57 protein-coding genes (2 of these 57 cut by a window edge) are annotated in these 57,671 nt (G+C 44.1%); 39 read left to right on the top strand and 18 right to left on the bottom strand.

Going from position 1 to position 57,671, the window contains the following annotated elements; genetic code table 11:
- The 3 genes in view from lgt to gatB are tightly spaced (at most 16 nt apart) and all read left to right on the top strand, a layout consistent with a single transcriptional unit that may run on beyond the window.
- Positions 1–344 carry the 3' portion of a prolipoprotein diacylglyceryl transferase gene (gene lgt, locus H5T88_04435; protein ID MBC7329588.1) on the top strand. 406 nt of this gene lie to the left of the window's left edge, so the window shows 344 of its 750 coding nt (coding positions 407–750); its start codon lies beyond the left edge, outside the window; the stop codon is at positions 342–344.
- Positions 314–1,258, top strand: a complete 945-nt coding sequence (locus H5T88_04430) for an RluA family pseudouridine synthase (protein MBC7329587.1) — start codon at positions 314–316, stop codon at positions 1,256–1,258. The genes lgt and H5T88_04430 overlap by 31 nt, the downstream gene beginning before the upstream one ends.
- 16 nt (positions 1,259–1,274) lie before the next feature.
- A complete protein-coding gene (gatB, locus tag H5T88_04425; GenBank protein ID MBC7329586.1) occupies positions 1,275–2,723 on the top strand; it encodes an Asp-tRNA(Asn)/Glu-tRNA(Gln) amidotransferase subunit GatB in 1,449 nt (482 codons plus the stop codon).
- Here the strand turns inward: gatB and H5T88_04420 are convergent.
- Entirely contained in the window at positions 2,713–3,879 is a 1,167-nt protein-coding gene (locus tag H5T88_04420; protein MBC7329585.1) for a hypothetical protein, read from the bottom strand. The genes gatB and H5T88_04420 overlap by 11 nt on opposite strands.
- Positions 3,880–3,935: 56 nt before the next feature.
- Here H5T88_04420 and H5T88_04415 point away from each other — a divergent pair, with 56 nt between their 5' ends.
- The 10 genes from H5T88_04415 (at position 3,936) to H5T88_04370 (ending at position 13,686) form a co-directional block, all read left to right on the top strand.
- The gene (locus tag H5T88_04415) at positions 3,936–4,889 is read left to right on the top strand and encodes a Gfo/Idh/MocA family oxidoreductase (GenBank protein ID MBC7329584.1); all 954 of its coding nucleotides are present in this window, start codon (positions 3,936–3,938) and stop codon (positions 4,887–4,889) included.
- A 1-nt stretch (position 4,890) separates the two neighbouring features.
- On the top strand, positions 4,891–6,372 hold the full coding sequence (locus H5T88_04410) for a SpoIID/LytB domain-containing protein (GenBank protein MBC7329583.1): 1,482 nt from the start codon (positions 4,891–4,893) through the stop codon (positions 6,370–6,372).
- A 15-nt stretch (positions 6,373–6,387) separates the two neighbouring features.
- Positions 6,388–6,666: an HPr family phosphocarrier protein gene (locus tag H5T88_04405; GenBank protein MBC7329582.1), complete on the top strand. Its 279-nt coding sequence runs from the start codon at positions 6,388–6,390 to the stop codon at positions 6,664–6,666.
- On the top strand, positions 6,653–8,218 hold the full coding sequence (gene ptsP / locus H5T88_04400) for a phosphoenolpyruvate--protein phosphotransferase (GenBank protein MBC7329581.1): 1,566 nt from the start codon (positions 6,653–6,655) through the stop codon (positions 8,216–8,218). Before H5T88_04405 ends, ptsP begins: the two co-directional genes overlap by 14 nt.
- Positions 8,219–8,288: 70 nt before the next feature.
- Positions 8,289–8,900 (top strand): hypothetical protein, encoded by a 612-nt coding sequence (locus H5T88_04395; GenBank protein ID MBC7329580.1) that lies wholly within the window; start codon positions 8,289–8,291, stop codon positions 8,898–8,900.
- The gene (locus tag H5T88_04390) at positions 8,890–10,005 is read left to right on the top strand and encodes a glycosyltransferase (protein MBC7329579.1); all 1,116 of its coding nucleotides are present in this window, start codon (positions 8,890–8,892) and stop codon (positions 10,003–10,005) included. The genes H5T88_04395 and H5T88_04390 overlap by 11 nt, the downstream gene beginning before the upstream one ends.
- Positions 9,987–11,018: a lipopolysaccharide heptosyltransferase II gene (waaF, locus tag H5T88_04385; protein MBC7329578.1), complete on the top strand. Its 1,032-nt coding sequence runs from the start codon at positions 9,987–9,989 to the stop codon at positions 11,016–11,018. The genes H5T88_04390 and waaF overlap by 19 nt, the downstream gene beginning before the upstream one ends.
- Positions 10,990–11,505 (top strand): hypothetical protein, encoded by a 516-nt coding sequence (locus tag H5T88_04380; protein MBC7329577.1) that lies wholly within the window; start codon positions 10,990–10,992, stop codon positions 11,503–11,505. The genes waaF and H5T88_04380 overlap by 29 nt, the downstream gene beginning before the upstream one ends.
- Entirely contained in the window at positions 11,502–12,491 is a 990-nt protein-coding gene (locus H5T88_04375; protein ID MBC7329576.1) for a glycosyltransferase family 9 protein, read from the top strand. Before H5T88_04380 ends, H5T88_04375 begins: the two co-directional genes overlap by 4 nt.
- Before the next feature lie 13 nt (positions 12,492–12,504).
- On the top strand, positions 12,505–13,686 hold the full coding sequence (locus H5T88_04370) for a glycosyltransferase family 4 protein (protein MBC7329575.1): 1,182 nt from the start codon (positions 12,505–12,507) through the stop codon (positions 13,684–13,686).
- Here H5T88_04370 and H5T88_04365 read toward each other — a convergent pair.
- A complete protein-coding gene (locus H5T88_04365) occupies positions 13,675–14,709 on the bottom strand; it encodes a polysaccharide deacetylase family protein (GenBank protein ID MBC7329574.1) in 1,035 nt (344 codons plus the stop codon). The two genes, H5T88_04370 and H5T88_04365, sit on opposite strands and share 12 nt — an antisense overlap.
- Positions 14,710–14,767: 58 nt before the next feature.
- Between H5T88_04365 and H5T88_04360 the strand changes: the two genes are divergently transcribed.
- From H5T88_04360 to H5T88_04310, 11 genes are all read left to right on the top strand, one after another.
- Positions 14,768–15,364 carry an SIS domain-containing protein gene (locus tag H5T88_04360; protein ID MBC7329573.1) on the top strand — a complete coding sequence of 199 codons (597 nt, stop codon included), beginning with the start codon at positions 14,768–14,770 and terminating at the stop codon, positions 15,362–15,364.
- Positions 15,345–16,328: a bifunctional hydroxymethylpyrimidine kinase/phosphomethylpyrimidine kinase gene (locus H5T88_04355; protein ID MBC7329572.1), complete on the top strand. Its 984-nt coding sequence runs from the start codon at positions 15,345–15,347 to the stop codon at positions 16,326–16,328. Before H5T88_04360 ends, H5T88_04355 begins: the two co-directional genes overlap by 20 nt.
- Before the next feature lie 2 nt (positions 16,329–16,330).
- Positions 16,331–16,816: a D-glycero-beta-D-manno-heptose 1-phosphate adenylyltransferase gene (gene rfaE2, locus H5T88_04350; GenBank protein ID MBC7329571.1), complete on the top strand. Its 486-nt coding sequence runs from the start codon at positions 16,331–16,333 to the stop codon at positions 16,814–16,816.
- Complete coding sequence (gene kdsB, locus H5T88_04345; GenBank protein MBC7329570.1) at positions 16,813–17,535, top strand: 3-deoxy-manno-octulosonate cytidylyltransferase; 723 nt, start codon at positions 16,813–16,815, stop codon at positions 17,533–17,535. The genes rfaE2 and kdsB overlap by 4 nt, the downstream gene beginning before the upstream one ends.
- A complete protein-coding gene (gene kdsA, locus H5T88_04340; protein ID MBC7329569.1) occupies positions 17,526–18,347 on the top strand; it encodes a 3-deoxy-8-phosphooctulonate synthase in 822 nt (273 codons plus the stop codon). The genes kdsB and kdsA overlap by 10 nt, the downstream gene beginning before the upstream one ends.
- The gene (locus H5T88_04335; protein ID MBC7329568.1) at positions 18,337–20,454 is read left to right on the top strand and encodes an MFS transporter; all 2,118 of its coding nucleotides are present in this window, start codon (positions 18,337–18,339) and stop codon (positions 20,452–20,454) included. The genes kdsA and H5T88_04335 overlap by 11 nt, the downstream gene beginning before the upstream one ends.
- Positions 20,455–20,767: 313 nt before the next feature.
- Positions 20,768–23,869, top strand: a complete 3,102-nt coding sequence (locus tag H5T88_04330; GenBank protein MBC7329567.1) for a hypothetical protein — start codon at positions 20,768–20,770, stop codon at positions 23,867–23,869.
- A complete protein-coding gene (locus tag H5T88_04325; protein MBC7329566.1) occupies positions 23,866–24,489 on the top strand; it encodes a phosphatase PAP2 family protein in 624 nt (207 codons plus the stop codon). Before H5T88_04330 ends, H5T88_04325 begins: the two co-directional genes overlap by 4 nt.
- Before the next feature lie 15 nt (positions 24,490–24,504).
- Positions 24,505–25,332: a sugar phosphate isomerase/epimerase gene (locus tag H5T88_04320; protein ID MBC7329565.1), complete on the top strand. Its 828-nt coding sequence runs from the start codon at positions 24,505–24,507 to the stop codon at positions 25,330–25,332.
- Positions 25,333–25,350: 18 nt separating this feature from the next.
- A complete protein-coding gene (locus tag H5T88_04315) occupies positions 25,351–26,841 on the top strand; it encodes an L-fucose/L-arabinose isomerase family protein (GenBank protein MBC7329564.1) in 1,491 nt (496 codons plus the stop codon).
- On the top strand, positions 26,826–28,082 hold the full coding sequence (locus tag H5T88_04310; protein MBC7329563.1) for a hypothetical protein: 1,257 nt from the start codon (positions 26,826–26,828) through the stop codon (positions 28,080–28,082). The genes H5T88_04315 and H5T88_04310 overlap by 16 nt, the downstream gene beginning before the upstream one ends.
- A gap of 3 nt (positions 28,083–28,085) precedes the next feature.
- Here H5T88_04310 and H5T88_04305 read toward each other — a convergent pair whose 3' ends face one another.
- Genes H5T88_04305 through trpE form a run of 7 tightly spaced genes read right to left on the bottom strand, consistent with a single transcriptional unit; the run spans position 28,086 to position 34,402 of the window.
- Positions 28,086–28,874, bottom strand: a complete 789-nt coding sequence (locus H5T88_04305) for a tryptophan synthase subunit alpha (protein ID MBC7329562.1) — start codon at positions 28,872–28,874, stop codon at positions 28,086–28,088.
- Complete coding sequence (gene trpB, locus H5T88_04300) at positions 28,871–30,037, bottom strand: tryptophan synthase subunit beta (protein ID MBC7329561.1); 1,167 nt, start codon at positions 30,035–30,037, stop codon at positions 28,871–28,873. The genes H5T88_04305 and trpB overlap by 4 nt, the downstream gene beginning before the upstream one ends.
- Complete coding sequence (locus H5T88_04295) at positions 30,028–30,621, bottom strand: phosphoribosylanthranilate isomerase (protein MBC7329560.1); 594 nt, start codon at positions 30,619–30,621, stop codon at positions 30,028–30,030. The genes trpB and H5T88_04295 overlap by 10 nt, the downstream gene beginning before the upstream one ends.
- The gene (trpC, locus tag H5T88_04290) at positions 30,615–31,379 is read right to left on the bottom strand and encodes an indole-3-glycerol phosphate synthase TrpC (protein MBC7329559.1); all 765 of its coding nucleotides are present in this window, start codon (positions 31,377–31,379) and stop codon (positions 30,615–30,617) included. The genes H5T88_04295 and trpC overlap by 7 nt, the downstream gene beginning before the upstream one ends.
- Positions 31,366–32,394 (bottom strand): anthranilate phosphoribosyltransferase, encoded by a 1,029-nt coding sequence (trpD, locus tag H5T88_04285; protein MBC7329558.1) that lies wholly within the window; start codon positions 32,392–32,394, stop codon positions 31,366–31,368. The genes trpC and trpD overlap by 14 nt, the downstream gene beginning before the upstream one ends.
- Before the next feature lie 5 nt (positions 32,395–32,399).
- A complete protein-coding gene (locus H5T88_04280; GenBank protein ID MBC7329557.1) occupies positions 32,400–32,969 on the bottom strand; it encodes an aminodeoxychorismate/anthranilate synthase component II in 570 nt (189 codons plus the stop codon).
- Positions 32,966–34,402, bottom strand: a complete 1,437-nt coding sequence (trpE, locus tag H5T88_04275) for an anthranilate synthase component I (protein MBC7329556.1) — start codon at positions 34,400–34,402, stop codon at positions 32,966–32,968. Before trpE ends, H5T88_04280 begins: the two co-directional genes overlap by 4 nt.
- Before the next feature lie 361 nt (positions 34,403–34,763).
- On the opposite strand from trpE, the gene H5T88_04270 reads away from it, so the two are divergent.
- The 14 genes from H5T88_04270 (at position 34,764) to H5T88_04205 (ending at position 46,858) form a co-directional block, all read left to right on the top strand.
- Positions 34,764–35,363, top strand: a complete 600-nt coding sequence (locus H5T88_04270) for a nicotinate-nucleotide adenylyltransferase (protein ID MBC7329555.1) — start codon at positions 34,764–34,766, stop codon at positions 35,361–35,363.
- A gap of 2 nt (positions 35,364–35,365) precedes the next feature.
- Positions 35,366–36,520, top strand: coding sequence for an LCP family protein (locus tag H5T88_04265; GenBank protein ID MBC7329554.1), 1,155 nt, complete (start codon positions 35,366–35,368; stop codon positions 36,518–36,520).
- A gap of 111 nt (positions 36,521–36,631) precedes the next feature.
- Positions 36,632–36,925, top strand: a complete 294-nt coding sequence (rsfS, locus tag H5T88_04260) for a ribosome silencing factor (protein ID MBC7329553.1) — start codon at positions 36,632–36,634, stop codon at positions 36,923–36,925.
- Positions 36,918–37,466, top strand: coding sequence for a tetratricopeptide repeat protein (locus tag H5T88_04255; GenBank protein ID MBC7329552.1), 549 nt, complete (start codon positions 36,918–36,920; stop codon positions 37,464–37,466). Before rsfS ends, H5T88_04255 begins: the two co-directional genes overlap by 8 nt.
- A 41-nt stretch (positions 37,467–37,507) precedes the next feature.
- Positions 37,508–37,669, top strand: coding sequence for a hypothetical protein (locus H5T88_04250; GenBank protein ID MBC7329551.1), 162 nt, complete (start codon positions 37,508–37,510; stop codon positions 37,667–37,669).
- 106 nt (positions 37,670–37,775) lie between these two features.
- Entirely contained in the window at positions 37,776–38,075 is a 300-nt protein-coding gene (locus H5T88_04245; GenBank protein MBC7329550.1) for a hypothetical protein, read from the top strand.
- A gap of 190 nt (positions 38,076–38,265) precedes the next feature.
- A complete protein-coding gene (locus H5T88_04240; GenBank protein MBC7329549.1) occupies positions 38,266–39,324 on the top strand; it encodes a glycosyltransferase in 1,059 nt (352 codons plus the stop codon).
- Positions 39,325–39,987: 663 nt separating this feature from the next.
- Complete coding sequence (locus H5T88_04235) at positions 39,988–41,364, top strand: oligosaccharide flippase family protein (GenBank protein MBC7329548.1); 1,377 nt, start codon at positions 39,988–39,990, stop codon at positions 41,362–41,364.
- A 290-nt stretch (positions 41,365–41,654) separates the two neighbouring features.
- Positions 41,655–42,656 (top strand): GDP-mannose 4,6-dehydratase, encoded by a 1,002-nt coding sequence (locus H5T88_04230; protein MBC7329547.1) that lies wholly within the window; start codon positions 41,655–41,657, stop codon positions 42,654–42,656.
- Positions 42,605–43,333, top strand: coding sequence for a PIG-L family deacetylase (locus H5T88_04225; protein ID MBC7329546.1), 729 nt, complete (start codon positions 42,605–42,607; stop codon positions 43,331–43,333). Before H5T88_04230 ends, H5T88_04225 begins: the two co-directional genes overlap by 52 nt.
- Entirely contained in the window at positions 43,284–44,045 is a 762-nt protein-coding gene (locus H5T88_04220; GenBank protein ID MBC7329545.1) for a WbqC family protein, read from the top strand. The genes H5T88_04225 and H5T88_04220 overlap by 50 nt, the downstream gene beginning before the upstream one ends.
- 47 nt (positions 44,046–44,092) lie before the next feature.
- Positions 44,093–45,088 carry a DegT/DnrJ/EryC1/StrS family aminotransferase gene (locus H5T88_04215; protein MBC7329544.1) on the top strand — a complete coding sequence of 332 codons (996 nt, stop codon included), beginning with the start codon at positions 44,093–44,095 and terminating at the stop codon, positions 45,086–45,088.
- Positions 45,085–46,074, top strand: coding sequence for an undecaprenyl/decaprenyl-phosphate alpha-N-acetylglucosaminyl 1-phosphate transferase (locus H5T88_04210; GenBank protein ID MBC7329543.1), 990 nt, complete (start codon positions 45,085–45,087; stop codon positions 46,072–46,074). Before H5T88_04215 ends, H5T88_04210 begins: the two co-directional genes overlap by 4 nt.
- Positions 46,075–46,099: 25 nt before the next feature.
- The gene (locus H5T88_04205) at positions 46,100–46,858 is read left to right on the top strand and encodes a class I SAM-dependent methyltransferase (GenBank protein MBC7329542.1); all 759 of its coding nucleotides are present in this window, start codon (positions 46,100–46,102) and stop codon (positions 46,856–46,858) included.
- 203 nt (positions 46,859–47,061) lie between these two features.
- Here the strand turns inward: H5T88_04205 and H5T88_04200 are convergent, their stop codons facing one another.
- From H5T88_04200 to H5T88_04160, 9 genes are all read right to left on the bottom strand, one after another.
- On the bottom strand, positions 47,062–48,219 hold the full coding sequence (locus H5T88_04200) for a glycosyltransferase family 4 protein (GenBank protein ID MBC7329541.1): 1,158 nt from the start codon (positions 48,217–48,219) through the stop codon (positions 47,062–47,064).
- Complete coding sequence (locus tag H5T88_04195; protein MBC7329540.1) at positions 48,201–49,286, bottom strand: glycosyltransferase family 9 protein; 1,086 nt, start codon at positions 49,284–49,286, stop codon at positions 48,201–48,203. Before H5T88_04195 ends, H5T88_04200 begins: the two co-directional genes overlap by 19 nt.
- A 3-nt stretch (positions 49,287–49,289) precedes the next feature.
- The gene (locus tag H5T88_04190; protein ID MBC7329539.1) at positions 49,290–50,216 is read right to left on the bottom strand and encodes a glycosyltransferase; all 927 of its coding nucleotides are present in this window, start codon (positions 50,214–50,216) and stop codon (positions 49,290–49,292) included.
- On the bottom strand, positions 50,209–51,396 hold the full coding sequence (locus H5T88_04185) for a hypothetical protein (protein MBC7329538.1): 1,188 nt from the start codon (positions 51,394–51,396) through the stop codon (positions 50,209–50,211). Before H5T88_04185 ends, H5T88_04190 begins: the two co-directional genes overlap by 8 nt.
- Positions 51,393–52,235: a polysaccharide deacetylase family protein gene (locus H5T88_04180; protein MBC7329537.1), complete on the bottom strand. Its 843-nt coding sequence runs from the start codon at positions 52,233–52,235 to the stop codon at positions 51,393–51,395. The genes H5T88_04185 and H5T88_04180 overlap by 4 nt, the downstream gene beginning before the upstream one ends.
- Positions 52,235–53,518: a glycosyltransferase gene (locus tag H5T88_04175; GenBank protein MBC7329536.1), complete on the bottom strand. Its 1,284-nt coding sequence runs from the start codon at positions 53,516–53,518 to the stop codon at positions 52,235–52,237. Before H5T88_04175 ends, H5T88_04180 begins: the two co-directional genes overlap by 1 nt.
- 104 nt (positions 53,519–53,622) lie before the next feature.
- A complete protein-coding gene (locus H5T88_04170; GenBank protein MBC7329535.1) occupies positions 53,623–53,826 on the bottom strand; it encodes a hypothetical protein in 204 nt (67 codons plus the stop codon).
- Positions 53,826–55,118, bottom strand: coding sequence for a glycosyltransferase (locus H5T88_04165; GenBank protein ID MBC7329534.1), 1,293 nt, complete (start codon positions 55,116–55,118; stop codon positions 53,826–53,828). The genes H5T88_04170 and H5T88_04165 overlap by 1 nt, the downstream gene beginning before the upstream one ends.
- Positions 55,119–55,381: 263 nt before the next feature.
- Entirely contained in the window at positions 55,382–56,206 is an 825-nt protein-coding gene (locus H5T88_04160; GenBank protein MBC7329533.1) for an FkbM family methyltransferase, read from the bottom strand.
- 371 nt (positions 56,207–56,577) lie between these two features.
- Between H5T88_04160 and H5T88_04155 the strand changes: the two genes are divergently transcribed.
- On the top strand, positions 56,578–57,671 hold the 5' portion of the coding sequence (locus H5T88_04155) for a polysaccharide biosynthesis tyrosine autokinase (protein ID MBC7329532.1). Its footprint extends 1,033 nt past the window's final position; only the first 1,094 of its 2,127 coding nucleotides appear in the window; its start codon is at positions 56,578–56,580; the stop codon falls past the right edge of the window.

The following is a 57,671-nucleotide window of genomic DNA, read 5'->3' as shown; positions in this document are numbered from 1 at the left end:
ACGGCTGTTGCTACGGTGTCCCCACCAGCCTTCCCATCGGAGTCAAATTCCCCACCGTCTTTCCTCCGGAACCACGTCATCCCGTTCAGCTCTACGCCTTCGCAGCTAACATCCTCTTCATGTTCCTCCTTTTGTGGTATGACAAAAGAAAAAGCGCTGCTGGACAAACCTTTGCTCTCTATATGATGCTATACGCTTTCTACCGTTCCCTCGCGGAAATCCTGAGAAAAGGGGCAACTGCCGAGATTCTCCTTGATGGAATCACGCAAGGTCAGATGGCGAGTTTAGTCCTTTTCATAATCGGTGTCTGCCTTTGGCTGAGATTGAAAAGGGAGAAAACATAAAGGTTATCGGAAAAGATAAGGGGAAGAGGTTAGACGTGTATTTGAGCGAATGCCTCTACCCCCGCCTATCTCGCAGTCGAATAGAGCAATTGATTAAACAAGGAAATGTTTTCGTTGATGGAAGAAATGTCAAGCCCTCTTATAAGCTTAAAGGAGGCGAGGAAATAGAAGTGATAATTCCCCCACCTCCTCCCCTTGAGATAAAACCGGAGAAGATAGACATAAATATTCTGTACGAAGACGAATTTTTAGCGGTTGTGGAGAAACCTTTCGGAATGCTTACCCATCCAGTGGGTAATAAAAGGAGCGGAACCCTCGTTAATGCTCTTCTTTCCCGCTTCAACCTTTCCTCAATTGGCTCTCCCCTGCGTCCCGGTATCGTCCACCGCTTGGATAGAGATACTGGCGGGCTCTTGATAGTAGCCAAGACCGACCCCGCTCACCTCAAGCTCGCTAAAATGATAAGAGAGAAGCAGATTGATAGACGCTACATCGCCCTTGTTCACAAGGAATTCCCTTATGAGGAAAAAATAGTTGATATGCCGCTTATGAGAGTTCCCCATAGCGATAAAGTGATAGTCCACAAAAGAGGCAAAGAGGCAAAGACTATGCTGAGGAGAATAAAGAATTATAAGGGATTCTCTTTATTGGAAGCTATTTTGTATACTGGTAGAACACATCAAGTGCGTGTCCATTGCGCCTTTTTAGGACATCCCATAGTAGGAGACCAGCTCTACGCACCGAAACACAGCTACTCCCCTGAAATGCGAAATCTTCTCAAGGAATTAAATGGGCAGGCGCTTTTCGCCTATTATCTTTCCTTCCTCCATCCTTTCAAAAACGAACATTTAACCTTCAATTCCCCTCTTCCTCAATCCTTCCAAAATCTGCTAAAATATATAGAGAGTCTCTGAAAAAAGGAGGAGATGTATGCCAAGATATCTTCCCGTTATCGGAATGGAGGTCCACGCCGAGCTCCTCACAACAACGAAGATGTTTTGCCGCTGCCCGACTAAATTCGGGGAAGCCCCCAATACCCAGACCTGTCCAATCTGCCTTGGATTTCCCGGGGTCCTTCCCGTGACCAATAAGAAAGCTGTGGAGTTCACTATTATGACTGCTTTAGCCTTAAACTGCCAAATTGCTCCTCTTGCTAAGTTCGCGAGGAAGAATTATTTTTATCCCGATTTACCAAAGAACTACCAAATCAGCCAATACGAACTCCCCATAGGTAAAGAGGGAACTTTGGAAATAGAGGTTGGTGGGAGGAAGAAAGTCATACGCATAAGAAGAGTGCATTTAGAGGAAGACACTGGTAGGCTAATCCATGTAGGCGATAAGAGCTACATAGATTTCAATCGCTCAGGCGTCCCCTTGATGGAGATAGTGACAGAGCCAGACATCAACTCCCCTGAGGAAGCGAAGGAGTATATGGAGCGACTTCGCCTCCTTTTGCAGTATCTCGGCGTCTGCGATGGAAAGATGGAGGAGGGTTCTTTAAGATGCGAGCCGAATATATCTCTTTACGATTTGGAAACAAATACTTGGGGAACGAAGGTTGAGATAAAGAACTTGGGCTCAATAAGAGCGGTCGCAGAAGCATTGGAATACGAGATAAATCGCCAATTGAAGATATTGGGAGCAGGAGGAAAGATTGAACAGGAAACGAGAGGATGGAATGAGGAGAAGAAGGAGACCTTCTCAATGCGAGGCAAGGAGGAAGCTCACGATTATCGCTACTTCCCAGAGCCCGATATCCCTCCCATAGTCGTGAGCGAGGAATGGTTGGAGGAAATAAAGAAAAGAATTCCCGAGCTACCAGCAAATAAGGAGGAAAGGTTCGTGCGGGAGATGGGTCTATCAAAAGAGGAAGCCCACATCCTCGTCCTTTCTCTCCCTTTGTCAAAAATTTTTGAGGAAGCTGTTTCCCTTTATCCCTATCCTAAAAAGATAGCTAACTGGCTGATATCTGACTTTCAAGGAATCCTAAATACTGAGAAGAAGAGCATAGAGGAAGTGCCTTTCAAAGCTGGATTGTTAGTGGAGATGCTCAAGCTGATGGACGACGGGATAATAAGTATAAAAATTGCCAAAGATATCTTCCCGGAAGTGGTTTTGAAGGGGACTCCGCCAAAAGAGATTATAGAAAAGAGGGGCTTATTACAGATAACGGATGAAGCGGAGATAAGGAAAGTGGTGGAGGCAGTGATTAAAGAGGAAACGGACGCAGTTGAGCAATATCTAAAAGGCAAGGAGAAGGCAATGGGATATCTTATGGGGCAGATAATGAGGAAAACAAAGGGGAAAGCCAATCCATCCCTTGCCTCCAAAATACTCAAAGACGAATTGGAGAAAGTGAAATCCGCCTCTAATAACTAAAGAGTTTATCCTGTAAGGAACGCCATAAGTCAAGCGTTTCTGAGGCGCTTTCCCCTCCTCTATTCATCTGCAGAATTAACCCCCTCTTGCTCTTCAGGGGCGACAGGATTCTCTTAAAATAATCCTCCAAACTCTCCTTTTCCCTTCTCGGAATATAACCGACATAAAACTTTCCCTTTGAGGTTATCTTCTCCATCGTCTTCTCGTAATCGTATTTCTCTGGATTTCCGAAATTCAATCCCTTCACCTCTTCCAACTCCAAATACATATCCAAAAGATGATTACCATCTCCACAAAAATGTACCCACCCTCCACCAAAGGGAGCAAGCGCCCTCTTTATGTATGGGAGAGAAAACTCCTTGAAGAGAGAGGGAGAGAGATTGACGGAGGAATCGTCGCAAAGACGCACTCCTCCTCCGCTCATATAAAGCGTTCCATGATAGCCAGAGCAAAAGGGCTCGCCAACTATTTCCTTGAATATCTTCGTTGCTTCAATATAGAGTTGCGTTGATATATCTAAAAGATGATGTGCGGCTTCGGGGTCATCGTATAAGTCAAAGTAGATTTGATGCCCTCTTATTAAATGGGCGATATCAAATGGCCCCTGAGTGTCAAAGCAATATATATGGATTCCCTCGGGAAGAACGCTTTTGAAGTATTGGAGATATTCAATAATAAATGGCATAAGCCCTCTCTGCCTGATATCGGATGGCATTTCTAACCTTAATATCTCTTCCTTTGAGAGATTGCCAATAAACCAGGGCATCTGGTCGTCTTGCGGGAACACAGCACGCAGACCGAAAACGCTGGGAAGGATTCCCACCCCCATATTAACCCTTATGCACAATTGGGCATCGCTGTGAGTTTTAGCTATCCCAACCAAGCCTTTCAACTGCTCAAGCAACATCTTTTCCTTATCGTAAAACTGCTCCTTAAGGGTCCAGTGTTTAAATCCCTTCAGCTCTGGGGTATTCCAATCGCTCAAAATTATCGGAAGATAGTCAGGCTCTCTATTCTCCCAAATAGCGGATTGCCTCTCTTTTCCCTGCTCAATGGCATTGAAATCCGCTATATTGAGGATTATATCAACCACTTTCTCAAAATCATTCAAATTGGACATAGTCTCATCGTTTGAATAAATTTGGTTTGTTTTCATTATAACAATGAATTAAAATAGAGTAAGCAAAATTTCAGATAGGAGGCGATTAATTTATGAAACTGCGATTTGGAATTATAGGAGCGGGAGGAATGGGCAGGCTCCATTCCAAGAATCTGCTCAGAATAGAGGATACGGAGATAGCCTGGGTAGCGGATGTCAATCCAGAAGCAGGGAAACGGTTAGCACAGGAGGTGGGCTCTGAATTCGTCAAAGGTTGGGAAAAGCATCTTGATAAGGTAGATGCGGTGATTATCTGCACTCCTCCATTTGTCCATTGCAGAGAGATAGTTCGCTCTGCCTCGGAGGGAAAGCACATATTTGTTGAGAAGCCGCTCGCCCTCACGATGCGCCAGGCGGATAGAATCGTTAAAGCCGTTCAAGAAAACAACGTGCAATTGATGGTCGGCTATGTCCTGCGCTTCTTCCCATCCTTCAAAGCCTTAAAGGAGATTTTAGCTAGCGGAAGGATAGGAGAGCTTGTTGTGGCTTGGATAAACAGGATGGGCGGTCTTCCCAGAACATCTTGGCTATTTGACCCCAAGAAGAGTGGCGGAATGACGGTTGAGTTCAATACCCACGATATAGATTTCCTTCTTTGGCTGGGAGGGAAACCCTCAAAGGTTTATGGAAAAACCCTCAAATCGACCCCCGATTTGACGATTGAGGATAATGTATGGGCAATAATTGATTTTCCAAAGGGGATAGGCGTTCTCGGTTCCTCCTGGTCAAACCCGCTCGGTTTTTCAGCAGTGGGAATAATCGGGACAAGGGGCGTCGTAATTATGAAGGATTACGGAAAAGTTATCCTTAAAGAAGGCGACAAGGACCCAGAGGAATATCCTTTACCACAAGATGTTGACCCCTATTATGAAGAGCTTCTTTATTTCGTCAATTGCATAAGGGAGGGAAAACCAGTGGAGATAGATGCCGAGGTAGGCAAAAACGCCCTTCAGGTCTGCCTCGCTGTGCAGAATTCCTCCAAGAGAGGGACGGTGATCAGGCTATAATTTGAGGAAGATTTTCCCACTTTTACTCTTTTTTGCCAGCTTTTGCCTACCTTTAACCGTTAGAGTTGAGATAGCCAAGGGATGGAGCAATTTGTCCATCTCTTCTGATACCCCCTTCTCCTTCATTAATGCCTCTACTGGGGAGATAATAAACTCATCCCTTACTAATCTATCCATTGCCTTCCTTCGGAGGTCCGTTAGGAATTATTGCCTCAAAATCGTCTGCCCTAACGAAATAGAAGCATCCTACTTGACTAAGGAAGCGCAAAGATTGGGCTACGAGGTGAAAAGAAACGGAAGGGAAGCTTTCATTAGATTTGCAACGGATTCCGCAAGAAAGGGATTTCTTGAGAGGGTTAAAAATTATCGGTTAGACATCCTCACTTTTGAGGAGGATAAATTGGAAGCACGGATTGAAGTGGATTCAGGAGAAGGGAAAATGGTCTTGCCAGCCACTTCTTGTCTCCGAATAGTCCCAAATAGCGAATCGGAGAATTCCCTGCTGAAAATCTCTTTGGGCAAAGGAGGGAAAGCAAAAAGATATAGAGGGGTGTTGGAAATCCGCACAAACAAGGATTTCCTTCCAATTTTGATAAATGAATTGGATTTGGAGGATTATCTCAAAGGTGTCTTGCCCGCTGAGATACCACAAGATTTTCCTGCAGAATGCTTGAAGGCACAAGCCATAATCGCCCGCACCTATGCCATTTACTCATTGGGTCGCCATAAGGCGGAAGGATTTGACCTCTGCAGCTCCCGTCATTGCCAGGTTTATCTCTGCTACGAATACGAAAAGGAAAAATTAAATAAAGCTATTGAGGATACGAAAGGAATAATTATAACCTATAACGGGAAACCTGCTTTAACCCCTTTCCATTCCTCATGCGGAGGGATAACGGAAGATGGAAGCGTATGGGGAATAGCCCTTCCCTATCTAAAATCAAGGATTGATGGTTCAAGCTCCTATGACCTCTCCAACGAGGAAAATCTTAAAAAGTTTTTAAAAGCAAAGGATTTCAATTGCCAATCGGCTACCAATTTTCGTTGGGTTCGCGAGTACGGGGAAGATGAATTGCAGAAGATTTTCTCTCGCTCCCTTCCAATTCTTCTTAATAATCCCGATTTCAAGTTGGGGAAAATAAAAGATATAAGAGTTAAGAAAAGGACGGCTTCTGGAAGGGTGAATTCGCTAATTATAGAAACCGAAGATAACGAAATAAGATTGGAAGGGGAATCCATTCGCTGGGCATTTGGCAATGGTCAAATTGCCTCTGAGGGAAGTTTGCCAAGCCTCCTGTTTTACATTGAGAAACAAAGCATAGGGGGAAAGAATTTATTTAAGATTATAGGTGGTGGCTCCGGACATGGGATAGGTTTCTGCCAATGGGGAGGTGGAGGTTTGGCAAGGAAGGGCTACAATTACTCTCAAATCATTTATTTTTATTTTCCTGGGGTGAACTTGAAAAAGCTTGAGGGAAAATGATAAAATAAATTTAAAATGTTGAAGGCTAAATTGAGATTGACTAGAGAAGATGGACTCCATGCAAGACCCGCCGCTCAGCTCGTGGCTTTAGCCCTAAAATACCCCAAGCTGGAGATAATTCTGGAGAAGGACGGCAGAGAAGTGAACGGTAAGAGCTTGAGCGCCATTTTAACCCTTCAAGGCGAGATGGGTGATGTCATAAGCTTTCGGATAAGTGGTGAAGGTGAGGAAGAATTTTGGGAAAATCTCAAACAAACGATACAAGGGGAGATATTGGAGATTGAAAAGGATTAAATGCCTCCCTGCGTCGCCGGGATTTGCGATAGGTAAAGCATACCTACTATCGCAAAAGGATTCCTTCTCCCTTAAGGTGAAGGGCGAGGAAGCCTTGCTCCTTCTTGAAAAAGCCAAGAGCAAATTGAGGGAGAATCTGCAATTGGATAGCGAAAAAGTGGGAGAGGAGGAAGGCGATATATTCTTTTCCCATATGCTTCTCCTTGAGGACCCTGAGATATGGGGTAAGGTAAACGAAAAGATAGAGGATGGGAAAAGCCTTGGCGAAGCTTTAAACGAAGTAGAGGACGAAGTTGTCTCTTTATTTGAATCCCTTCACGACGAGAGATTCAGAAGCCGAGCGGATGATATAAAGGATGTAATGCGAAGGATAAAGGAAGTTATAATTGGGAACGAGTTATTAATTCCTGAGGACTCAATAATAGTAAGCGAGGAAATACTGCCATCCCATATAGTGGAATTTGAAAGATGGAAGCCAAAGGGATTCATAAGTTCAGCGGGGAGTCCTTTTTCACACAGCGCCATCCTAGCAAGAGCGAAAGGAATTCCAATGTTAACATCTTGCCAACGGATTACGGAAATAGTCCGCAATGGAGAAATGTTGATTTTGGATGGAGAGAAAGGGGAAGTCATAATCGAACCATCCGATAGGCTTCAAAAAATCTATATGGAAAAGGAAGCACTGCGACAAAAAGAAGAGAGAGAAGCAATTGCCAAGAGGCATTTGCCAGCGATAACGAAGGAAGGGAAAAGAATCGTCGTTTATGCCAATGTGGGAAATCCCGAGGAAATTGAGGAAGCAAAGAAGATGGGAGCGGATGGGATAGGGATTTTCCGCACGGAATTCCTTCTTTTCCAGGGCGAGGATGCCCTTAGAAAAGAAACCCATTTGAGGGTTTATAGGATGGCGGGGAAGGTTTTCCATCCCAAACCAGTGCATATAAGGCTCTTTGATATCGGAGCTGATAAGCCATTCCAGTTCCTAAATCTTCCCAATGAGCCCAATCCCGCGCTTGGACTCCGAGGAATAAGGTTGCTCCTCAAGAGAAAGGAACTTCTCTACCCACAATTGGAGGCGATAATAGAAGCTCACGAAGAGTACCCAAATATTTCCATTATTTTGCCTATGGTTTCCTTCCCTGAGGAAGTAAAAGAGATAAAAGAGTTAGTGGGAGAAATCCCGGTGGGTATAATGGTTGAAACGCCAGCTTGTGCCCTTTGCCTTTCCAAGATGGCTAAATTCTGCGATTTCTTCAGCATCGGAACAAATGACCTCCTCCAATATACTCTCGCGGTTGACAGAGCGGGAAAAGATGTGAGCGAACTCTACAATCCCGCTCACCCTTCCCTTTGGCGGTTAATCAAAATCGCTGTAAAGGAAGCTAAGAGATATGGAAAGGAGATAGGGGTTTGCGGTGAAATCGCCGGTGAACGAACGTTTATACCGAGGCTGATAAGAATTGGCGTTGAACATTTAAGCGTTTCCCCCCGCTTCGTGCCAATAGTTAAGGAGATAATAAGGTCCCTCAACTTCCGCTATGCAGAAGATTAAAATCCTGCATATAATCCAATTTCTTCATTACGGCGGTATGGAACGCCTTATTGTAAATTTGTCAAGGCGAATGGATAGGAGCAAATTTGAAATCTCCGTATGCCTCCTTGAACCCTTTAGAGATGCCTCCTTTTCCGATAGACCTGTTTATATCATCCACAACGCCTTTGACCCAGAAGATTTCCCATCAGATGTAGAAATTGACAATGTATTTACACTGCTATTCGCTGGCTCAATATATGGGGGAACATGGATGGATGTTATTTTATCCAAACTTACTGAATATCCGGAGCTCAAAGAACTTTTCAAACTCTGTCCATGGACCTCTCATAGCGTTGTCGTGCGAGAGGAACTTAGAGCTACCTACCTTTTGCTCCCTTTAGAATTTAACGAATCCGACTGGTATTTTTATTCAGGCAAGCTCTTTGAATATATGGGGGCAAGACGTCCTATTCTAAGCATTGGCTCAAAATACAACCTCGCTGGGAAATTGATTGAAAAACTTGGAATAGGGACAAATTGTGAAACGGCAGAAGAAGTAGAGGAGTTCTTGTTGAGGGCATTAAAGAACTTTTACATTGAACACAAAATAGAAAAGATAGAATGGGAGAAGGTCAAGGAATTCAGTTGGGAAAATCAAGCGAGGAAAATCGGAGAAATCCTGGAAAAACATGCCCAATAAAAAAATTCGTCTCCTCCAAATCATCCCCTCCCTGGACATTGGTGGTGCTCAGAGGTTTCTCGTTGATTTATGCAAGAATTTTGACAAGGAAAAATTTGAAATAGCGGTCTGCGTCTTGGTAAGGAAGACGCATTCCTTCCTGGAATCCGAATTAAGACGAAATCGCATCCCTATGTTCTTCCTCAATCTCCGCTGGACATTCCACCCCTTAACCATTTCCCGTCTCACGAATCTCTTTAAATCATTTAAACCCGATGTCATCCACACCCATTTAAGAGCTATTCGCTATGTCCTCATCCCCTCACACCTTGCCCGTATTCCAGTCCACATCCACACAATCCACAACTTAGCTAAATACGATACATCCTTTTTCTTCAGAGGCTTAAACCGGATGGCGTTCAAATATCTCAATGTAATACCGGTCAGCATTTCAAAGGAAGTAGCGCGCTCGGTTAAAGCAACTTATGGAGTTGACTCTGTTGTTATTTACAACGGGATTCCCTCAAGGGAATATTTCAGGGATAGAAGGAAAGGTGATAATCTAATCAAGATTTTGAACATAGGAAAGTTCAAAAAAGCCAAGAACCATCTTCTCCTCGTGGAAGCATTCTCCAAAGCTGTTAAAGAAATGCCCAATCTAAGACTTCATTTAGTAGGAGATGGGAGTTTGAGGAGAAAAGTGGAAAATAGAGTTAAAAAGCTTGGATTGGAAGAGAAAGTTTTCTTTTGGGGTTGGCGTTCCGATATACCAGAGATTTTAGCAGATTGCGATATCTTCGCTTTGTCATCAGACTGGGAGGGTTTTGGAATCGTTCTAATAGAAGCAATGGCGAGCGGAAAACCAATTGTAGCTACCGATGTAGGAGGAATACCAGAAGTGGTTGAAGATGAAATCACGGGGATTCTCGTTCCTCCTCGCGATCCCGAAGCCCTTGCAAATGCGATTTTGCGATTGGCGAAAGACGAGAAGTTAAGAAAAGAGTTTGGTGAAAGAGGCAGGGAGAAAGCTATAAAAGAGTTTGATATAAAAATCGCTGTAAAAAATTACGAGAGGGTTTATCTTCAAAATCTTGAGATGAGGCAAAGATGGAAAAATTCCTTATAATCAGGATGAGCTCTCTCGGAGATGTAATCTTGTCAACCCCTGTTCCTCAGGCGATAGAGGAGGAAGCTCCCGATGCTTTCATCTGCTGGCTTGTGGAGGAAAGAAACGCCTCCATCCTCAAAAACAACCTTTATATAGATGAGCTCGTTGTTTCAAGGAAAAGCATCAAGGGAATTTTGAGCGCGTTAATTGAGTTGAGAAAAAGGAAATGGGGTATGTGTCTTGACCTTCAATCCCTGTTCAAATCCGCCATATTCGCTTTTCTTAGTGGAGCCAAAAAGAGAATAGGAAAGGAAAAAGTGGAAAGAGGTTCCCACATATTCTATGATTCTTGCGTTCCCAATGTTCCTTTCTTTCACGCAGTTGAGAATAATTTGCTCGCCGCTTATGTTGCTTTAGATATTTCAAATCGCAACAGGATGAATATAGAGAGCAATATTCTCAAGGTCAAGAAGAAGGCTTTGGTTCTCAAGCCTAAAATTTATCTAACCGATGAAGAACGAAGAAGGGCAGAGAAGTCATTGAATACCGAAAAACCGATAGTAGCTCTCTGTCCCGGAACGACTTGGGATTCCAAGAGATGGCTTCCTGAACGATGGGCAAGAGTAGGAGATGCTCTTATGGAAGATGGTTTCCAAGTCGTTTTCATAGGTGGAAAACAAGATGTTTTTCATACACGAGATATAATAAGATATATGAAGCATCGCCCGATTGATTTAACGGGAAAAACGAGTTTAAGAGAAGCAGCAGCGGTGTTGGAGAAGTCGTTGTTGGCGATTTCGGTTGATTCAGGTGCTATGCATATGGCCTCAGCGGTAGATACTCCTGTAATCGCCCTCTTCGGTCCCACGAACCCTAAAATACAGGGACCGTATGGAGAGAAAAACGAAGTTCTTTATAAGAAATTGCACTGTAGTCCCTGCAGAAAGAGAATTTGCCACCATAAAGAATGTATGAAATTGATAACGGAGGAGGAAGTAATTGATGGGGCCAGGCTCAAACTCTCAATTTAGCAAAAAGAAAGTTCTTTTCATTGCTGCCCATTGGTTTAATGGTGGTATGGAAAGAAGTTTAAAGGCGATAATTGAAAACATGTCTCCTGAATGGGAGCGTGAACTTGCGATTTTAAGAAGGATAAGGACGAAAATCGAAGAAGAGAAAATGGGAGGATTCCCCTATCCTAAAAACTCAATGATAACTCTCATAGAGGCAGGAACAATTATCACTATTTTCCTCTCTTTGATTAAATTGTTCAAAGAAAGACAGCCTCACATCATCTCCACTCATATAACTCCAAGTGGCGCCAGGCGGAATGCACCTCCACAATATTTAACTCATTCGTCGAAGGAACCTCTAAAGCTCGCCCTTCAACGAGTTGGATTCCCCTTTGCTCGCATTTATCTCCTACTAGCAGGTGCGTGGGAATCGTTTTTAGCTGCTATTTTACCTTCCAAGATTGAAGACTTATATTGGCGGCTTTGGAAAAGAAAATTGGCATGAAAAGGATTTTAGTATTAAACCAGAATTTCATCGGGGACGTCATCTTCACTCTTCCCGCTATAAAGACCCTGAAGGAGGGCTACCAAACCACTCCTATAGATGTCGTGCTAGGAGCCAACGGCGCAGAGGTATTGAAGAAAAATCCTTGGATAGATTCGATATTCGTTCGCCCGAAAAGAGTGGAAGAGAAAAGAGAATTGTTAAAACAAATAAAGACGAGAAATTATGATATGTGCTTATCTTTTTCCTCAAAATCCGTGGAATTAGCTCTCCTTTCTTTTCTGAGTGGATGCAAAAGGCGCTTTGGTTTCTTCAATCCTGCAACCTTTCTTTTCTATAATTTTACGATAAAGGAAAACCCTGAAGACCATTGCGTCTTAGATTATGTCAAGCTGGCGATTGCAGCTGGAGGGAGAAAATCAACCTTAATCCCCGAGATTTTTCTATCGGAAGAAGAAACTAATAGGGCAAGGGAATTGGCTGATGCACTTACAAAAGAAGCTAACGAGCCAATCTTTGGTATCCTTCTCGGAGGGAGCACCACATTTAAGAGATGGCACCTACCTACCTTAAACGAACTTCTTAATATGCTCAAAGCAAAGGGGAATGTTTTTTTATTCGGAGGAACAGAATTTGAGGAGCTTGGTAGGACCTTAGAACAGGAAAAAATTCATAACTTAGCTGGACACCTTTCCCTACGAGAATCCATAGCTCTGCTCAAATTTTGCTCTGTTTTCGTTGGTCAGGATAGTGGACTCACTCACATAGCTGCTTGTTTGGGAGTGCCGACTTTGGGCATCTATACCGCAACCGACCCTAAAAGAACTTCTCCGCTTGGCGCAAAGGTTCGTGTGCTTTATAAACCAATTTCTTGTTCTCCTTGCTGGAGTAAAAAGAAATGCAGGAAACCAATATGCCTCAAGACACTAAACGCCAAGGAAATAGGCGAAGAAATTGAAAAATTGATGGTGATGGAAAATGAATAAACCACGGCTTCTTATGGCAATGAGAGGAGATTTTGTGGGAGAACCCGCAAAGGGTGCTTTGCATTTTTCAAGGGATATAGCCCTATACCTATCAAGATTTATGGATGTTTATTTACTGGGCAAGGACGATAAGGAAAATAAAAGAAAATTCTGGCGAGAAAAGAAGATAGAGGGAACAACATTTTCCTTCTTAGACCCTTATCTTAATAGACCATTTATAGGGAGACCTTTTGATACCTTCGTCACATTGCGAAAAGCTTGGAAGGAAATTGAAAAGACGAATCCCGATATCATTTATCTCCAAGAGATTGATTTTCTCCCCCTTACTAATCTTAGAAAGCCGGCGATTCTCCATATCCATGGATGCTTCAAAGAAATGCTTGCCCTTAGATATCCCAGGCTTTGGAAACTGAGAAGATATATCCCCAATTGGTTTGCCAATTACATCCAGGGGCTTTTACATATTTTCCTTATCAAGAGATACTCGCCCTATTTGAAAAAAATTCTAATAAGCGCTGACAAATCACAACTCTCCTATCTTAAGGAAAAGGAACCCTTGCTAGGTGAGAAGGCGTTATTTGTCCCCCTTTTATTGGATACCGATACTTTCGTTCCTAAAGATAGGTTAGAAGCGAGGAAAATTTTGAACCTTCCTGATGACCATTTCATCTTCCTCTTCGTCGGCGGATTAGACCCCCTAAAGGCACCCAATATCCTCATTCATGCCTTCAAAATTTTCAAGCAGCAAAATCCCAATAGTCTTCTCCTTCTAATCGGAAAGGGAACCCTTGAAAAGAAACTCCGGACTTTGGTTGAAGGGCTCGATTTAGAAAAAGATGTGATTTTTTTAGGAAAAATTCCCCATAGTAACTTGCCAATATATTACAATGCAGCGGACACATTTGTCCTCCCATCTCTTTATGAGGGGATACCTCTTGTTTCCCTTGAAGCTCTCTCCTGTGGTATCCCTATCGTCGTATCATCCGCTATCGGAACAAGCGAATTCATTCAACCTGGAGTCCAAGGATTTATCGTAGAAGAGGGAGATGTAGAATCACTGGCTTCTGCCCTTCAGCAGGCTGTGAGATTGCCACCCGAAACAAGGGGATTGTGTCGGGAAATAGCTCTCCAATTCTCTAGAGAACGCGTGGGAAAGCTTGTTAAAGATATCCTCTTCGGCTTGTTATCTCAATAAGCCCCAACAGGTATTTATCCTTTCATAAATTCCGGAAACTATAGCCTTGAACTTGCTGAAGTCCTCATCTATCCCTATTGCCCTCCCCAATTCGTAAGGATTGGACCAAGGCTTAACCTCTCTTAAACTGGTGGTAACCGCACAGAGAAATCCAGCATTTTTTACCAATCGGACTATTCCCTTATTGTAAATACCGCTCGGATAGGCAAATGCGAAAACTTGCTTCCCTAATCCTTCCTCAAGCTCCCTTTTTGACTCTTCTATCTCCCATTTCGCCTCCGTTAGAGGGATGTTCGTCAATTCAGGGTGATGAACCGTATGGGCGCCGAATTCTATCCCCTCCCCGTTCATTTCTCTTATCTCATTCCAAGATAACATCAATTCTTTTCCTAAACAGGGAGGAATCTCTACATCGCATCTTTTTATCAGCTTTTCTATAAGAACTTTCTTCCTCTTTTCGGATACCTTCTTTAACCTTTTTATTATCATTTCCCTCGCAATATATCTCCTTTTTTCTCCTCGTAGATTGAATCTCCCTATCCCTTCCAATGACAATTCCTTTATGCTGGTATGGGAAATTGCAAAGGAAACCTTTGCTTCCCAAGGCGTTTGCTTCCCATCTATATATGAGGTAGTGAGAAAAATAGTCGCTGGAACTTTATTTTCCTTTAAAATAGGATAAGCTAAGAGATAATTGTCTTTGTATCCATCATCAATCGTTATCGCTACGGAATTCTTGGGGAAAGGCTCCCTTTTATGGATACAATGCGCAATAATTGAAAGGGGAATGACTTCAAAATTTCTGCATAAAAATTCTATTTGCTCTCGGAAAGAGTTGATATCGATGCAGGGCGGGGTAGACCTGATTATCCTTTTTCTCGGTGAAAAACGATGGTAAGATAGTATATATAAAGGCAATCTTCCCTCTACTATTTTGCGAGCTATAAGTGCGTCTAAAATCCCAAGTTTTTCAAGAAAATAGTAAGGAGACCTTTGGATTCTCTCTACTCCTTTTGGTTTCATACAAAATTATTCTATAATCCAATTGAATATCTGGCAAAAATGAATAAAATCTAAATATATGATGAATGTTGAAGGGTTCTTAGAGGAGTATATAAAAGAACTGGATTCCCTTCTCTCTTGGCTGAAGAAAGAGAGGGAGAAAATAGGCATATGCTGTGCTAAAATCATCAAAGCTCTTGAAGATGGAGGCAAGGTTCTGCTTTTCGGCTGTGGCGGCTCCGCCGCCGATGCCCAGCATATCGCCGCCGAGCTAATCGGCAGATTTAAGAGAGAAAGAAAACCGCTTCCCGCCCTCGCCCTAACAACTAACACATCCATCCTTACAGCTTTGTCCAACGACTATTCTTTTGATGTCGTCTTCGCCCGCCAAGTAGAGGCATTAGCTAGCGAAAAGGATATCGTTATCGGCATCTCAACAAGCGGGAAGTCAAAAAGCGTGATTGAGGGAGTGAAAACGGGAAAGAGAAAGGGTGCCTACACAATCGCTTTAAGCGGCGGCGAGGGAGGCGATTTAGCAAAGGAAGCCGATATGGCTTTCGTCGTTCCCTCAAAGAATACCCCCCTAATCCAAACCTTCCATCTTATGATTGGGCATCTAATCTGCGAGGCAATTGACCAGCATTTCGGCTCAGAAAATGAAGAAAAGAAGGCTTAAGGAAATACTGAATAGCTTCAAGGAGTTGGAAATCGTCGTCCTCGGCGATTTAATCCTTGACGAATACAACATCGGAAGGGTCAACCGGATATCGCCGGAAGCACCCGTCCCCATTGTGGAGATTGAACACCGTTTCTTCGTTCCCGGAGGCGCCGCTAACACGGCGGCAAATATCACTGCATTGGGTGGAAAATGTAAGCTTTTAGGAGTTATCGGAGATGATGAATACGGCAAATTCCTCTTAGAAGAATTAATGAAAAGAGATATTGATATTCAGGGAATCATAGTAGACCCTTCCCGTCCCACGACTTGCAAGAACAGGATTATCGCTCACACCCAGCAGGTCGTGAGGATAGATAGGGAAAGCAGGAAACCAATTGAGGGCGAGATTTTAGCAAAAGCAAAGGAAAAAATCCAAAAATTAACGACAAACAAAGGCATAATAATAGCATCTGACTATAATAAGGGCTTCTTCCATCCGGAAGTTGCCAAACTCCTCGTTGAAGTAAGCGAGCCACACGATTGCCTCCTCATAGTAGACCCAAAGCCTCAAAACATCAACCTCTTCAAGGGCGCCTTTCTTCTCTGTCCCAACGAGAAGGAAGCCCGCTTCGCCGTTGGCGATGCAACGGAATCTCTCCCGATAGATGAGGTGGGAATGAGGCTCCTTAGGCAATTGGAGGCAAAGGGGGTCTTGATAACAATGGGCGAGAGAGGAATGAGACTCTATAAAGAGGACGAAGAAATTCATATCCCCGCGCTGGCTACGGAAGTTCACGATGTAACGGGAGCCGGCGACACTGTTATGGCTTCTCTGGCTTTGAGTTTGAAGGCGGGAACTTCCCTCAGAGAGGCAATGGAAATTGCCAGTATAGCTGCCGCAGTTGTTGTGAGGAAACTAGGCACTGCTCAGCCCACTCCAAGAGAAATGCTGGAGCTTGTGGGTCAACTGCCACAGGAATGAAGATGGAAAAGATAATTGAAAGGGAGAAAATCGCTGATTTAGTAGGAAGATTGAGGTCGGAAGGGAAGAGGATAGTTTTCACGAACGGTTGCTTTGACATCATCCATTTAGGTCATATCCGCTATTTAAGGGAAGCGAAAAGCAAAGGCGATATTCTCATTGTTGGTTTAAATAGCGACGAATCGGTGAGAAAAATAAAGGGAGAAAGTAGACCCATTATGGGGCAGGAGGAAAGGGCGGAGATATTAGCGTCCTTGGAAATGGTGGACTTCGTGGTCATCTTTGAGGAAACCGTCCCCGATGAGCTTATCAAGTTGATAAAGCCCGATGTCCATATCAAGGGAGGAGATTATCAATCACCCGATGAGCTTCCCGAGGCTAAATTGGTTCGTTCATTGGGAGGACAGGTTATGATAGCGAAGGGAGTTGAAGGGAAGTCCACAAGCAATATAATAAAAACTATAGTGGAGAGGTATTGCAAGAAATGAAAATCATAGGCATAATTCCCGCCCGCTATTCCGCAACTCGCCTGCCTGGAAAACCCTTAGCGAACATCTGCGGGAAACCTCTTATTCAATACGTTTACGAACAGGCAAAAAAATCTAAACTCTTGGAGGATGTCCTGGTTGCTACAGACGACGAACGAATCTTGAAAGCTGTTGAGAAATTCGGGGGCAAGGCTGTTATGACCTCTCCCTCTCATCCTTCTGGAACAGACCGCTGCGCTGAGGTTGCGAGAAAAATTGATTGCGATTTCGTCATAAATATCCAAGGGGACGAACCCCTAATTCCGCCGGAGGTCATTGATAAAGTAGCTGAGGCGCTAAGGGAAAGCGATGAGGTAACCCCTATGACCTCAGCTGCAACCTTAGCAAACAATGAGGAAAGGGGTAATAGCAATGTGGTGAAAGTAGTTACCGACCGAAATGGGATAGCTCTTTATTTTTCCCGCTCTCCAATCCCCTTTTATCGCAATCCCATCGCTCCCACATTAAGACACATCGGAATCTATGGCTATAGAAAGGATTTTCTCCTCAAATTCGTTTCTCTTCCCCAAACTCCCTTGGAAAGGACTGAGTCATTGGAACAATTGAGGGCTTTGGAACACGGCTTCAAGATAAAAATCGTTCTCGTTGATTATAGCCCAGTCGGCGTTGACACTCCTGAGGACTTGGAAAGGGTGAGAAAACTATTGGGATGCAAGTGAAAATCGGAAATGTCGTTGTAGGTGGAGATAAACTTGTTCTGATAGCGGGGCCATGTGTTATTGAAAGCGAGGAGCTCTGTCTTGAGGTAGCCTTCAAATTAAAAGAGATATGTGAAAAATTGAAAATAGGATATGTTTTCAAATCCTCCTATGACAAGGCTAACAGAACATCAATAAGCTCATTTCGCGGTCCCGGATTGGCGAAGGGATTGGAGATACTCCAAACGGTAAGGGAAAAGGTAGGAGTCCCCGTTCTAACGGATGTCCATTCCCCAGCTGAAGCCTCAATCGTTGGCAGAATCGTTGATGCTCTACAGATTCCCGCATTTCTATGCCGGCAGACTGACCTTTTGTTATCAGCCGGCAGGACAGGAAAGCCAATAAATGTCAAGAAAGGGCAATTCCTCGCTCCCTGGGATATGCGTTATGTTGTTGAGAAGATTGAAAGCACGGGCAATAAAAACATCCTTCTCTGCGAGAGAGGAACTTCTTTTGGCTATAACAACTTGGTGGTAGATTTCCGTTCATTGGTCATTATGAAAAGTTTCGGCTACCCTGTTGTTTTTGATGCAACGCATAGCGTGCAGATGCCCGGAGCGGGAAAGGGAGTTTCTGGGGGAGATAGGGAAATGGCTCCCTATCTATTAAGAGCCGCCTGCGCTGTTGGCGTTGATGCTATATTCCTTGAAACCCACCCAGAGCCAACAAAAGCTCTATCCGATTCAGCGACAATGCTCCCCTTAAATAGCCTGTTCCCAATTCTTGAATTAGCCGTGAAGATATTCCGTATAGTCAAAGAAAGTGAGGGCTAAGACAACCCTTTCTCATCAAGAAACGACAAAGGCGCTTCGCCTGTTCAATTGGGGAGCAATAATAGGCACCTGCGCCTACAACCTTTGGACTGGTGTCTTCATAACGGGATTCGCTCTCTATTTGGGAGCAAAGAGCTTGGAAATAGGTTTATTGGGAGCAATTCCAGTCCTCGCGGGCGTTGTTCAACCCCTTGCTTCTTTCTGGGCGGAGAAATCAAGACTAACGAGAAAATTCTTCACCAACATATTCTACATCTTCTCCATCCTATTTTGGATACCCATCATCTTCCTTCCATTCTTCAAATCCCTCTCCTATTCCCTATTTCTTTTCTTCGCTTCTTACACCCTTTTTAATATATTTATTTCTCTCACAAATCCACCCTATGTCAGCTGGTTGGGTGATATCGTTCCCGAGGATATCAGGGGACGATATTTCGCACGCAGAAATATGTATGCTGGATTGGCAGGGATGGTCGTTTCCTTATCTATGGGAAGGCTCGTAGATGTATTGCCTAAAAAGATAGCCTTCCCTCTCGTCTTCGCAACCGCTGCCTTATTCGCCATAGTTGAGATAATCATAATATTTCTACAACCGGAACCCTATAGAGAACCTCAAAAAGACCTTTCTCTTATCCATGAGCTCGTCCTTCCGCTTAAGGATAAAAACTTCAAATTTTATACCTTTTTCATATCCCTTTGGAATTTCGCAGTGATTATGCCCGGGCAATTCTTCTCGGTTTTTATGCTCAAATATCTCCACCTCTCCTATACAACGATTGTCTTGGTATCTATCTCCTCAGGGATAGCAGGGCTCCTTGCTCAACCTTTCTTCGGCTACCTCGCCGATAGATACTCAAATAAAAGCATCCTCCTTTTAACAAGCCTCCTCGCTTCCCTTATCCCCTTTTTCTACATTTTTATGACCCCACGCTTTCCCACCCTTTCGCTTATTCTTCTTTATCTGGTGAATATCTTCGCCGGCGCTCTCTGGGCGGGTATTATGCTAACCCAGTTCAACCTACTCCTTATGTTCTCCCCTCCTATTAAAAGGATGTCCTATGTCGGTATTCATTCCGCCCTCGTCTCCCTCACGGGGGCTGTCTCTCCTTTCCTTGGGGGCTTGATAGTGAACGCCTTAAAAGGACTACACATCACCTTTTTAGCCCTTGATTTAACGAATATAAAAATTCTTTTCATTCTCTCCACCGTTCTGCGCCTACTCTCGCTTTCACTTCTTCGGACAATAAGGGAATACAGAGAGGAAGAATCTCCCTTAGAACTTGTAAGGGACATTGTGCCTAGAAAACCTATAGGAACCCTTAGGGCGCTCCGCTTGCTGGCAAGCGGAAAGGAAGAAGAAAAAATAAAGGCTATAAAAGCTTTGGCAATTCCACACTCTTCCCTCGCAATTGATAATTTGATAAACCTCCTTCAAGACCCAAATCCCGAGGTGAGAAGAGAAGCGATAATAGCTTTGGGAGAAATAGGCAATGAGAAGGCGATTGAAGCCCTAGAAAGATATTTAGAAACCGAAAAGATGTTCGCAAGCGAAGTTTTGGAAGCTTTAGCGAAGTTGGGACGGAGAAGGGAAATAACTCTTAAGGCAACTTATGAATTAGACACCCTCGGCGCGGAAAAACTGCCCTCACTTTTGCAGGAAGAGGAAGATGAGGAAATTTTAGCACACATTTCTTACTATCTGGCTAAATCGGGAGAAAAATCCGCATTGAGCAGTCTTCTTAGCATCAGGGAAAAGTTCAAGTCTCCCCTTTTCAAAAGACAATGGATTTATTCTATTGGAAAATTGATGGGAATAAATCTCTACCCCTTGCTTTCTTTAGACCTCCTAACCTTATACCAGCGTGTGGAGAGCATATTGAGAAGAGTTGGTAAGGGAAAGAGAAGGATTAGAAGGGGAATAATGCTCGCCTTACGCCATTTTGGGAAGGGAAATTACAAGAAATTCGCGGAGAGATTGGCGAAATTCTCCGATTTAGGAAAATTGAGCGAGGAGGAAAGAGTTGTAGCGAACTTCTTTTTGGAGCGGGAAGATATCTCACCTGAAGAAGCAACACTCCTCGCCCTTATTCTTATGAAAGCAATATAAGTTAGACTTGCTAAAATGAGAACCACCTCTTTTTATACCAACCAAAGAGGAAGACTGCTTTAGATGCGAGCTCGGAATATGCGTGACAATCTCATTTCCCAAGCCTTAGGTTGGGAAAATCTTAGCAAACCTAAAAAGTTAAAGCACAGATATAAAAGTCAAAGACTTTTCATAATTAGGCAGTATGTATATTAGGCTAGCCAATGAATCTTGCAACAAAACCGAGAATCACACATTGATTTTCTATTTGACTTGATTTCGCGTATAATTACAATAAGTTAAAAAACAAAACCTTGCAGAGGAGGGATTTTAGATGAACGGAGATATGGAAAGGGAGTTTCAGAACCCCACAAGTGAGTATCGCCTGGCTCCCTTCTGGTTTTTAAATAGGGATTTAAGGGATGAGGAATTGATAAGACAGATAAAAGAGATGCACGAGAAAGGGGTGGATGGGTTCATCCTTCACGCCCGCCATGGACTCCTCACACCCTATCTTTCGGAAGAATGGTTTGAGAGAATCCGCACCTGCATAGAGACAGCCAAGAAATTGGATATGAAAGCTTATCTCTACGACGAGAACAATTGGCCCTCCGCCAATGCCGATGGTAAGATTGTCGCGGAAAATCCCTACTACCGAATGTCAGGTTTATACTTAGCCCATAGGTTGGAAATAAAGGCAGGAGAAAAAGTTTCCCTGAAAATAAACAAGATGGATGAACTCATTGCGGTTGTTGCTTTCCCATTGGAGGATGGTAAAATTAAGAACTTTTACAGTGGTGGTATCCTCCTTAACGATTTTGTGAAGGACGATGTATTTGAATGGGTAGCTCCCCAATCCAGTGATTTTAGAGTCTATGTTTTCTCTCGCAGATACCTCACCTCTGGTCTCTTTTTCGGCTCAGCTGTTGATACTCTAAATCCGGACGCAATAAAGAGGTTCATAGAGCTAACCCATAAGGAATATGCGAAACGATTCAAGGACGAATTCGGCTCCACTGTTTGGGGAATCTTCACCGATGAACCCGCTATGGATTACAACCCCTCTGAGGCGATTCCCTGGACAGCCAGCCTCCCTTCCCTCTTTGAGAGAAGATTTGGATATTCCCTCTATAAAGCCCTCCCAGCCCTCTTTGAAGATGTTGGACCTCTAACTCCCATGGTCCGCGCCCACTTCCGAGACACGGCAACGGAAGCATATGTCTCCGCTTTCTTCAAGCAGATTTATGAGTTCTGCGATAAGGTGAACCTTAATTTCATCGGGCATGTCCTATCTGAGGGTGAACTCTATCACCATACACGCCATCAGGGAGATTTCTTCCGCGGTGCTCAATATATGCATTTCGGGGGAGTTGACCTCCTCTGCGAGCTCACCTGGCCGCAACCGGATACTCCCTGGGGCTTAAACAATCTCGTCGGTCCTAAGTTTGCCTCCTCCGCCGCCCATCTTTTGGAAAAGCCAAGAGTTATGTGCGAAGCATTCGGTTTGGCTTCCCAATGGGGAATATCCTTAAATACCTTGAAATGGCTTACGGACTGGCTAATAGCCTTGGGAGTTAATTTGGTTATGCCCCACGCGTTTTATTACTCCATTCAGGGATTCAGAAAATGGGAATGCCCACCTGATGAGTTCTATCGTGCTCCCTTCTGGAAATATTATAAGAAGTTCGCGGACTATGTAGCTCGCCTCAGCTATATCTTCTCCCACGGCAATCATATCGCCGATGTAGCCGTCCTTTACCCCATCAAATCTATGTGGGCTTCAATCACTCCTCAACCAACAAGGGAAACGGAGAAAATTATCCTTGGATTCAACAAGACAAGCGAGGCGCTTCTGAGAATTGGATTCGACTTTGATTACATCTCTGAGGAAATTCTCCAACAAAGGACACTATTCCAAAGGGGTAAAATCTGGGTTATGGACGAGACATGCTCCGATGTCCTTGAGGAATATAAAGTTCTTGTTCTCCCAACCCTAACGATGTTATCCTGGGAAACTGTGGAAGTGATAGAGGATTTTCTAGCGGAGGATGGAAAGGTCATCGCTCTGGGCTCGCTTCCCCACACATCCTTTGAGGCGGGTGAAGACAGGGAACTATTGGAGAGGCTGTGTTTCCTCTTCGGCGTGGAGCCCGAAGAGGCGAAATTGAATCCGGAGAAAATGGAGAAGAAGATTTACAGGAAGAAACACGAGAAAGGCGAGGCTATATTCATAAGAGGCGCCCATGACCTCCCACAAGAGGAATTGGAACAAGAGCTGTTCTCCATTTTGAGCGAAATCATTGAACCAGATATGTTGGTGCTTGAGGATAAGAAACCCGCACGCGATATCGTTTCCCTCCATTATATGAAGGGAGAGAAAAGCTTTTACTTCTTTGTCAATACATCAAGACACAGAACAGTCAGCTTCCAGGCAGAGCTATCGGAGGGAGGGATTCCCCTCGTTTGGAACGCCGAGACCGGAAAGCTGGAATCCTTCCCATTCAAATGGCAGGAGAAGAGAGGTAAGACCATTTTAGATATAACCTTGCCTCCAAACAATTCCTTGCTCATATCGCTTGAGGAAGAACTTCCCGAGGAGCTTATGCCTAAGGAAAAGAAAACTTTCTCCCAAGAGGAACCCGTTTTCCTGCAGGAAAAGTGGCAATTCAAAACTGCCAAACCTAACGCTCTTCCCTTGAGGAACTGGAAATATGAGATGTCCTCAAGGGTCACAGGCAGGGATAGCGATACCTACCTCCATATATACAAGACTAGCTTTGAGGTTGAAGCCGTTCCAGAGAAGGCAAAGTTGATTATGGATGGAGGGATAAACGAACCTGTATGGAACGAGAGCGCTACGAAACACATAGAGGTATTGATAAACGGTGAGCAAGTGAAAAATTGGGAACCCGACGATTATCTTGATAGGTTTATGTTTTCAGCTGATGTTTCCTCCCTATTAAAGCAGGGCATAAACGAAGTTGAGATAAGATGCGCAGCTGGCTTATATGAACCGGTTAATTTAGCACACCCACCAATCCTCATCGGCGATTTCGCCCTGAGAAGGAAAGACGAAGAATGGGTTATCGCCAAGGAACCCGGAGAGGCACGGATTGGCGAATGCTGGACTACTTTCGGATATCCCTTCTACTCCGGCATAGCCATATATTCTCAAAAGATACATATTGGAAAGATTGCGGGGAAGAATGTCGTCGTTAGGATGGAGAAGGTTGGAGAACTTGCTGGGATAAAGGTCAATGGCGAGCTCGTGGATGTTCGCCTATGGGAACCCTTTGAAGTGGATATCACGAATTTCGTGAAGGAAGGAGAGAACTTGTTGGAGATAGAGGTCGCCAATACAATGCAAAATCTCATCGTGGGAGAACCCAAGCCCTCCGGACTGTTGGGTAAGGTTGAAGTGCTTATAAGAGGATGACGAAGTTTCTAATTTTACTTTTCTTCCTTGTACCCCTCGCTCTGCCCTGGGAGACCTCCCAGAAGTTGCTCCATAACCTCAACTGCCTTGGCGAGGGAGCCACTCAAGCAGGTCTTTCGCTCCTTTTGATACACTCCGAGGATTTATTTGAAGATGCGAACTTGCAGACTAAGACTCTTGGTGCCATTGCCCTTCTTTCAGAAAAAACGAATTTTCAAACAAAATCATTAGCAGCGATTTCTTTACTCGTTAGTCCTTCTTGTATAAATGTGAAGGAGAAAATTGGAGACGATTGCTTAAACGCTCTTTTGACAACGGGCACTGTTACCTTAGGCTTGAAATATCTAACCCATAGCAAAAGACCAAATGGAGAATCCTACGATTCATTTCCCTCAGGGCATACCTCTACCTCATTTGCCATTGCCTCCGTCCTCTCCCGCTATCATCCAGAGAACAAACTCATCTATTATCTATTGGCAACCGGGGTGGCGATTGCGAGGGTGCAGTCGGGAGCGCATCATACCATAGATGTAATAGGTGGAGCTATAGTGGGGCTTTGGGGAGGGAAAATGGCTTTGGAGGGCAAAGGCATTTTGCCTTTTATAAAGAAAAATTTTTGAAAGGAGGAAAACAAAATGAAAAAGAGCATCAATGTCTGGGCTTTCCCACCAAACCTCTCAACAAAGGAACTCTTCCAGCTGGCTAAAGAGGCGGGCTTGGATGGAGTAGAGGTGATAATCGGAGAGCAGGCAAATCCTCCTTACACTCTTCCCCTTTCCATAAGCGAGGAGGAGGCGAAGGAGTTCAGGAAGGAAGCTGAGAAGGCGGGAATTACGCTGGGAACAACCCTCCCCGGCTTTCATTGGCAGGTAAGATTGACCTCTCCCGACCGCGCAATAAGGGAGAAATCCATAGAGCAGACAAAGATTTGCCTCCGCATCAATCGTTGGCTTGGAGCGGATGTCCTCCTCTTGGTGCCGGGCACTGTATCACCCGAGGAGCCCTACGATGTTGCGATAGAAAGGGCAAGGGAAGGCATCAAACAACTCATAGGCGAGGCGGAGAAGAACAAGGTCTTTATCGGGGTGGAAAATGTTTGGAACAAGATGTTTATGTCGCCCTTAGAGATGAGGGATTTCATAGATTCCTTCCAAAGCGAGTGGGTTGGAGCTTACTTTGATGTCGGCAATGTCCTCAATTTCGGCTTTCCCGAGCAATGGATAAGGATATTGGGGCAAAGGATAAAGGCGGTCCATGTCAAGGACTTCCGCCTCTCCGCGGGAAACATCCATGGATTCGTAAATCTTCTGGAGGGAGACGTGAACTGGCCAGAGGTAAGCAAGGCGCTGAAGGAGATTAATTATCAAGGCTTTATCACTGCCGAGCTTCCCGCCTATAAATTCCATCCCGAACTTCTGATTTTTGAGACCGCAAAGGCTTTGGAAGCTATAATTCAGGGATAAAAAGGAGGTAGATAAATTATGAAAAGCACAAACATCGGCATCGTTATGCTCAACGATGAAAGGGAGCATGTGTGGCGGGCAAACAACCCGGAAAATATGAGGGTTTGCCAGGAATGGGCGAAGCTGATTAGGGCAAAGCTGAGAAATGTTGATGGGACGACACCTGAGGTCATCGTGGCGTCAAAGATAATAACGAGCGTGAGAGTTGCCCAGGAAATGGGAGAAGAACTGGCAAGGGCTAACTGCAAGCAGGTGATAATGCTCTACAATGTCTGGGATTTTCCCTTCCTTGCATGGCCATTCCTCAACAGCCTCGGCAAGGTGCCCGTTTTAAGCCTCTCCAATAACAACGGACAATTCCCCGGCAATGTGGGATTGCTCGCAACTGATGGGGCTCTTCGCCAAGCAGGAATAAGAACTCATAGGATAATCGGCGAGATAGATGACGAGGAAACGCAAAATAAGGTAATAGATTGGTGCCGAGCAAGCCTAGCCTACACCACAATCCAAAACGAGGTCTACGGTTGCTATGGCGGACATTCAATGGGTATGGAAACCGGCTACTTCCATCTCGTCCCCACAATCAAGACATTCGGAACGACAGTTAGACAGATTGACCAACTTCTCTTGGTAAAGAGAATGGAAGAGGTCAGCGATGCGGAAGTGGAGAAGGGATTTAAGTGGTTTACCGACCTTCTGGGCGACAGGATAAAATACGATGGGAAGATGCTTACGCCCGAGACTCTCAGGACGCAGATTCGCCTCTACATAGCTATGCGAATGGTCAACGAGGAAAAGGGTTTTGATTTCTGCGGGTTGAAGGGGCAAAGGGAGTTGACGGAATACGTTTGCCTCGGAGATGTTCCCGAGATGCTTATGAACGACCCCTATGATTGGAACGGTCCTAAAGAGCCCACTGTTTGCGCCACAGAAGCCGATTCCTACGCTGCGATGACTATGCAACTTCTGAAATACATAAGCGGCGGATTGCCGGTTCTCTTTATGGATGTTCGCCTCTATCATCCCGATAGGGACCTTTGGGATTTCTGCAACTCGGGAAATCACGCCAGTTTCTACGCCTCCTTGAGCTTCAATCCCGAGGATAACTTCAAGAAGGTAACATTCTATCCCGCCCTTGAATATTACTTCAAAGCGGGAGGAGCCTCCGTATCCTTTGACGCCGCTCCTTGCAAGTTAACCTTCGCCAGGCTTGGGCTCTGGGACGACAAGCCCTATATGGTTATTGTCCCCGGCGAGAGCCTTGAGCTTCCCGAGGAGGAAAGGAAAGCCCTCAACGAACAAACTAATCCCACCTGGCCTCATGTCCACGCTCGCCTGAATTGCTCCTTTGAGGAATTCGTCAGCGTTTTCCCCTGCAACCACATATTAGCCGTTCTCGGAGATAAAGTGCGTGCTCTAACCTACCTCTGCGAGATAGCGGGAATTAAACCAATCGTCTTAGGACCAGCGGGAAAGGAGCGCATCCCTCCTATATGGGAGAGAATTTAGGAAAATTCCCCGAAAGGGACATAACCTTAATAAGGGATTTAGCGAAGAGGGTAGCTGAATATGCCCATCAACCTCGCCAAGAGGAAATGGCGAGGATATGGAAGCAGCACAACTCCCTCAAGAGGATAAGACCGCTTGTCCTCATTTTCCCTGAAGGCTCCTGGCGAGAAGTCCTCCCCTGGGAAAGCCTTTCCTGCTCCGACCCATTTTGCCGAGGGGTTGAATATGACCTAAGAATGAGGCTTTACTACGCTGAATTCATCCAGGATGACAGCGTTATAACCGATACCATTGCCTCGCCAATCTACATTCATAACACAGGATTTGGAATTGCTCCCCAAACGACCTCTCCTGATGACCCTTACGGAGCCGTGAAATATGAGCCGGTGATAAGAGAGGAGAAGGATTTGGAGAAATTGCAGAAGCCAAGGCTGTGGATAGATTGGAAAGCTACGGAGGAGCATTACGAGAAACTTTGCGATTTAGTGGGAGATATTCTAAAAGTTGAGAAAAGGGGTCCAGCTCATTTCTGGTTTGCCATCATAGACGACTTCGCCACCTGGCGGGGATTTGACCAATTATTCATTGATATGATTGAACGTCCTCAATGGCTCCATCGCGCGCTCAGCTTTTTGACTGACGCTTGGCTGGAGATGCTTGATTTCTATGAACGGGAAAATGTTTTGAGCTTGAATAATGGGGCACATTACTGTGGCTCAGGAGGTTTGGGGTTCACGGACGAGCTTCCTCAACCCGATTTTGATGGCGTTCATGTAAGGACGAAGGACCTTTGGGGTCATGCCACAACCCAGATATTCGCCTGTGTTTCCCCCGCTATGCATGAGGAATTCGCCCTCCAATATGAGGGCAAGTTCCTCTCAAGATTCGGCTTAGCCTCTTACGGCTGCTGTGAACCGCTACACAAGAAGGTTGAGATAATCTTAAAACATATCCCTCATCTCCGCAGACTATCCATGAGCCCCTGGGTTGATGTCGCTGAGGGAGCGGAAAGATTGGGCAAAAGGGCAATTTTCTCCTGGAAGCCCAATCCCGCTCCCATCTTCGCTGCTGAACAATTTGATGGTGAATTTGTGAGGAAAATGGTGAGGGATGCGCTGGAGAAAACAAGAGATTGCGTCGTTGAGATAATCTTCAAGGACATCCATACCTGCAGAAACCAGCCGGAGAGGCTAAGGGAAACGGTGAGGATAGCCAAGGAAGAAGCGGAGAAGTTCGCTTAGCTCTCAAATAGCATCATCCTTGCAGAGGTCGGAGACAAATCGCCTCACCTCTTTCAACATCCTCTCTTTATCATTTCTGTGCTCCTTTAAAAGGCGAAGGAGGGCAGAGCCTATCACAGCTCCATCAGCGAATCTCCTTAGCCATTTAACGTGCTCCCGCTTGGAAATCCCGAATCCAACCACTACGGGCTTGCCCGTTATCTCCTTTATCCTCGGAACCTTCTCCTCTATATCCCTTGGCAATTCATCTCTCTCCCCCGTAGTCCCTTTCACGGAAACATAATAAATGAACCCCGTCGTCGCTGAACCAACTATCCTATATCTCTCCTCATTGCTTGTTGGAGCCAAAAGGAAGACAGTGCGCAAATCGTATCTATTGGCGTGTTCCACTAGCTCTTTCGCTTCCTCTGGTGGCAAATCGGGTATTATGAATCCATCCACTCCCCTCTCCCTCGCATCTCTACAAATCCTCTCTATTCCGTACTGATAGAATGGATTGTAATAGCCCATCAAGAGAAGGGGTATATCGGAGCTTTCCCTTATCCTCTCTACGAACACCAAAGCGTCCTTCAAAGAAGTTCCTCTCTTGAGAGCCTCCTGCATAGCCTCTTGGATGGTCGCTCCATCGGCAAGGGGGTCGGAAAAGGGTATTCCCAATTCAAGGCAATCCGCGCCGCTTTCGGTCAAGGCATGAATTATCTCCAATTCCTCCTCAATGGGAAACTCGCCCACAGTTAAATAGAAAATATGAGCGAATTTATTGTCCTTAAACAGATAATCAATCCTATTCATCTCTCCATCACCTCCATTATCTCGCTCAAATCCTTGTCGCCTCTTCCGGAGAGATTGACGATTATCACGCTATCCTTTGGGCATTTGGGGGCTAATTCCAGGCAATATGCAATCGCATGGGCGCTTTCAAGGGCAGGAATTATCCCCTCCAGGCGGGATAAAATCTCAAAAGCCTCAAGAGCTTCACTATCCGATACAGCCACATATTCAGCCCTCCCTATCTGCTTATAGAAGGCGTGCTCGGGACCAACGCCGGGATAATCTAATCCCGCCGCAATTGAGTGAGTAGTCATTATCTGCCCCTTCTCATCCTGAAGTAGATAAGTTTTGCTACCGTGCAAAACCCCTACCCTACCCTTCCCCAAGGAAGCCGAATGCCCCCTTTCATTTCCACCGCCTTCCACCCCTACGAACTTAACCTCTCTATCATTGAAAAAAGGATGGAAAAAACCTATGGAATTGCTTCCTCCTCCCACACACGCTATGAGATAATCGGGAAGTCTGCCCTCAATCTCCAAGATTTGCCTCCTCGTTTCCTCTCCAATCACGGATTGGAAATCCCTCACTATCGTTGGATAGGGATGAGGACCGACGACCGAGCCTAGAAGGTAATGGGTCGTATCCACATTCGTTATCCAATCCCTCAGCGCTTCATTTATCGCATCTTTTAGAGTCCTTGAGCCGCTTTTTACGGGAACGACCTCCGCCCCCAGAAGCTTCATCCTAAAGACATTCAATTTCTGCCTCCTCATATCCTCCTCTCCCATATAGATGACACAATCCAGTCCGAATAGGGCGCATACGGTGGCTGTGGCTACGCCGTGCTGACCAGCCCCCGTCTCAGCTATTATCCTTCTTTTCCCCATTTCCATCGCCAAGAGAGCCTGCCCAATCGCGTTGTTTATCTTATGGGCACCGGTATGAAGCAAATCCTCCCTCTTTAGATAAATTCTCGCACCACCAAGCTCCCTTGTAAGCCTCTCAGCAAAATACAAGGGAGTAGGTCTTCCCGCATAGTTTCTCAAATAATACTGGAGTTTGGCTTTGAATTCGCTTGAATTCCTTAGCCTCTCGTAGGCATTTTCCAACTCTTCAAGAGCGGGAACGAGGGTCTCGGGGACAAATCTCCCTCCAAATTCTCCGAAATAGCCCTTTATCGCCATTTCTTTATCACCTCCATAAACTTCTTCAATTTCTCTCTATCCTTCTTACCAGGATATTCCTCAACTCCGCTTGATACATCAATACCATAGGGAAGGAATTTGCTCAAAGCGGAGCTTATATTATCTGGATTCAATCCGCCAGCCAAAATGATTGGCTTCTCCGAACGAAAGCCAATCAGTAAGTCCCAATTAAAAGAAGTGCCCCTCACCGAACTATCCAAAAGATATGCGGACACATCGTAATATCTCAATCTCTCCAAGTCATCTTTTGTCCTAATCTTAAAAGCCTTTATAACTTTCTTCCTGAATTGACTACAATAATCGGGAGTTTCCTCACCGTGAAATTGCAGCGCGTCCAACCCACATTCATTAGCTATTTCCTCCACTAACTCCCTTCTCTCATTCACAAAGACGCCAACAGCTGTTATAAAAGGCGGCAACTTTGAAATGATTTTCCTCGCTTTCTCCCTATCAATTCTCCTTGGAGAATCGGCGAATATGAAACCCAGTGCATCTGCTCCCAACTCCACAGCCATAAGCGCATCCTCCAAATTCGTTATCCCGCAAATTTTAACCCTCAACATTCTCCCATCAGCTCCCTTAACTTAGCCTTAACATCCTTAGCCCTCATCAATGCCTCCCCAATTAAAACCGCTTTTACCCCCGCTTCCCTCAACCTCTCAATTTGCTCCCTCTCTCTAACTCCACTCTCCGCCACAATCAGAATATCCTTGGGTAGCAAATCTTTAAGCTGAATAATCCTTTCAAAATTAACATTGAAGCTTCTCAAATCCCTGCTGTTTATCCCCACTATCTCTAAAGGCAATCCTTTAATCTTCTCCCAATCCTCCTCGTCAAAAATCTCAACCAAGCAATGCATTCCGTATCTTCTTGAGATTTCCAAAAACCTCTTAACCTCTTCTCTCTTCAAACAGCGAGCAATTAAAAGAACTGCATCCGCTCCCAATTTGTGAGCGAGCTCTATCTGAAATTCGTCAATCACGAAATCCTTCATTACTATCGGCAAATTCGTCTTGAGCTTGACACCAGGGATGTAACCAAGAGAACCACAGAAAAATTTATTATCCGTTAAAACCGATAAAGCCTTTGCCCCTCCTTCCTCCATCTCCTTGGCCAAAATCTCGGGAACGAAATCCTCCCTTATAATTCCCGCCGATGGAGAGCACTTCTTCAATTCCCCGATTATAGAAATTTCATCTGATTGGAGGGCTAATTTAAAATCTCGCCTGGGAAGGACGAAAGAGGGGAAGGAAATTGGAACGGACTTAAGAAATTTTATCTCCTCTCTCTTTGCCGAGATTATGTCCTCAAGGATTCCCATTTCTCTTTTCCTCCTCGCTTATTCTCCGCAGAGTTTCCAATACTCTCATCGCTAATCCCATCCTAATGGACTCCCTCGCTATCTCCATTCCCCCCTTTAAATCATCAGCCATTCCCGCAACGATTAAAGCGGCAGCCGAATTGATAAGCACAGCATCCATAACCGCCCCTTCTCTCTCGCCAGCTAATATCTCCTCCGCTATCCTTACGCTTTCCTCCTTGCTTTTAACCTTTAGTTCCTCCAAGGGATGGTTTCTAACACCAAGCCTCTCAGGCTCTATCGTATATTCCAAAATCGTCCCATCCCTTAGCTCGCTCACTTTCGTAGGTGCAGAAACGGAGATTTCATCCATTCCGTCCAAACTACTCACAACCATAGCCCTTTCCACCCCCAACCTTCCCAATACAGAGGCGATAAAGGATGTCAGAGAGGGGGAAAACACTCCAAGCAATTGTCTTTTCACCCTTGCGGGATTCGTCAAGGGACCAAGGATGTTGAAAACCGTTCTAACCCCAATCTCTTTCCGCGCACCAGCTGCATAGCGCATAGCAGGATGATAAAGGGGAGCGAAGAGAAATGAGAAATTGCACTCATCCAAACATCTCTTCGCCGTAGAGGGAGGAATATCAATTTTAACGCCCAACCCCTCCAGCAAATCGGCGCTGCCACAGAGCGAGGATACGGAACGGTTTCCGTGCTTAGCCACCTTCACTCCCGCACCAGCTACGACGAAAGCGGAGAGAGTTGATATGTTTATAGTTCCCATCCCGTCTCCGCCAGTTCCACAGGTATCCAACAGATTTCCTGGATACTCCAATCTCAATGCCTTATCCCTCATCGCCTGAGCGAAGCCCGATACCTCATCAACAGTTTCGCCCTTCAACCGCAAAGCAATGAGAAACGCCCCGATTTGCGCTGGTGTCGTCTTCCCCTCCATTATATCGCTCATTACCCCATAAGCCTCCTCCATAGCGAGATTCCGCTTATCCAAAAGCTTTTCCAAAACATGTTTCATTTTTCTTACCTCCTTTCCAAAAAGTTTTTCAAAATTTCCTTGCCATATTGAGTTGCTATTGATTCAGGGTGAAATTGCACCCCCACGATGTAGAAATCCTTGTGTTTTACCGCCATCACCTCTCCATCATCAGTCCAAGCGAGGAGCTCCAAACAAGATGGGAGGCTTTCCCTTTTAATCGCCAAGGAATGATAGCGAGTGGCGAAAAAGGGAGAAGGAATACCGCTGAAAACGCTTTTTCCATTGTGGTGAATGAGAGAGACCTTCCCGTGCATCAGTTTCCTCGCCTTCACGATATCCCCTCCAAAGGCGTAGCCAATCGCCTGATGACCCAAACAAACGCCGAAGATGGGAATCCTTCCCCCGTAGCGTCTTATCACCTCAACGCAGATGCCGGCATCTTCAGGTCTTCCCGGACCAGGCGATATCACTATTGCCTCTGGTTTCAATTCCCCTACATCATCCAGCGATATTTGGTCGTTGCGGAAAACAACCAGCTCGCATCCCAACTCTCCCAGATACTGTGCCAAGTTATAAACAAAGGAATCGTAATTATCTATCAGCAGTATCCTCATAGCTCTCCCTCCTGATACTTTTCTATCGCCTTTATCAATGCCTTTGCCTTATTCTCTATTTCCAGAAGTTCCCTCTGGGGATTGGAATCAGCCACGATGCCCGCTCCCGCCTGCACATAAACCTTCCCTCTATGGAAAACCGCCGTCCTGATTGTTATGCAGGTATCCAAATTGCCGTTGAAGCTGAGATAACCCACAACGCCTGAATATGGTCCCCTTCTCACTGGCTCCAATTCCTCAATTATCTCCATAGCCCTTACCTTGGGCGCTCCCGAAACAGTGCCGGCGGGAAAGGAAGCTTGGAGAGCATCCAAAGCGTCCTTATCCTCCCTCAACTTCCCCTCAACATAGGAAACGATATGCATAACATGGGAATAGCGTTCAATCACCATAAAACGAGGCACAACAACGCTCCCATACTCGCAGACTTTGCCTACATCGTTCCTTGCGAGGTCAACGAGCATTAGATGCTCCGCCCTCTCCTTCTCATCAGCGAGAAGCTCGCTCTCTAACCGCTTATCCTCCTCAGGCGTCCTTCCCCTCGGTCTCGTTCCCGCTATCGGCCTCTGCGTCACAACCCCATTCTGTACCCTCACCATTACCTCCGGAGAGGAACCCACCAACTCCAAATCCCCCATCTTTAAATAGAACATATAAGGGGAAGGATTTATGCTGTGGAGTATGCGATAGACATCAAAGGGATTTCCCTCAAAGGGAAGGGCGAAACGACGCGAGAGAACGACTTGGAATATATCACCTGCCTCAATATAGCCCTTTGCCCGCTCAACCGCCTTTATGAATTCCTCATCGCTTATGCTCGTTTCTATTTCTCCCATAGTTCTTTTCCCCCTTTCCAAGACAACTCCATTGGAATTCCTTCCCTGACTCAACAACATCCTTTTAAGCTCATCTATGCTGTCCCTCGCTCGGTTATAAGCTGAATCAGCATCATCCTCCACCTCAACCATCCTGACGATTGTCAGGTCCCTCTTAAGATGGTCTATTATGAGAACGGTATGGAAGAGCATCATAATTGAGGTCGGTAGGCGGAGGTCATCAATCCCCCAACTCGGCAATCTCTCCCAGATTCTTATCGCGTCATACCCTATGAATCCAACTGCACCACCGAGAAAAGGAGGCAAGCCTTCTATTAAGGGAGATTTCTTGGAGAGAACATGTTGACGCAGGGGCTTCAGAGGGTCTTCTCCGTTCCTTGTCTCCCAGACAAAGGTCGGTTTATAGCCTATGAAGGAATATCTTCCCAGCACCTCACCCCTTTCGGCGCTCTCCAAGAGGAATGCATATCTTTCTTTTCCCGCTAACTTCCTGAACAGGGAAATCGGCGTTTCCTCGTCATAGAGGAAGGAATCCCATACAGGGATTAACTCAAACTGTTTTGCCAATTTTTTAAACTCGTTTTTCGCAGGCTCCAATGTAGTCACCTCCTTAAAAAAATAAGCCACGGGCTTTATTACCCGTGGCTTATTAAGGTTGGGGGGAATTAAGGAGGGCTACCCGTTCAGCCACGGGTAATGCCCGCTTGGGGGGCATACCCGTGGCTGAAAAATTTTATTCAGCCTGCGGATACGCCCCCTTCGTCCATTGCCACTGCCAAATAATAGCAACAACGAAGGGGGTACTCATTTTTATTTACTTAATTTATAGCACAACTTGTGATTTTGTCAACAAATTTTTTAACCTAACTTCAATAAAGGAGGAATCTTCTTCTTAGCAATGAATTTGGAAACATACGATATTGACGATAAAGTCAAACTAAGAGATAATTATAGTAATATGAAAATCGGAATAATGGGAGGAACCTTTGACCCCATTCATATAGGTCATCTCGTCGCCGCTGAGGAGGCGAGAGCCGTCTTCGGCTTGGATAAGGTCATCTTCGTCCCCAATTACCAACCTCCCCATAAACCCGATGTCCCCGTAACCAATCCCGAACATCGCTACGCTATGGTTCTCCTCTCCATCTATACCAATCCCTATTTTGAGGTATCAAGAATAGAAATAGAACGGGGCGGTCCCTCATACGCCATTGATACCGTGAAGGAATTCCGCAAACTCTATCCCGGAGCGGAGATATATTTCATAACGGGAGCTGATGCCATCGCGGAAATTCTTTCATGGAAACAAGGAAGGGAAATCCTCCAGCTTTGCAAGTTCATCGCCGTGACCCGCCCGGGCTACGATATTGAGAAAGTAAAGGAAAAGCTCCGCCCCATCAACAATAACTCCATTGAATTCCTCAAGATTACGGAAATCAATATCTCTTCAACCGAGATACGCAGGCGTGTCAAGGAGGGCAAGCCGATAAAATATCTCGTCTTGGACACAGTTGAAAACTACATCTACAAACACAATCTGTACACAGGAGGAAGATGAATTTGCGGAAGTTGCTGCTAATAGGAATAGTCGTTCTCGTTTTGATGCCAGCAAGCTTCTACGCCGGATATTACTACGGCAGAAGCGAACGTCCTCTCCCCATGCTTAACACCTCTTTTTCCCCACAGGGAAGGATAACCGTCCTCATAGTGGGACAAGACCAAGGAATAAATATGCCCAAAGGAGAGGGAAGAAGCGATACGATAATCGTCGGCTCGTTGGATTTGGCGAGCAATAAAGGCTTCATTCTCTCCATCCCCAGAGATACAAGAGTATATATTCCGGCGGCGGGAAGAGAAGATAAAATAAACTCGGCGATTGTTATCAGTGGAATAGAGGCTACGAAAGAAGCGATAAGCAATCTACTGGGCATTCCCATAGATTATTATGTCAAAGTTAAAGTAGAGGGCTTCCAGAAGATAGTGGATGCCCTTGGCGGAATAGATATCTATGTTGATAGAGATATGCATTATAAAGACGACACGCAACATTTGTATATAAACTTAAAGAAGGGTTATCAGCATCTTAATGGTTATCAAGCGATGGGATTCGTTAGATTCAGGCACGAATCCCTCGGCGATTTAGCGAGGATAAAGAGACAACAGAGATTCATCCTCGCGCTCTTGAACAAAATTCGCTCCCCCGCCGTCCTTCCTCGCCTTCCCTTCCTTTTAAAAGAAATTTACAAAAATGTGGAGACCAATTTCACGCTCTCAGACCTCTTGTTTCTCGCCAAGAAATATGGAAAAGAATTGCCCATCGTGGAAACCGCCGTTTTGCCGGGAAGACCAATGACTATAAATGGTGTTAGTTATTACGAACCAGATACTGATGACTTACAATTTATAGCCCAGAGGATATTGAATCCCAGCGTGCAGGAAAGCGGACCGACGGTTGAGGTTCTCAACGGGGGAGGGATTCCCGGAGCAGCTTCTAAAGCGGCGCAAAAGCTCTCAGAGCTCGGCTTCAGCGTGGTTTATATAGGAAATGCGGAGAGCTTCTCCCATAATAAAACTGTCATTATGGTTCATACCGATGGCTTAAATGAATCAACGAGGGTTTTAAAGGAAACCCTGGGTTGTGGTGAAATCAAAAAGAATGGCAACCCAGGGAAGGCGGATTTCACGGTTATATTAGGAAAGGACTTTACCCCTTGAGGTGTTTTTTATAGAATTTTTTTAAATAAAACCAAAAAGAAAGGAGGAGAATAACTGGAGGAAAAGAAGAATTCCAAGAAACCAAAAACCCCAAAGGGTAAAGCGGGTTTATTGGCAAGGATTTTAGAGAAAAAGAAGGCGGAGGATGTAGTCGTTATCAGAACCAGGGATAAGACGGTGATTGCGGATTACTTCGTGATTTGCTCTGCTACATCTGATACTCACGCAAGAGCCTTGATAGAAGCGGTGGAGGAAAGCCTTGAGAAAAGCGGCACCCCTCCAATTTCAATTGAAGGAATAGATGCCTTGAAATGGTCTCTAATAGATTGCGGCGATGTGATAGTGCATATTTTCTCCCCTGAGGCGAGGGAATATTATAAATTGGAGGAAATCTGGTATGAATGAGGAGGAAAAGGAAAAGCTTCTGCGCTTCGCTCTTCTTTATCTAAAAAGAGGCGAGATTAAAAAAGCCATCTCCACCTGCCAACAGATACTGAATGAGGAGCCTGAAGACCCATCCGCTCTGGAGTTAATGGGGGATATAAAATCAATGCAAGGCGATTTGCAAGAAGCTCTATCATTTTATAAAAAGGCTTTGGAGAAGAATCCCTCCGCGGGAGAAGTGGAGAAGAAGTTGGCGAGAACGGTTTTGAAAATAAACGAGGAAGCGGGAAAATTTGATTTGAACCTTCCTCCCGTGAAAAGATTCCCTTTAATCGCCGGGCTACTTTCCCTTGTGTTCGCGGGCTTGGGGCAGTTGTATAACGGCGATACATCAAAAGGAATCGCTGGAATAGTGCTTGGCGCAATCTTCGTTATCATCCCCTTCGCCTTCAAAATCCCCTGGTTCTTCCTCCTCTGGGGATTTCTAAACTTCGCTTTCGCAATGGAAGCCTATACTTTCGCTAAACGAGGCTCGGAAAAGGAAGAGGAAACCGACAAGTAGAATATACTACCCCTCATTGCGAGGGCTCCTGTAGGGAGCCCGTGGCAATCTCTTCTTGTCCACCTTTCTATCATTTCTTCGCTACCGCTCCCAAAGACAAAAAACTCAACCCACGCTATGACAACGAAACCCCATTACTACAACGCCTTCTTGAAAGCCATGAGAATATCTTCTCCCTCTACGAGGAATTACCACTATCTTGACTTTTATCTTCCCTTCGCTAAAATCAATTTAAAGAGAACCCATGCCCCAGGACAAGATTATCATCAGAGGCGCAAGGCAACACAAGGGTAGATTGGCAGATGCTAAATCTCGCCGAGGAGGAAATCCCCCCTACTTGATAAATACAAAATCCATCACATTGAGGTGATTGTTGACAGGATAGTCTTGAGGGAAGGGATAAAGGGAAGATTAACCGATTCCCTTGAGACGGCTTTGAAGATGGGCAAGGGACAGGTGATAGTTAGCGTGATGGACGGGGAAGAGCTCTATTTCTCAGAGGAATTCGCCTGTCCGATTTGCGGATTCAGTATGGGCGAACTGGAGCCGAAAAAGTTTTCCTTCAACTCCCCCTATGGCGCCTGCCCCACTTGTCACGGCTATAGGTAGCAAGGATGAAAAGCACAAATAAAACTTGACTTGATTTTTATATCCTGGTACATTTTCAAATAAAGGAGGGATACTAAATGAAAAAAGAAGTGCTCACCTTCCATCTTGAGAATATAGAAATCCGTGATAGTGTTCCGCCCTATAAAATATGGGCAGGTGTTCCCGCTCGCAAAATCAAGGAGCGATAAAAATGAGGGTTCTTCATCTCCCTGTTAATCTTGCCTCCTATATGTATCACACAGTTAAAGGTTTGAGGGAAATTGGAGTTGATGTTCGCAGCCTGGCATATAACAATTCGCCCATGTGGTCCTCTGAGGGACTTGTGAATTTAAGGTTTCCTCCGAGAAAAAAAATAGCAAATTATGTTATTGTGTGGATACGAGCAACATATCTTTTTTTAAAATTTGCCCAATGGGCGGATGTTATTCACTGGTATTATGGTGAACCTGCCCTTCCAACGCGCCTAGGAAGAATGGACCTGGGATATTTAAAGCTTCTTAAAAAACCCGGTGTTGTTGAATGGCAAGGCTCAGATATAAGGATTCCCGAGGTAGAGGCAAAAGACAACCCTTATTCATTACCCATCATGGATTATTACAAAGCTCTTAGAGGTGTCAGTTTAGAAAAATCGTATCGTAATCAAAGCTTGTTTGCGAAATCGGGTTTCGCTTGCATAGTGCCAGTCGAAATGCAACAATATCTCTTCCCAAACCTCTGGACGAAGAGTTATCTTGTGTTTCAACGTCTCTTCCTTTCGGAATTTAAGCCTTTCTATCCCGACCCAACTGTTCGGCGCCCAATCGTTGTGCATGCTCCAAGCGAACCAGTTTTAAAGGGCACCAGCGCCGTGCTAAAAGCGGTTGAGTTATTAAAGGAAAAACACGATTTTCAGTTTATTTTAGTTAAAAATATGCCTCATAGAGAAGCTCTCCAAATTATGCAGAGGGCTGATATATTCCTTGACCAATTCGTTTTGGGGTTCTACGGAATGGGGAGTGTAGAAGCTATGGCTTTTGGCAAACCAGTAATTTGTTATATTAAACCCTCTATTCGCGAAAAATATCCTCCCGACTTGCCTATAGTTAATGCTAACCAAGATAATCTGGTGGATGTTCTTGAAAATCTCCTAAAGGATGGAAAGTTACGACATGAAATTGGCAAGCGAAGTCGTCAATATGCGGAAAAGTATCACGACGCAGTGAAATTAGCGCATCGCCTTGTTGAAATATATAAAGAAATAAGCTATTAAGCGCTATTTGTGTCCATTACAAACACAATCTTCTCTACTTTATTTGCTAATGTAATTCCTCAACTGATAAAAAAACGACTTTTTAAGAAAAGCGGACTTGACTTTTGTTTCAAATATTACCTTTTATCTTAATTCCTTTAAATATCCCTCATTTATTGTTAAAGCTAAAACATGGGTTAGGATAAACTCAATTTTCAATTGAAAATGGCTTTGGTTGATGAAGCGCCTAAAATTGGTCTATTTTATGATACCTTTAAAGAACTTATTTAATTGTGGAGATTATAAAACTTTTAAAAAAGTGCAGTTCTCATTTGCTTGGAACACTTTAAGAAATTCGGAATAAGAGCAAATCTAGCTTGGAGAATCATACAAGTGCTGAGAGCTCTATGAACAAAAAAGTAATAAAGTGAATCAATAGATGAGCAAAAAGTATAAAACTTGACTTGATTTTATCTTTTATCATAATTTTTGAGAAGAGAAAAGCAACGAGAAGGAGGTTAAATAGTTAAAATAAATAGAGATTCTATTCTTTTAACAAAGCCAAGATTTTCTAAAAACTATAGGAAAATAGCAGATGAAGGAAAGATGATATCTTGCTCGCGACCTGGTATCTTGGATAGGAAAGTGAAGACCCTTCTCGTTGATTTCTTTATGATTTTCTAAATGTTTAGAACGACTATAGAAAAACTCATAAGAAAAGATAGAAGCGCACCTTCCTTCAGCGTAAATGTCATCTATCACTTTGCTTCAAGGATTCTCTCCTTTGTCTTGGGAATAGTCGGCTCAATTATAGTCGCTCGCTATTTGGGTCCAAGGGGAAAAGGAATAGTCAATACCCTCCAGACCTTCCTTTCCTTCTACCAGGTAATGGTCCTCTTGGGTCTCCCTATCGCCCTTGAATATTTCATCGCGAATAAGAAATACCCAATAAAGGATATAATCGGGTCATTCTGTTCCTTCGTCCTCTATTTTTTCTTTCCCCTGACATTCGCTTTCATTCTTCTAACTCCCTACCTCGCCTCCTCTTTCCTCAAGGGTGTTCCCTCTCTTTTACTACGGGTCTCTCTCCTCATCAGCTTATTAACAGTTTACTTATCCCCTCTAAGCTATAGCCTTTTGGCTTTAAGAAGATTCAATTATTCTTTCCTAATAAACACGCTCTCCATCTTTTTTCGCCTTGTCCTCCTTGCCTCTTTCCTAATCCTACTGAAATGGGGAGTATGGGGGGCTTTAGCCTCTGAGTGGTTTTTAATCCCCATTAGCACCGCTTTATCTTTCTATTTCCTGAACGATGTGATTCGCCCAGAGCATTTTTCCCCTCACCTTAATAGGGAAGTATTAAAAGGCATGCTGAAATATGGCGCGGTAATTTCCCTTGGAGACATTCTGTGGATGGTCAATACTCGATTTGATGTCTTTGTTGTGAATGCGTATTTAGGGGCTAGACATGTAGGGTTATATATGACCGGCGTGAACTACACAGAGCTTTTACGGCTTTTCGCCGCTTCAATTCACATCGTTTTATTCCCCCAAGTTTCATCTGTTTCCCCTCAAGAGGCAAGGAGTTTAACCTCTTTACTCACCCGCCTTCTTCCCTTTTATTACCTCCCTTCCGCTTTAATCCTCTATTTTTTCGCCCCTTTAATTATTCCCCTCCTATTCGGTTCCGCGTTTCGCCCCTCAATCTCTGTCATTCCTTACCTTCTCCCGGGCATAATATCCTGGATGTATACAGGTTTTCTCGCACACCATATCCTCGGTAGAGGTTACCCCCAATATAACTTATACGGAAGTCTCACTGGTTCCATCTTAACCATCCTTTTAGATTTCCTTCTAATCCCTCGCTGGGGGATAATTGGGGCGAGCATAGCCTCCTCAATTGCCTATTCCCTTGCTTTTTTCGTCATTCTCATCTTCTTCCAAAAATTGGAGAAAATATCATTAAAAGATATCTTTTTGCCAAGAAAAAATGATTTGGTCGTCCTTATAGAGAAATTAAAGGAAATCGCAAAGAAAATAAAGGGTTCACAGAAACAATAAAGACATTTTTAAACTTGTCTTAGAATCTGGAATTTTTCTTAGATATAATCTAACCTTCAAATAGAAGGAATGCAATAGACAAAGTCCTCTTCGCTTGGGCTAAGGCATAGCTATAACCTCCTTAGAGTCTTTCCCTCGTGAAACAGTTAAGCAATATGTCATTATTTTTCCCCTTTGAAAACATTCTCCTTTAAGAGAGAAAGATCAAAACTATAATAATTTTTAAAATTTTTGCTTGCAATTTTTTGTGCAATTTTTAAAATTAAGGAAAGATTTCGCAGGAGGGTCATATGAGAATATTAGTTACCGGAGGAGCAGGTTTTATAGGTTCTCATTTGGTTGATGCCCTTCTATCTTTGGGTCACGAGGTTTTTGCGCTGGATAATCTTTTCATCAAGGATAACGAAGCTAATCTATCCAAAGCTAAATCTAACAAAAATTTCCATTTCATAAAGGGAGACATCCTGGACAAGGAACTCGTTGATGCGCTAATTGAGAAAAGCGACACGGTTTATCATCTTGCAGCAATAGTGGGGGTAAAGTATGTGGTTGACAATACTCTCCTAACTATTCTCGTCAATGTAGAAGGAACTCTCAATATATTGGCTTCAGCTCATAAATACAAGAGGAGGGTTGTTCTTGCCTCCTCCTCGGAGGTCTATGGGCGAAATCGCAGAATTCCCCTGAGCGAAAGAACAAGCAGGCTTCTCGGTCCCACCTGGATTCCCCGTTGGTGCTATAGCACCGCCAAAGCGCTTGACGAACATCTCGCCTTCGCCTATTATCATAGCGGGTTGCCTGTGACCTGCGTGAGATATTTCAATATATATGGACCAAGGATAAATTCCCTCGGCTATGGAACAGTAATCGCAAACTTCATCCGTCAGGCTCTAACGGGAGAACCAATCACCGTACACGGCACAGGAAACCAGACCCGTTCCTTCACCTATGTGAGCGATGCTGTTGAGGGAACTATTCTCGCTGGAACAAAAAACGAAGCTATTGGCGAGGTCTTCAACATAGGTTCCCCTAAAAATGAAATAAGAATAGTTGATTTAGCGAACCTCATCAAGAAGCTCACGAATTCCCCTTCGCCCATCATTCACATCCCATACGAAGATTACTTCGGCTCAAAGCATGAGGATGTGCCCCGCAGGGTGCCCAATATAAATAAGGCGAGAAAACTTCTCGGCTTCGAGCCAAAGGTAAGTCTTGAGGAAGGATTGGTGATGACCATAGAATGGTGCAAGAAAAATTGGGAGATTCACTCCTCTCAAAGCAAAGGTTGTTAGTGATAATGCCTCATCCAGATGATGAGGCGTTTCACTGCGCCGGCACTATGGCAAAGGTTAAGAGCCTTGGTGGAAAGGTTTTCCTCGTTATAGTAAATAGTGGGGAGATTTTCGCATACAAAGAAGGGCAAAGGGTAAAGGTTGACAATGAGACAAGGCTTTCTGAGATATCTCGTTGTGCTCAATTTCTTAATGTTGATGATTGGGACCTGCTCCTTAAGGAAAGCAGATATCACCTCCGCTTGGATACTTTCCCCCAGCGTGATTTGATAGAATTATTGGAGGATAAAGGGAAACTTGCGATAAACAAAATCAAACCAACGATGGTGATAATCCCCTTCCCCTCATATACCCTTGACCATCGGATAGTATTTGAGTCAGCCTTCGCCGCTCTCCGTCCCCACGACCCCTCAACGAGACACTTCGTGAATATGGTCTTATCCGCTGAATGCCCGCATCATTGTTGGAGTTATATCCCTTTTCATCCCAATGTGTATGTAGATATATCGGAATTCCTCGAGGTAAAGTTGAAAGCCCTCTCTCTCCATTCCTCTCAATTGCGTCCCGAGCCCCATTTCGCGAGTTTTGAAAATTTGGAGAGATTGGCAAGGATGAGGGGCTCGCAGGTTGGGGTCAAGGCAGCGGAGGCATTTATCTGCCACAGGCTGGTGCTTTGATATGCTCGTCGCAATTCATCAACCTCATTATCTCCCATGGTTGAGATACTTCCATAAGATTATGGAGGCAGAGCTTTTCATTCTCCTTGATGATGCACAGTTCGTTAAGGGAGAATGGCATAATAGGAACAAGATAAAAAGCGCCCAAGGCGCGATTTATTTAACTGTTCCAGTTATCCATAAATTCGGTCAAAGCATCGGAGAAACCATAATAGAAAACACCTCGCGCTGGAGGGAGAAACACCTTTATGCCCTTAAAACGAACTACAACTCCGCCCCCTTTTACAAGGACTACATTCACTTCCTCCAGCCCTTTTACGAAACAAACACTCCAGCGTTTCTCGGCGAGCTCAACGGGAAGATGTTGGAAGTTTTTCTATCCATCTTAAACATAAAAACACCCGTAGTTCGTTCCACCGCTCTGGGCGCGGAAGGTAAAGGTTCCGAGAAGCTATTAAATATCTGCAAGGCTGTAGGCGCAGACGCCTATCTCACCGGTGAGAAAGCATTGGAGGAATATCTGGACCTTCAATCCTTTAAGGAAAACGGAATAGAGGTTTGGGTTCAACGCTGGGAATGCCCCGTTTATCCTCAGCGCTTTCCCCAAATCGGCTTCATACCCGATTTAGCGATAGTGGACCTGCTCTTCAATTGCGGAGAGAAGAGCGTTGAAATATTGAAGAAAGGGGGTAAATTAGAACGAGTGATATAAAGATTCCTCATTCCCGCCCCACTCTTGGTGAAGATGAAGCTGATGCTGTGAGGCGAACTATATTATCGGGATATATCGCTCAAGGGAAAATGGTGGAGAAATTTGAAGATGGATTGGCGCATTTCATCGGTGTTAGGGGTGCGGTAGCGACATCAAGCGGAACATCTGCCCTTCACCTTGCCCTACTCGCACTTGGTTTAAAGGAAGGGGACGAAGTGTTAATTCCCTCTTATGTCTGTTCCGCCCTCCTCAACGCCATTCTTTATGTAGGCGCCCAACCAGTTCTCGTTGATTGTGGTGATGATTTCAACCTCTCTCCTGACGACTTTAGAAGGAGGCTCACTAACAGGACAAAAGCTTGCATTATACCACATTTATTTGGACATCCTGCTCCCATAGATGAGTTTACCAATAAAGGCATTTGGATTATAGAGGATATCGCCCAAAGCATAGGCGGTGAGTATAAAGGGCGGAAGCTTGGCAGTTGGGGTGACATCGCGATTGCTTCCTTTTATGCAACAAAGATGATTACGACCGGAGAGGGAGGAGCGGTCCTTTCAAATGACCTTAATTTGTTGGAGAGAATAAAGGATTTAAGGGAATACGACGAATTTGAAGAATACAGGCTTCGCTTCAATTACAAAATGAGCGATATCTCCGCGAGCATCGGACTTGTTCAATTGGGAAAACTTCCTTCCTTCATAAAAAGGAGAAGGGAAATAGCAAGCTATTATAGAGGAGCGCTCAAGGGGCTAAACATCGCACTTCCACCCGAGGATAAACCCTTTGCTTATTCCGTCTATTATCGCTTTGTCATCCGTGTGAATGAATTTGAGGAAGTTAGAAGAAAAATGCTAGAAAGAGGGATAGAGTGCAAGCGACCGCTTTATAAGCCAATTCACCACTACCTTTCTATTCCTGACTATCCCAAAACAGATGCCATTTACAAAACCGCCCTCTCCATTCCCATATACCCTTCCCTGGGTGATTCTGAGGTGGAATATATAGCAAGGTCCTTGAGAGAGGTGGTTGATTCCCAATGAAACTTGTTCCTCTTTTCTTTCCCTTTTTCTTAACCCTATTTCTTTCCCCTCTATTCAAAGCTCTTGCTTTGAAGCTCGGCTTTCTTGATGACCCCTCTCGTGGGAGCAAGATTCACCAAAGACCCATCCCATACCTTGGAGGAATGGCGATTTTCTCTTCTTTTCTATTATCCCTCGCAATTTTCAATTTCACCCTTCCCTACTATCTTCTCGTTTCCGTCCTTGCCTTTTTGCTTTTGGGAACGCTTGACGACTTATTAGACATAAGGGCGCTATACAGATTGCCCCTTCAATTCCTTTTCGCCCTTGTGACCATATACACAGCTTGGAGGTTCCCCTTTATTCCCATTCGCTATCTCAATAGTCTTTTAGTGGTTTTATTCATTATGGGTGCAGTGAATTCCTTTAATTGTTGGGATGTTGTTGATGGCTCAGCGGGAGCAACTTCCCTCGCTATAGCTTTTTCCCTCCTTATATATTCGTTTATTTTTGGAAAAGATATACCTTTTCTTATTGTGCTTATTGGTTGTATTTTAGGCTGGCTTCCCCATAATCTTCATCCTGCCTCAATGTTTATGGGGGATGGCGGTTCATATTTTCTCTCTGCCATTCTCTCAGCGACAGCACTTCAAATTTCCTCTCAACTTTCCCCTCTTCAAGGTCTTCTTCCCCTTTTTCCCTTTATATATCCTTGCCTTGATTTCATAGTAGTTCATTACAAAAGATATAGGAGAGGGGTTAAGAAATTAAAGCCCCTGCTTACCTCCACTGACAAAGACCATCTGCCCCACAGGCTTCTTGCGAAGGTAAAATCCGTTAATCTCACTTCTCTCCTTCTATTCTTTCTCGTCTGTTTCTCCTCTCTTCTTCCCATAATCTTTTCCCCTCACCTCTTATACATTCCCTTCGCTTTAATTTTGGGAGTATATTTTATCCTTGACAGATATCTCCCTCCAGCCTTAGAAAATAAAGGGAGCAATGATTAGGTGAAAGGAAATTGAGGTAGATAAGATGTTTAGAATATTCAACAAAAGTGTAGAAGCGATAAAGGGAACCCTACCTGAAGGTGTGATTGTGTTTTTGAAAAAGTTAAGAGATTATTTTCTTTCTACCAATTTATCAAAGAAGGCGCTCAGCAATTTCTCTTCCCTTGAACCAGAGGAGGTATTGAGTTTTTGCTCCCGATTCTGCCTCGGTGCAATAAAACCAATGCAAATAAAAGAGGAATTCTTGGAGCTTTTAAAGATATTTAAGGAACTCAATCCAAGGTTTATATTGGAAATAGGAACAGCATATGGTGGAAGTTTGTTTTGCTTCTGCAAGTTAGCCAGAGAGGACGCGGTTATAATAAGCGTAGATTTACCCTATGGGAAGTTTGGAGGTGGTTATCCTGAGTTGAGAATTCCAATTTATAAAGCTTTTGCCAAGCCGAAGCAAAAACTTATCCTTTTAAGAACGGACTCACATAAAGAGGAAACATTGGCGAAAGTTCGCGAGATATTAAAAGGCAATTTTTTGGATTTCCTTTTTATTGATGGAGACCATACCTATGAAGGGGTTAGGAAGGACTTTGAAATGTACTCTAATCTTGTCAGGTATGGTGGTATAATTGCTTTTCACGATGTTGTCTTCCCGCTTCGTAACCCCGAATGCCGCGTTCACGATTTTTGGAAAGAATTATGTAAAAGATACCCAAACCGATGGCGAGAAATCATCAAAGACAGAAACCAAGGCTGGGGCGGAATTGGCATCCTAATACATGGAAAATAAAGCAGTAAGGCTCGCAGGGTGAAACAACATCTTGCTTCTTAACCCAGAGGCGTTTATTCCACCACAAGAGCCAATAGACGAGATGATAAGATTCCTTATGCTTGCACCTTTGGCACGGCGGCGTATAACTACCTGCGGCTTTATTTTGCTATCGCTCTTCTATGTCTGAACTATTGGGGCGAATTGCGAAAATTACTCTGACCTTATTTGTACATCAACCTTCCGCATTTCCTCTTTAGTAAAAAATTATAAAGCTTAACTGTCTTTTCCATCATAGCGGATACACTATATAACTCCGCTTTTTCCTTTCCCTTATCCCCTAATTTTCTCGCCAGAGATTCCTGTTTTATTAATTTCTCTAAAGCCTCAGCCAATGAAAAGGGATTTGCCGGCGGAACAAGCAAACCGGTCTCACCATCATCTATCAAATCCCTTATTCCTCCAACATCGCTTCCTACAACCGCCTTCCCTGCTGACCAAGCCTCCACCACTACTCTTCCAAACGCTTCATTCAGGGACGGAACAACCACCAAATCGCTGATATGATAGAAATCCTCAACATCTTCTCTATTTCCAAGGAATAGCGCCCTTATCCCCCTTTCTCTAGCCATTCTCTCTAACTCTTCCCTCTCCTCACCGTCTCCAACGAAAAGTAAGACAAAATTGGGGTATCTCTTGGTGAGGATTTCCCCTGCCAAAAGCAGATATCTCGCTCCCTTCACTGGCGCAAGCCTCCCAATGAAGCCCACCACCTTTTCCTCTTCCCCTATTCCCAAATTTTTCCTTAACGAAAGCGGAGAAATTTTGGGGTTTTCAAACCTTTCAATTTCCACACCGCTTGGGATAACCGACATACGAGGATGATTGAAACCATATTTAATCCATTCCCTTCTTTCCTCATCCGTTAAGCAGACGAAGGCATCGCACATCTTGAGCGTTAATTTCTCGCAAAGCCAGAAAATCTTAGTTTTCAGAGGAGAAAAATATCCACTGAATACATGTCCTCTTGGCGAATAGACTATGACCGGGACTCTGCAGATTCTTCCCGCTATCCTTCCAAGAAATCCCGCTTTTGAAGTGTGGGTATGTAGAATCGCTGGTTTCTTCTTCCTTAAAAGGCTTATAATCTGAAAAAGAGCTAAGATATCGTGAAAAGGAGAAACATCTCTTTTGAGGGATGGGATGAGATATAATGGGATACCTTCCTTTTTCGCCTGTCCAATCAGCTCACCTTCCAACCCAGTTGCTACAAGAACATCGTAGCCGAATTTTGGAAGGTTCTTGGCAAGAAGGAGAACGCCAAGCTGAGCTCCTCCCCTTATGAAGCGAGTTATAAGCTGAATCACCAACGGTCTTCCCATTTCCCCTCCAGTGCGATTTTAACCTTCTCAATAACCTCCTCAACGCTTATCTTCTTCATACAGGTATGCCCTTTATCGCAGATATCCTTATAACAGGGCCAGCAGTCAACCATATGATGGATGGCGAAAAATTTCTCATCATTATAAGCCCATTTCTGCCATTCAGCAGGACCGAAGAGACCGATTGTTGGAACACCCACCGCGAAGGCGAGATGCATCGGTCCGGTATCGTTAGAGATGAAAAGGTTGCATTTTTGCATAACACCTGCAAGATAGCGGATAGGCATTCCTCTGGCGACAATCAATTTCTCTCCAAGCTTTTCCTTAAAAAATCTCTCCGCCGCCTCCTCTCTTCCAATCGTTAGCAGGAAATAGCAATCCCTGTATTCACTTTCTACCCATCTTAGAACCTCCACATATCCATTCCAATCCCACCACCTTGTTTTCCGCCTACCAGTTGGGCAATAGCCGACGAGGAGAGAGTTTTTGTTCAAACCTATTTCCTCTAAAAATTTCCTTGCCACTTCTTTTTCCTCTTCCCTAAGCCTGAGTATCGGGGTTCTGTCCCTAACTTTTATCCCCAAAAGCTCAACGGTATCGGCTATTATATCTATGTAGTGCTTTCTTCCATACCTATTATACCTTAGTCTATGAGTGAGGAAGAAACCCCTCCCACTACCATCCATCCCCACTCTCACGGGTGAGCGAGTGAGAAAGGAAAAGAGGAGGGGTTTGATGATTTCAGTGAACGAGTATAATTTATGAAGCAGAATAAGGATATGCCATTTCTTTTGAAGAAGTATACGAGTTAAGGAAAAAAGTTGCCTCCAAATCCTTGGATTTAACAAATCCTTTCTCCCTGCTGAGAAGAGGGCATCAAAAACGATGAACTCATCCGCTACATTTTCTTCTTTGAATATCTCCTTCAACCAGTTTTGGCAAGCTATGGTGATTTTGCTTTCTGGAAAGCCTTCCCTTAGTGCTCGTAAAGCTGGAAGTGAAACTATGGCATCGCCGATTCCACCCAATCTCAGCACTAATATGTTTTCAAACCCAGTCGCTTTCATTCTTCAATCTGGAACTTTCGGTCTTAGCCATCCCCAGATGTAGCCGATTGTATAGAAGAAGCGGTAGATTATATAGATAGGGCGGAAGAGAAGGAAAGCGAAAAATGTCGTCTTGATAGCCCGCAAAAGTCTCTTTGGAAAGGAGGGCTGAAAATCAACATCCATTCTATGCTCGTCGGGATTATCGTATACCCATTGCGGGTAAAGTTTCTGAATTATCGCTGAGCCCCTTCCGTTTCTAATAGCGAATTTTAAAAAGCCTCGTAAGGTATGGGGAGGTAGATGATAATAATAGGTCTTGGGCGCTATTACAACCCGATAGCCGGCCTTTCTTATCGTATCACAGAGATAGGAGTCGTCACCACGAAAGAGAAATTCGTTTTCACCCCCTATTTGCAGAAATGCTTTTTTCCTTAAAAGCAAGCATCCGTGCTCCGCTACGATGCTGTCCGTTATCTCTTCCACTACCGGTAGCGTGTTGCGGGATATTTCCATCATCATCCTTTTAGATAACCAGTTGGCATATGGTGGTATAGGTCTACCTGCTCCCACGGCACCAATTTTATCATCGCTCTCCATCGCCCTAACCATATTCTCTATCGTTTCTTTCTGGGGAAGCTGGGAATCGTCGTCTAAGGTCAAAATATATTTCCCCCTGCTCACCGCTACGCCCGAGTTGATTGCTCTTGCTTGAATTGTATCCCCTTTCACTATTATAAGTTCCCAATCCTTGAAAGTTTGCCCCTCTATTTGTTTCACAAGTTTTGGAAACCATCCCCTTCCCCAAGCATCTCGCGTGGGAATGACTATGGAAACAACCGGATAAGGAGTATTTTGCTTAATCTCTATGCTCCCTTTGAATTGTCCTTTGCGATATTTCACGAAATCTCTCGCTTGCACAAGCAGATTAATTTCGTTTTCGTCATACATTTTCCTTGCTTTCACCTCCTATGGTAGCACCTGTGAGGAGCCAAAAGGCTTCCATTGGTCTTATTATATAAAAAGTATCGGCGGCAAGCGAATGGATAAGAAAGGCAAGAAAGGAGAGGAGAAGTCCAAGGGCAACCCATTTTCGTAAGCCTTCTGTTTCATGATAATAAAAAAGCAATTCTTTGGCAATAAGGAAAAGTAGCCATAAAAAAACAAGTGTGCCTAATATTCCATTATATGTGAGCTCGGAGAATATCCATATATCAAACCAACCGAGAGGCTTATAACCCATACCATAGCCCAGCCAGGGATGCTGAGAAATTCTCCGAAAATGTTCACCGGAAATTACACCCATATAGCGGTCGGCAAAGGCGCTCTGACCACCTCTCGTGATTTGACCTTCAAATGTCAGCTTAGCCTCAATGGGTATACTAATTATCCTTTCCTTTACCTTCGGGGAAAGAGAGGGCGCAAAGAGAACGAGAAAGAAGACGATGAGAAGGGCTATGCCGTATTTCCTGGATGGCTTTTGGAGAAGTGAGAAAAGGAAGAGGAAAGCGAGGCTAACGAATGTTCCCCGTGAAAAGGTATAGAGAATGGCAAATATACCGAAAGAGAAAACAAAAAGCAAGAGGAAACGAACTTTGGCGCCTTCGGCATAAGAAAGGAGGGCAATGGCGAGAGCGATATGGAGGAGGATGTAGGCGCCCAATATATTAGGCTGACCCTCAATTGTTCCCGTTGCCCTTCCTCCAGTAAGACGAAATTGGATTACCGCATATATGGAAGCAAGAAGGGAAGCAAAAAGGGAGGAATAAACGAGAAGTTTTAAGTCTTCTTCACCTTCCACTAAATCGCTTGCGAGAAAGAAAATTAGGAAATACTCCACCCTCTTTCCCAAATAATAGATTCCCCTCCGGAGAAACTCTCCGCTTAGGGTTCCAATCGCTATCCCGTGGAAAAGAGAAACGAAATTAAGGAGAAAAATAAGGGAAATCGGAAGGAAGAAATCTTTAGGAAGGCGAGGCAATCTTCTCTGGAGAGCGAGATTCCCCAACCAGATGATAATAGCAAGGGCTATGAGTATATCGCTTAAGCGAAGCTTTGGAATAAGCGGATTTGGGAATTCAGGCGATAGCGCAATGGCGAAGGGAAGAAAAAAGAGGATGAGACGATTCATTTCTTTTTCCTCTTTATATCTGAGACGAAGCAAGAAGCGAGAGCCTTGAAGTGATGAAAATTAGAGACTATGGCTATCCTGCCCAATTTGTATAAATTCGTCCACTTTTTAATAGGGAATGGCTCTACAGTAAGGGCACAATGGAATCCTACCACCTTCACTATTTCTATTATTTCCTCGTTATAATCCCCATAGGGATAGGAGAAATATTTGACTTCCTTACCTAATTTTTCTTCTATTTCCATTTTAGATAGTTCTATCTCCTCTCTCGCTTTATCTAAGGAAACCCTCGTCAGGAGAGGATGGGAAACCGTATGAGCGCCGAACTCTATTCCATTATCGCTCATTTCCCTAATCTCCTCCCATTGGAGAGAAAGCCCTTCTTGAGGATATTTACTAAATATTTCCCTATAAATTTCGGAAAGGGATGTGGGTTTGATGCTTCCGTTTATTAATCCTGTAGTTAGGAAAATCGTGGCGGGAAGTTTATATTTCCTTAAAATTGGATAGGCATAAATGTAATTGTTTTTATACCCATCGTCAAAGGTAATGACAACAGACCTGGAAGGCAGTTGGCTGTTTCTCTGGATATATTCAATCAATTGGGCAAGAGAAAGCACCTTAAAATTTCGGGCGAGAGGATACCTTATTTGTTTTTCAAACAAGCGAGGTGTTACATTTGTAAACATTTGCCCTAGGTCGTCAGAGATATGGTGATACACAAGAATCCAGCAGATGGGTTTTATCCTTGCTCTTAGGAAAAGATAGAGGTCTAAGAAGCCACTGAAATCAAGGAGGGGATAGAAAAGTTTCGCTATGCAATGCAATCTAGTATTCATTACTCCCTCCTTGCATACATCCCCAATATCTCTCCGATTTTTCTCGCCTGTTTCTCCCAGGAAAAACTCTCCATCCCCTCCCAATCTGGTTCCCACTCTATATCTCCCCTTAAATAAAAATCAGCCAAAGCTTTTTTCAAAAATAAGTAAATATCCTCTTCATTCTCACATACAAAGCCGGCTCTCAAACTGCTCACCATCCTTGCGGAAAGGGAATCACGCGGGCTGAGAAGCAAGATTGGTCTTTTAGCCCCCATATATTCTGGGAACTTGGTCCCCAAGTAAGTGTAGAATTTGGGAAGGTTCCGAAGAGCTAACAACAATGTGGATTCACACTCCCTTTCCAATGCTTCCTTATGGGGGACATAAGGCAAAGCTTCCACAATATCCGATAGGGAAAATCTTTTCGCTGTTGCCTCTATCTGTTTCCTCTCTTCCTCGAGAGTGAAAAACCTCAATTTTAGTGGGTATCGTTTCGTATAGTTCTCTTCTTTAAGTTTAGCAATTGCTCTGAAGAGTGGGACGATTGACATGCCCTGGAGGGTTCCACAGTAGGTGATAGTAAATTGTGGGAGTAGCGATACATTTTGGGGATAAGCCTCTGGGTCATAGCCATGGTAGATAACATATATTGGCGTTTTGTTTCTATCAACGGAGAAGTTTAATTCTTCCGAAACAGTTATTATCGCCGAGGCATTAGATAACACTCTCCGCTCTATTTTTTCTTTAAATCTTTGAAGTAGGAAGGAGAAAAGTTTCCCCCCATCCTTGGTTTTCGCCCAGGGATCAAGCATATAGGCTATCCATGGGATGTGAAGTTCTTGAGAAAGCTCCATTGCGGCAAGCAAACCCTCGACAGCATAGGCAAGGATTATGGATGGCTTATGCCTTTTAGCCAACTCCATTCCCTTTCTCACTATTTTCTTCCTCCACAGCCAATCATAGCGATAAATTAAGCCCCTATATAATAACCTCCCACCCGGAATTTTGCTGAGAATTTTTCCCGTGAATTTTAGGATTGGCTTTTCCTCTTCCCAGCACACCCAACTTGGCTCACGGTGAACAAGCTCCTCTGGAATCTCCAACGGAACTAGCTGGGGCCTCCCTAATTGGGGAAGAGTAGTGAGAACAATCGGTGTCCATCCTGACTTTAACAAGTATTTGGTAAGCTTTGAAGTTGCGAGTCCTCCCGGACCTGGCCTGGGGGGATAATAGTATGTAACGACAAACAAAGGTGCTGCTTCCTTTCTTTTGGCTATATTTTCCCTTGAAATTTTAGACATCAATGTTCCCTTCCTTTCATAGATTTACATTGAATAATTATTTTTTAATCTCCCTCGCTGGATAAGTCAATCTTTTTATACACCCTCCTTTGGTATACATTCCATCATACCTGCCTTATTTGTTTTTCAAACAAGCGAGGTGTTACATTTGTAAACATTTGCCCTAGGTCGTCAGATACATGGTGATACACAAGAATCCAGCAGAGGGGTTTTATCCGTGTTTTAAGGGAAAGGTAGAGGTATAGGAAGCTACTTAAATCAAGGAGGGGGTAGAAAAGCTTCGCTATGAGATGCAATCTCGTATCCATTACTCCCTCCTTGCATACATCCCCAATATCTCGCCAAATTTTCTTGCTAGTTTCTCCCAGGAAAAACTCTCAATCCCCTCCCAATCTGGTTCCCACTCTATATCTCCCCTTAAATAAAAATCAGCCAAAGCTTTTTTCAAAAATAAGTAAATATCCTCTTCATTCTCACATACAAAGCCGGCTCTCAAACTGCTCACCATCCTTGCGGAAAGGGAATCACGAGTGCTGAGAAGCAAGATCGGTCTTTTAGCTCCCATATATTCTGGAAACTTGGTCCCCAAGTGAGTGTAGAATTTGGGAAGGTTCCGAAGAGCTAACAACAATGTGGATTCACACATTCTTTCCATTACTTCCTTATGGGGGACAAAAGGCAAAGCTTCCACAATATCCGATAGGGAAAATCCTTTCGCTGTTGCCTCTATCTGTTTCCTCTCTTCCTCGAGAGTGAAAAACCTCAATTTTAGTGGGTATCGTTTCGTATAGTTCTCTTCTTTAAGTTTAGCAATTGCTCTGAAGAGTGGGGCAATTGGCATGCCGAGGAGGCTTCCACAATAGGTTATGGTAAATTGTGGGAGTAGCGATACATTTTGGGGATAAGCCTCTGGGTCATAGCCATGGTAGATAACATATATTGGCTTTTTGTTTCTGTCAACACAGAAGTCGAATTCTTCCGAAGCAGTTATTATCGCCGAGGCATTAGATAACACCCTTCGCTCTATTTTTTCTTTAAATCTTTGAAGTAGGAAGGAGAAAAGTTTCCCCCCATCCCTGGTTTTCGCCCAGGGGTCTCGCATATGGGCTATCCAAGGGATATGAAGCTTTTGAGAAAGCTCCATTGCGGCAAGCAAACCCTCTGGAGCAAGGCCGCAAGATGCGAGGATTATGGAAGGCTTGCACCTTTCAGCCAACTCCATTCCCTTTCTCACTATTTTCTTCCTCCACTGCCAATCATAGCGATAAATTAAGCCCCTAAATAATAACACACCACCCGGAATTTTGCTGAAAATTTTTCCCGTGAATTTTAGGATTGGCTTTTCCTCTTCCCAGCACTCCCAACTTGGCTCACGGTGAACAAGCTCCTCCGGAATCTCCAAGGGATTTATCGGACCCCTCTCTATTTTGGGAAAGCTGGTGAGAACAATCGGTGTCCATCCTGACTTTAACAAGTATTTAGTAAGCTTTGAAGCTACGACCCCTTGCGGACCTGCCCAGGGGGGATAAGTGTATGTAACCACAAACAAGGGTGCTGCTTCCTTTCTTTTGGCTATATTTTCCCTTGAAATTTTAGACATCAATGTTCCCTTCCTTTCATAGATTTACATTGAATAATTATTTTTTAATCTCCCTTGCTAAATAAGTCAACCATTTTTATAGACCTTCCTTTGTTATACCTTCCATTGTATATACCTTCCTTTAAAAATTTCCACCACTTATTGTTTGGTTGGCTTTCCTCTTCTCCAAAATTACAACTATATTGTTAGTAGTAGGCAACTTATTAATCCGCAATATTTGAAACGCTACCGAACTTTAATACTATTACAAACCCTTCGCCCTATTAGCGGGATTCATCATCCCAGGCGAAAAGAACTTTCTCACCTCTTTCAATTTCCTTGAACTTATAGTTGGGATTATATTTTAAAAGGATTTCCCTTATCTCAATTGGGTCGGTTGGACGATGATATGAACATATGGCTAATTTAGGCTTGAATTGGGAAATTGTCTTTTCCGCTCCCAATAGGGCATCAACTTCCGCCCCCTCTATGTCCATCTTAATGAAATCTACCCTCTCTAATCCCGTCTCTTCTATAATTGTATCTATTTTTAATGCCGTTACCTCTTGGATACCTTTGCTTAATTTTTCCTCCCGCTTATAAGGGGATAGAGAATGACTCGCTGAACTTTTAATAAGCAACTGCATTGAGCAATCTTGCTTATAAACGGCAACTTTTAGGGGGAGAATGGGGGCTATTCTCCCTTCGTTTTCATTTGCCATCCTCTCCAAAATTTCATAGTTTCTTTCCTCCGGCTCAATTGCTATTACCTTTCCCCCTTTACCGGCTTTCTTAGCAAATAGCAAGCTTGCGACACCTATATTTGCGCCACAATCTATCACTATATCACCTTCTTCCACTATTACGGGTGGCTCTTGATATTTGTTGAGTAAATTTATATCTCTTATGAGGTAGAATAAATAAGAAATGTATTCTCCGTCGTCTGGGACTATATAGTAAACCCCTTTTCTTTCATAAAGAACCCAGTTACAATCGCGGCGGATCAACTTTAACCCACGAGAAAAGGCTTTATTTTCTCTCCACAAGTATCTAAGTGGGAAAGGGAAAAGAACAGAAAAACCATAAAGAAGAAAACGAAATTTATCCATAAAAGAAGGAGCCACTTCTTTTGGAGAAGTGAAAAATAACACCCGGCATAATATTTTGAATTTTTCAATTAACTTCATAGTAGCTTAATCATATTCTCATTGGAAAGAAGAGTCAAGAAAAATTTCTATTTTTAAATGTTCTCTCTAACTCGCATTAACAAAAAGGTAGATTGCGAGCCTTGATGCTAAGGCATTAAGGCTCGCAATCACAAAAATGATGTCGCTTCCACAATGACAAGGGCGAAGAATACCACCATTAGGTGGTGCCAAACACTCCTTTATTTTAAATGGAACCCCATTTCCCCATCGCAAATTCAAAAAGCTTAAAACCTCTTGCAAAGACTGTGGTCTTTTACTATATTTAAATTGTTATGAAGGAGAAAAGAGAACAGCGAGAGTTCAGAGATTACATCGCGATATTCTTTAATAGGATGCCTGTTGCCCTCATCACCTTCGGCGTCGTCCTCGGACTCGTCGTCATCTATACAATCACTCAGCCCAAGATTTATAGGGCAAGCGCTAAAGTGAGAATCCTCAGAGAGACAGAAAAGATTCTCACCATCCCCTTTCCCACCTATAGCCTCGCACCAGATATCTCCACCGCTGTTAAGCTTATGACGAGCCGGGATGTGTTGCGGAAAGCAGTTGAGTATATGAGGCGAAACTCAGCCTCCGCAGGTGAGGTAAATAATATAAGCCTTGAAGCAATGGCTTCCTCCATTAAGGTGAACGCTTTGAGGGACACGGATATCATCCAGATAGATGCTTCTTCCCCCAACCCCCGTCTCGCTATGCTTATGGCTAACGCCCTCGCTAATGCCTTCGTTGAGGAAGTGGATAATATCGCTAAGAGGGAAAGCAGGGAGACAAGGATTTTTCTTGAGGAGCAAATCTACGGCAATCCGAAAAAGGGTATAAAGGGTATGGAGAAAACATTGAACGAGATTGAGGCGAAGATAAGGGATTTCCAAAAGCAGGAGGGCTTCGTGGATATTGATAAGGAAACGAGCTCGCTTATTGAGAGAGTGGGAAATCTCCGCGCGGAGATAGAGGGATGCGATATTTCAATCAAGATGGCGCAGGCAAGGCTTGAGAAAGTGGAGAATATCCTCAAACAGCAGGGGGAATGGGTCGTCTCGGGGAAAACATTAGCTGATGCCCCCTATATTTCCAAGTTAAGAGATGCAATTGCGGAGGCGGAGCTGAAGCTTTTGAACCTACAGGAGAAATACACTCAGAACAATCCCCAGGTCTTAGAGGCTAAGAAGAATCTTGATAACTTGAAGAGGGAATTGGAGGAGAGATTGAAGCAGAGGGCAAGAGAGGAGGTTGGGGAAAGCCTCACCCTAAATCCACTTCAAAGCGAGAGGATATCCGCTCAATTGGAGATATTTGCTAATGAGGCGAAGAAGAAAGCTTTGGAGGATTTCCTTCAGCCACTTGAGACCCAACTATCAACCCTCCC

This window comes from bacterium (assembly GCA_014360495.1).
In the GTDB taxonomy this organism is placed as follows: Bacteria; Armatimonadota; JACIXR01; order JACIXR01; family JACIXR01; genus JACIXR01.
This window is presented reverse-complemented; position numbering and strand designations above follow the sequence as displayed.

What these genes read in the sequence shown, in the direction of transcription:
- H5T88_04380 (MBC7329577.1), top strand. Translation starts at nt 10,990, where the DNA reads ATGGGGCCAGGCTCAAACTCTCAATTTAGCAAAAAGAAAGTTCTTTTC.
- H5T88_04195 (MBC7329540.1), bottom strand. Translation starts at nt 49,286, where the DNA reads ATGAAAGCGACTGGGTTTGAAAACATATTAGTGCTGAGATTGGGTGGA.
- H5T88_04235 (MBC7329548.1), top strand. Translation starts at nt 39,988, where the DNA reads ATGTTTAGAACGACTATAGAAAAACTCATAAGAAAAGATAGAAGCGCA.
- H5T88_04270 (MBC7329555.1), top strand. Translation starts at nt 34,764, where the DNA reads ATGAAAATCGGAATAATGGGAGGAACCTTTGACCCCATTCATATAGGT.
- H5T88_04415 (MBC7329584.1), top strand. Translation starts at nt 3,936, where the DNA reads ATGAAACTGCGATTTGGAATTATAGGAGCGGGAGGAATGGGCAGGCTC.
- H5T88_04305 (MBC7329562.1), bottom strand. Translation starts at nt 28,874, where the DNA reads ATGAATAGGATTGATTATCTGTTTAAGGACAATAAATTCGCTCATATT.
- H5T88_04175 (MBC7329536.1), bottom strand. Translation starts at nt 53,518, where the DNA reads ATGTCTAAAATTTCAAGGGAAAATATAGCCAAAAGAAAGGAAGCAGCA.
- kdsA (MBC7329569.1), top strand. Translation starts at nt 17,526, where the DNA reads ATGCAAGTGAAAATCGGAAATGTCGTTGTAGGTGGAGATAAACTTGTT.
- rfaE2 (MBC7329571.1), top strand. Translation starts at nt 16,331, where the DNA reads ATGGAAAAGATAATTGAAAGGGAGAAAATCGCTGATTTAGTAGGAAGA.
- H5T88_04200 (MBC7329541.1), bottom strand. Translation starts at nt 48,219, where the DNA reads ATGGGAAGACCGTTGGTGATTCAGCTTATAACTCGCTTCATAAGGGGA.
- gatB (MBC7329586.1), top strand. Translation starts at nt 1,275, where the DNA reads ATGCCAAGATATCTTCCCGTTATCGGAATGGAGGTCCACGCCGAGCTC.
- H5T88_04405 (MBC7329582.1), top strand. Translation starts at nt 6,388, where the DNA reads ATGTTGAAGGCTAAATTGAGATTGACTAGAGAAGATGGACTCCATGCA.
- H5T88_04230 (MBC7329547.1), top strand. Translation starts at nt 41,655, where the DNA reads ATGAGAATATTAGTTACCGGAGGAGCAGGTTTTATAGGTTCTCATTTG.
- H5T88_04390 (MBC7329579.1), top strand. Translation starts at nt 8,890, where the DNA reads ATGCCCAATAAAAAAATTCGTCTCCTCCAAATCATCCCCTCCCTGGAC.
- H5T88_04295 (MBC7329560.1), bottom strand. Translation starts at nt 30,621, where the DNA reads ATGTTGAGGGTTAAAATTTGCGGGATAACGAATTTGGAGGATGCGCTT.
- H5T88_04255 (MBC7329552.1), top strand. Translation starts at nt 36,918, where the DNA reads ATGAATGAGGAGGAAAAGGAAAAGCTTCTGCGCTTCGCTCTTCTTTAT.
- trpC (MBC7329559.1), bottom strand. Translation starts at nt 31,379, where the DNA reads ATGGGAATCCTTGAGGACATAATCTCGGCAAAGAGAGAGGAGATAAAA.
- H5T88_04190 (MBC7329539.1), bottom strand. Translation starts at nt 50,216, where the DNA reads ATGTATGACGAAAACGAAATTAATCTGCTTGTGCAAGCGAGAGATTTC.
- H5T88_04210 (MBC7329543.1), top strand. Translation starts at nt 45,085, where the DNA reads ATGAAACTTGTTCCTCTTTTCTTTCCCTTTTTCTTAACCCTATTTCTT.
- trpB (MBC7329561.1), bottom strand. Translation starts at nt 30,037, where the DNA reads ATGGCGATAAAGGGCTATTTCGGAGAATTTGGAGGGAGATTTGTCCCC.
- H5T88_04325 (MBC7329566.1), top strand. Translation starts at nt 23,866, where the DNA reads ATGACGAAGTTTCTAATTTTACTTTTCTTCCTTGTACCCCTCGCTCTG.
- trpD (MBC7329558.1), bottom strand. Translation starts at nt 32,394, where the DNA reads ATGAAACATGTTTTGGAAAAGCTTTTGGATAAGCGGAATCTCGCTATG.
- H5T88_04320 (MBC7329565.1), top strand. Translation starts at nt 24,505, where the DNA reads ATGAAAAAGAGCATCAATGTCTGGGCTTTCCCACCAAACCTCTCAACA.
- H5T88_04185 (MBC7329538.1), bottom strand. Translation starts at nt 51,396, where the DNA reads ATGAATCGTCTCATCCTCTTTTTTCTTCCCTTCGCCATTGCGCTATCG.
- H5T88_04330 (MBC7329567.1), top strand. Translation starts at nt 20,768, where the DNA reads ATGAACGGAGATATGGAAAGGGAGTTTCAGAACCCCACAAGTGAGTAT.
- waaF (MBC7329578.1), top strand. Translation starts at nt 9,987, where the DNA reads ATGGAAAAATTCCTTATAATCAGGATGAGCTCTCTCGGAGATGTAATC.
- H5T88_04310 (MBC7329563.1), top strand. Translation starts at nt 26,826, where the DNA reads ATGGGAGAGAATTTAGGAAAATTCCCCGAAAGGGACATAACCTTAATA.
- H5T88_04160 (MBC7329533.1), bottom strand. Translation starts at nt 56,206, where the DNA reads ATGGATAAATTTCGTTTTCTTCTTTATGGTTTTTCTGTTCTTTTCCCT.
- H5T88_04165 (MBC7329534.1), bottom strand. Translation starts at nt 55,118, where the DNA reads ATGTCTAAAATTTCAAGGGAAAATATAGCCAAAAGAAAGGAAGCAGCA.
- H5T88_04370 (MBC7329575.1), top strand. Translation starts at nt 12,505, where the DNA reads ATGGCAATGAGAGGAGATTTTGTGGGAGAACCCGCAAAGGGTGCTTTG.
- H5T88_04205 (MBC7329542.1), top strand. Translation starts at nt 46,100, where the DNA reads ATGTTTAGAATATTCAACAAAAGTGTAGAAGCGATAAAGGGAACCCTA.
- H5T88_04375 (MBC7329576.1), top strand. Translation starts at nt 11,502, where the DNA reads ATGAAAAGGATTTTAGTATTAAACCAGAATTTCATCGGGGACGTCATC.
- H5T88_04170 (MBC7329535.1), bottom strand. Translation starts at nt 53,826, where the DNA reads ATGGATACGAGATTGCATCTCATAGCGAAGCTTTTCTACCCCCTCCTT.
- H5T88_04360 (MBC7329573.1), top strand. Translation starts at nt 14,768, where the DNA reads ATGATGAATGTTGAAGGGTTCTTAGAGGAGTATATAAAAGAACTGGAT.
- kdsB (MBC7329570.1), top strand. Translation starts at nt 16,813, where the DNA reads ATGAAAATCATAGGCATAATTCCCGCCCGCTATTCCGCAACTCGCCTG.
- H5T88_04315 (MBC7329564.1), top strand. Translation starts at nt 25,351, where the DNA reads ATGAAAAGCACAAACATCGGCATCGTTATGCTCAACGATGAAAGGGAG.
- H5T88_04180 (MBC7329537.1), bottom strand. Translation starts at nt 52,235, where the DNA reads ATGAATACTAGATTGCATTGCATAGCGAAACTTTTCTATCCCCTCCTT.
- H5T88_04365 (MBC7329574.1), bottom strand. Translation starts at nt 14,709, where the DNA reads ATGAAACCAAAAGGAGTAGAGAGAATCCAAAGGTCTCCTTACTATTTT.
- H5T88_04240 (MBC7329549.1), top strand. Translation starts at nt 38,266, where the DNA reads ATGAGGGTTCTTCATCTCCCTGTTAATCTTGCCTCCTATATGTATCAC.
- H5T88_04355 (MBC7329572.1), top strand. Translation starts at nt 15,345, where the DNA reads ATGAAGAAAAGAAGGCTTAAGGAAATACTGAATAGCTTCAAGGAGTTG.
- H5T88_04280 (MBC7329557.1), bottom strand. Translation starts at nt 32,969, where the DNA reads ATGAGGATACTGCTGATAGATAATTACGATTCCTTTGTTTATAACTTG.
- H5T88_04395 (MBC7329580.1), top strand. Translation starts at nt 8,289, where the DNA reads ATGGATAGGAGCAAATTTGAAATCTCCGTATGCCTCCTTGAACCCTTT.
- H5T88_04225 (MBC7329546.1), top strand. Translation starts at nt 42,605, where the DNA reads ATGGTGCAAGAAAAATTGGGAGATTCACTCCTCTCAAAGCAAAGGTTG.
- H5T88_04420 (MBC7329585.1), bottom strand. Translation starts at nt 3,879, where the DNA reads ATGAAAACAAACCAAATTTATTCAAACGATGAGACTATGTCCAATTTG.